Here is a 47,588-nt window from a genome sequence, read left to right as displayed (position 1 = left end):
CCAGGTGGTGTGCATTCTTATTGGTTCTTATTGAGAATAGGTTTTGATGACGTTTTTGGTGATTTACTGTTTCTCAAATGCCTTTTTTCACTTTATATGTTTGTTTTGATGCTCCCTTTAATTTTTTCTCTACGTAATTTCCCTCTGTGACAGTTTGGGGTGCGGAATGTGGGATGTAAAACTCTTACTAATGTTACTAAATCATTGTTGACAGCTATCCCAATTTGATAATTACCAACCTGAATGCTTTTATGATTTGATTGGGTATCAAACTCTCTTGCCCTTTTTGGAGCGATCGCGTCACAATAATATTAAAATACCGTAATTTATCTTAACAATGTCTATCTCACAATTAACTCCTACTTTTTCCAGTTCTCAAGTACCCAGCACAATTAACTGGGGATGTGATTATGATTTAGTCATCGTTGGTGGTGGAATAGTTGGTTTAACTCTGGCAGCAGCGTTAAAGAACTCTGGTTTAAATATTTTACTCGTTGAAGCAAAGCCTACGTCTGCGGCAGTAGCTAAAGGTCAGGCTTATGCGGTACATTTGTTATCAGCGCGAATTTTTCAAGGGATAGGAATTTGGCAAAAAATGCTCCCTAATATTGAAAAATATCATCAAGTTTGTTTGTCGGATGCTGATTATTCTAACATTGTAAAATTCCAAACTTCTGATTTAGGAAAAGATGCCAAAACGGGAGAGTTAGGTTATGTTGCGGAACATTATGCTATATTAGAGCCTTTACAAGAGTTCGTTCATGATTGTCGCAATGTCACTTATATTTGTCCTGGGGAGGTGATCAAAACAGAAAATCAACTAGATGCGGTGAATATTACCATCAAAATTAATGATCATACTCAAATAATTCGCAGTAAATTATTAGTTGCAGCCGATGGTTCTAAATCTGCAATTCGTCAAGCAGCGGGAATAAAAACTAAAGGTTGGAAATATTGGCAATCATGTATAGTGGCTTTTATTAAACCAGAAAAACCACACAATAATACAGCTTATGAAAAATTTTGGTCTAGTGGTCCATTTGCCATTTTACCATTACCAGGGAACCGTTGTCGCGTTGTGTGGACTGCACCCCATGAGGAAGCTAAGGCTTTGTGTAGTTTGAGTGATGAACAATTTTTAGCGGAATTAAGTAAAAGATATGGTCAACAAATGGGTAAATTAGAATTATTAGGCGAAAGATTTATTTTTCAAGTACAATTAATGCAGAGCGATCGCTATGTACTCCCTAGGTTAGCGTTAATTGGCGATGCTGCCCATAATTGTCATCCTGTGGGAGGACAAGGTTTAAATTTAGGTATTCGTGATGCAGCGGCATTAGCGGAAGTTATCCAAACAGCACATCAAAATTGCCAAGACATTGGTAATATTTCTATCCTCAAAAAATATGAAATTTGGCGCACAAAAGAAAACTTAGCGATATTAGGTTTTACTGATTTATTAGATCGAGTTTTTTCTAATAATTTCCTACCATTAGTAATATTAAGACGCATGGGTTTATGGATGATGCAAAAAGTCCCGATGATTAGAGTATTTGCGCTGAAATTAATGATAGGACTAAAAGGGAAAACTCCGGTTTTGGGTAAACAGTGACCAAATATAGTAATGCAGGCATCTTGCCTGCAATTATTGGATTTTTGATAATTGAATTGCATTACTTTGTTGTTTTAATTTTACCAGTTCGTTGTAAGTTGATTCAGCGGATGATAGTAAGTATTTTGAGGAAAATATATTGTTGGCCATGGGGGGTTTTTGATAGTAGTGGCGATCGCTAAACCATAACCGTCTTTTTCTCCTGTGACATTGTTCCAATATAGCCTATCTTCCGCACCCTCAACTGTCACAATTGGTTTTACCATTTTTTATGATAACATGAGGTTGTATTGTATACTAATTATCAAAAAATTAACGGAGGTAGGATGCCAGCAAGGCATAATTTATATCCAAAAATCAAGAGAAAATTAAGTGATCATACCATGTGACACCCCAGGGTGCGGAATGTGGGATTTATTATTTCTACTATTCTTACAGCACTTCCCGATATAATGAAGTACACTTTATTTTCAGGCATAAAGTAGAATTTAAAAACCAAGAATTTTAGACTGTACCTCATAACAAAGGAATCTGCTGCATATCATCCAAAACTTGATAATTAGGATTTTTTTGATGTTGGAAAAAATTCCTGATAGATTGTTTTAAATTATCTTTGATATATCTTTGATAATTTTTTTAGTAGCATCATCTATGCTTTACAATTGCTCATGATCATTAACTCTCAATTAAATTCAACCCTAAAATTATTAAGTCTCTTTCTACACCATCTAAATCAGCAACTTTAGGTAAAAGTCCCCAATGTTGAAAACCGAAAGATGAGAAAAGATTTAAACTAGGTTCATTATGGGCGAAAATGAAACTCATAAGATTTTTAATCCCTAAATTTGGACATTGAGTAATAGCTTCTTGCAAAAGTTTTTTAGCCAAACCTTGTCTTTGAAAATCAGGGGAAATATAGATACTAATTTCTGCTGTAGCATAATAAGCCGGACGATTATAAAAAGATTGAAAACTCAACCATCCACCAATCATACCATCAACTTCTACCACCCATAAAGGAAGATGAGAAGAATTTCTTGCTCTAAACCAATTTTTGCGACTTTCTATAGACACAGGTTCTAAGTCTGCTGTGGCCATGCGCGTGGGAACAGCCGCATTATAAATTTCTACAATAGCAGGTAAGTCTTTTTCTGTACCATAACGAATCATCATACAATTAGTGAGTTGAGATTTTAGATTTAGCTATTTTACATTTAGGTAATAGTAATAAGTGAAAATTTACAAGTTCAAAAACGCAAAACTTCAAAGGTTTTAACTGTTTCCTCTGACTCCTAAAAACTAAACTACGTTTTAGCCAATAAAGGTGCTGCCGCTAAAAGAGTTTGGGTATAAGGATGTTGGGGACGACTAAAAATTTCCTTAGTTGCACCCAATTCTACGATCTTACCACCATTCATCACCGCAATGCGATCGCACAAAAATCTTGCCAACCACAAATCATGAGTAATAAATAAATAGGTTAACTCAAATTCTACCTTTAACTGCAACATCAAATCTAACACCTGAGATTGTACACTAGCATCTAACATACTCACTGGTTCATCACATATTATCAACTTAGGACGAGTAATTAAAGCCCGTGCAATAGCGACTCTTTGCTGCTGTCCTCCAGATAATTCCCCAGGATAACATTGATAATACATCTGGGCAGGTGTCAAACCTACTTTCTCTAGCATCCACAAAACTTCTTCCCGTGCTTTTTTACTATCAGCTAACTTATGAATTAACAAAGGATCAGCTATACTTTCTCCCACCGTCATCACCGGATTTAAACAAGCATGAGGATCTTGAAATACCATTTGTATTTGTCTACGACAAGTGCGAACTTTTTCCCTAGTTAAACTAGTTAATTCCTGTCCTAAAAATTCCACCTTTCCCGCAGTAGGTTTAATTAGTTGTAAAATCGTTCTCGAAAGTGTACTCTTACCACATCCCGACTCCCCAACCAACCCTAAAATTTCCCCTGGATACAATTCTAAGTTAATTCCATCCACAGCTTTAATCGTCTGAATTTCAGTTTTAAATAATCTTTGCACAAAATTAGGTTCAATAGTGTAATGCTGCTGCAATTCCCTAACCTTTAAAATGGGTAATTTTTCCCGTTCCGTTTTTTCTCTTCCCTCTTCCTTAGCATCTATTCCTTTTTCTTGTTGAATATGTAAAGCTGCTTTTAATAAAGATTGAGTATATTCATGTTGTGGTTGTTGAAATACCACCTCCGTTTTTCCCATTTCCACCATTTTTCCTTGGTACATCACCCCAATGCGATCGCAATATTCTGCTACCATTGCTAAATCATGGGAAATTAACAGCAACCCCATATTCTCTTCACTACATAACCGCGTCAACTCCTGCAAAATTTGAGCAGAAACCGTTACATCCAAACTCGTCGTAGGTTCATCCGCAACAATTAACTTAGGACTTAATAACAATGCTAAGGCAATAGCTACCCTTTGACGCATCCCCCCACTAAACTCATGGGGAAACTGACTCCAACGACTTGCAGGTATTTTCACCTTCGCTAACGTTTCTAACGCCTTTTCTTTTGCTTGCTGTTTCGACAAGTCTGGAAAATGTGCTGCCAATGTCTCTAAACAATGATTACCAATAGTCATTAATGGATCAAGTCGCGTCATAGGATCTTGAAATATTAATGCAACCGCTTCCCCACGAAATTTTCGCATTTGTTCAGGAGTTAAATCTAATACAGAATCTCCCCGAAATATTACTTTACCTGTAACTTGACTATTTTCCGGTAATAAGCGCATCACAGCTTTACCAATAGTAGATTTTCCACATCCTGACTCCCCTACCAAACCCATTTTTTCTCCAGGTTGTAATGTAAAAGATACATCATTAACTGCCCAAGTTTCTGCTTCTTTTCCTCTTTGGGGATAAGCAACACGGAGATTTTCTACTGTAAATAATGATTGTTTCATTTTAATTAATATAATTATTAACTTTCAGTAATCAACTTTCAGTAATCAGCTTTCAGCTTTCAGCTTGATAAATAGAAGATTTAACCAATTGTACAACTTTAAAATCCAATCTTCCTATTTCTTGATTTGTCCATCCTCATAAATATTAATCAATCTATCAATATCTATTTAAATAATAAAATATTCTCACAGTAGCGCAAGCATCTTGCTTGCATTATCCAAATTGTAATAGATTATATAATAATTTGGTGCGTTACTTAATTAACTATCATGTAGCGCAAGCATCTTGCTTGCATTATCCAAATTGTAATAGATTATATAACAATTTGGTGCGTTACGTTATCACTAACGCACCCTACTTAATTAACTATCATGTAGCGCAAGCATCTTGCTTGCATTATCCAAATTGTAATAGATTATATAATAATTTGGTGCGTTACTTAATTACCTATCATGTAGCGCAAGCATCTTGCTTGCATTATCCAAATTGTAATAGAGTATATAATAATTTGGTGCGTTACGTTATCACTAACGCACCCTACTTAATTAACTATCATGAGTTTGCTCAGTACCACAATGATAACAATAAGGTAACTTTTTATAAGTCAACTCATGGCAATAATGACATTCTACATATTGATAATAACCGCAATGGGGACAATGAGCATCTTGAATTCTAATTGTTTTCGCGCAGTTAATACATTGTGACTTTTGTACTCGTTTTGCTGCTTGAGACTTAGTATTAAAAACAAACCTTTGCAGAAATTTGATAATAGCAAAACCCACTAAAGGAATTAACAGAATATAAACATATTGAACTAAAAAGACTAAACCTCCAAAGATAGCACTGATAATATCAAAAATGAACTTTGCAATAACACCAACTTGCAAAAATTCAAAAGTTTTGAAAATTAAAGGAATGAAGAAAATAACCAATAAATGCCAACTAATTAACGCTATTAAACCATATCCACGACTTTGAGTATAGTTATTTACTAATAACGCAATAATTATTAATGGTGCTAAAAACAAAACCTGAAAACCTAATTGAATACTAGGATACCAAAACGACGCATTTTCATAACCAGTTTCCACATCGTTAAATTTACTTCTATCTTTGACAAAATTAAGTAAATTTTGACTTGATGGTTTCTGTAACAAATTATTTTTAAATTTAACAATTTCCTCTTTAATTTGTGATATTTTCTGACTATTTTCCTCTAATTTCTGTTTTGCTTCTTCGGCTTTTACCTGGTTTATTGATTTATTTGGAGACTGTCCCGCAATTTTTTCTAGTACAGTAGAATCATATTGACTCCTAATAGTTATATTATCAGATTCTAGTCTATTAATATTATCTTGTTTGGTATTTATGCTACTTAATAAAGCTTGATTTTCTCCATTATTAAATTTATCCTTAATACTAGCATATTCTAAACAAACTCCAGAAACTTTCCCTAAATGTCCTATTTCTTGATCTTGATAACTTTGTTGATAATTACTTTTGATATTATCATTATAAGATAAAAAACTTTGCACCAATTCATAATCTTTCTCTGGACTATTATTTTTCTGATAACCTTCCCATTCTGCATAACAAGGATATACTTGTTGGGGGCTTAAATGCCATCTACTAATATCATTTAACCCTGTAAAAACATTAATTAAAATAAAAAGATCAACAATTATTATTACTAATAAACTTACTTTATTTAATGGTTCATTATTGATACTTCTTGATCTTCTGAAAAACTGATTCCACAGATTATTAAGTCTAGTAAACATAGTGTACTCCTCTAAGTAAGGAATACTATAGCAGTAAATATTAAAAGTTATTCAGTTATTAAACAATGTTCAAAAATGTTCAAAGATTTTAAAAAACTTATGAAAACTTATGAAAACTACTTATTTTATCTGATTTTATCACAACCTAACCACAAGATCCCCATCTAAGAAGTCGGGGATCGGAATCTTTTATTTACAGCACATTCCATGTACATGAGGTACACTATGAACACAGCAAGATGCCTGTGTTACAAGGGTTTTATCATTAACATCTGTACCTCATAATAACGGAAACTGCGGTATATCTAATAACTATTTAATTTCTAAATCTTGGAACAGAGGTGTACTTAAATATCTTTCACCGAAACTAGGTTGAATCATCACAATTAAACGATCCTTATTTTCAGGACGCTGCGCCACACGAATAGCCCCACACAAAGCTGCACCAGTAGAAATACCAGAAAGCAAACCTTCTTCCCGTGCTAATCTGCGACTATAAGCGATCGCCTCATCATCACTCACAGTAATAATCTCATCCAATAATTCTACCTTTAAAACCTGGGGTATAAAACCAGCCCCAATACCCTGAATTTTATGGGGACCTGGCCTACCACCTGATAAAACAGGGCTATTAGCAGGTTCAACAGCGATCGCCTGAAAACTGGCCTTTCTTTTTTTCAGCACCTCCGCCACACCAGTAATAGTACCTCCCGTACCCACACCTCCAACAACTATATCCACCTCCCCATCAGTATCACTCCAAATTTCCTCTGCCGTAGTTTCTCGGTGAATTTTCGCATTAGCGGGATTACGAAACTGTTGTAACATATAAGCATAAGGTGTTCTCTCCACAATTTCCTGTGCCCGGCGAATAGCACCACTCATTCCCTCAATACCCGGTGTTAACTCTAATTCAGCCCCATAAGCCCGCAACATAGCCCGACGTTCCGCACTCATAGTTTCTGGCATGGTTAACACTAACTTATACCCCTTTGCGGCCGCAGCCATAGCCAAAGCAATACCCGTATTACCAGAAGTAGGTTCTACTAAAATTGTCTTACCAGGACTAATTAAGCCCTCATCCTCCGCAGCAGAAATCATACTTACCCCAATTCTGTCTTTTACCGAAGCAGAAGGGTTCATACTTTCCAGCTTCACCACAATTTTAGCCACACAACCTTCAGCCTGGGGAATACGGTTTAACTTTACCAAAGGAGTACGGCCAATTAACTCTGTAATATTTTCAGCAATTCTCATTAACTTACACCCTAACAACTCTAAATGTAATACATAATATCTAATTGCCGTCGCAAATCTCGCTTTTCACAAAGATCCTGTAAAGAATAGTTTTTCAACACCAAACTAGCCGCTTGACGTGCTTCCTGCCAAATTTCGCCAATGACAGCACTATCAACGCTTTCAGACTTGTGATCCTGTTCATTACTATTCACATCTAAACCTTCCAAACACTCCAAAATGTCAAAAACACTAATTTTCCAAGGTTCACGCGCCAAAAAATAACCACCTTTAGAACCGCGTTGGCTTTTGATAATACCACCACGTCTCAAAGTCGCTAATAACTGTTCTAAATACCGATCCGGTATATTTTGTTGAGTAGCAATTTGGCGAATTTGCATTGGTTCACCACTATGATAATAAGTTGCCATTTCTAATAAGGCTAAAATAGCGTACTCTGACTTACAAGATAGTTCCACAATAAAAATCAAGGATAAAGGATCATCAAAAAATAATCAGAAAATAATCAAAAATTACCAACCTACCCAGGTAGGTTTTATCTGTTTAGATGCGTAAAGAAATATCATCTTCAGATCAATATCAGATCAACATCAGATCAATATTTTAATTTTAAACCTAATTCTCAAGGTTCTGAACTCCTAAATTATAACATACTACGGTTGTAAACTGGGGTTTATATTTTTTTATCATAAAAAACCCCCATCAACAGATGGGGGAATAATTAAAAACTCCAAGATTCAAAGACTTTAATCTTTTTAAAGCACATTTAACAGCTTTTACTACTGACAGCTAATTAAAACGTGAAAGTAGTTCTCAAAGTACCGATAAACGCATCATTAGCACCACCAACACCGGAATTTTGTCCCGGAGCAGTCGTCCAGATAATACCAGGAGTTACAGAAATATTTTCAGAAACACGATACTTATAGAAACCTTCTACTTGGTAAGGAATATCACCAGCACCAGCAGTTAGAGAATAGGGTTGTGCGCCACCAAAAACACCTAAGACGTTACCAGGCTTGCCAAAGTCAGGTAATGCTAAACCCACACCATAGCTCCACGCTTCTTTATCACTACCACCCACAGTTTCAGGAACAATATTATGATAAGAAACGAAACCACTAATAGAAAGTTTATTGCTAGGTTGGAAAGCTGCGGAAATACCGTAGGAGTTACTGGAAGTGGCACCAGTTAAGACGTTAGCTTGAGATGTACCAACTACAGCACCAATGCCAGCATCATTATCAAATAAGGTACTACCAGTACCATGATAACCATGTACATAAGTTGCAGCTAAACCAATCTTACCAACATTAAAGTTAACCTGACCTAATGCAGCATAGTTACCATTAAATAAACCATTGTTAGCACCAGGACTTTCAGCATCAGAAGCTAAGTAACCAAAGGTTAAAGAACTGCCTTTAATAGGACCGACACCTTTGCTAAAAGGTAAATTAATAGCAATACCTGAACCACCACCAATTCTATAAATAGGGCTTTCAGATGCAAAGGTTGTTAAAGCACCATTACCGCCATCAGTTTTATCAAAGAAGTAGGGGTTATTAACAGCCGCATAATTACTGTGTTGACCACCTGTAGCAGCAATGTAAACTCTAGCAGGTCCAAAGGGAGCTTGATAAGTGATTTTGTCAATATCAACCGCGTTTGCTCCTGTGCTACCTACTTCAAAAGTTTGAGTACCTACGGCTGTAGCAATAGGAGTATTAGTTTTGTCTCTGAGACTAAAACCATTAGCATTACCTGCAGCTAAACGAGTGGTTAACAAGTCTTTACCAGTAAAGCTGCTTTCTAAGGTTAAACGTACCCGATCTTGGAAAACAGTATTATTAGCGTCTCCTGTTTCATTACTAAAAGCATCAGATACAGCAAAAATAGCTTCACCTTTTAACTTGGTAGTGGTGGAAAATTGGTTAGCTTCTAATTCAGTAGTACGCGCTTCTAAAGCATCTACCCGACCCCTAAGAGTTGCTAATTCTGCACTAAATTCTTCTTGTAAACGCTGTAAAGTAGCTAAATCTTCTTTTTTCACCATATCAGCAGTTGCTGTGGCGATTAATTCATTGACACGATCTAAACAAGCATTTAAACCAGAAGCAAATTCATAACGGCTTAAAGCACGATTACCGCGAAATGTACCGTTGGGATAACCTGCAATACAACCATAACGTTCTACTAAGGATTGTAATGCTTGGAAAGCCCAATCTGTAGGCTGAACGTCAGAAAACTGAGAAACTGATGTTACTTGAGCTAAAATTTGAGATTCTTTGCTTACTGGAGCAACTTCTGTAGCTCTTGTTTCAACGGTGGTTGCCTCTTTTGTTGCGGTTGGGGCAGCCATCGCAGAGGAAGACACTAACAACGTTGCTCCCAATACTGCTGGACTAACTACTAAAGATTTCCACAATATATTAGACATATTTTTCGTTCTCCTCACACCTCATACATGAATAACTTAGTTTGTCTGTTCTAATCTATTAGTTAGACTACACTTTGTTACAATTTTGCTACATTTTGGGTTTTGCCCTTATGAGTATTTTAGTTTTTACTAGGCTAATAAATGATTAACAACTCGTTAAGATTCAATTTAATTACCTGATGCAAAAACTTTTACTGATAGCAATATATTATCATAATAGATTTCGATGTTCAAGATCCATGATCAGAAATGATCTAGTCTGTAATCAAAATCTATTCCATCACCTTAAACTACATCAGTAACTTTATTAATCCTGACTAAAATCGTCTGTGGAAGTTCCAATACCCAATAAACCTCCCCAGGAATTAGGTTTTTAGCTGGACAGGTTAAGGGTTTCAGCTTCTTTTTCACTCCTATGTGTAATAGACATAGGGGTGAAAATTATGGTAGGGACAATTTATCAATTGTCCCTACAAGGGTTTGGTGGTTATGCACATTACCACAAGATGTCTAATTAGCTGATTTGGGAAATTATCTGTGCTAGGTGAAAATCGTTCTGTGTCAGTCCACCTGAATCATGTGTAGTTAGTGTAATTTTAACTTGATTGTAAGAAATCTCTATATCTGGATGGTGTCCTGCTGACTCAGATGGTGCTACTAATTTGTTGACAAACTCAATGGCTTGGATAAAGTCTTTAAATTTACGGGTGGTTCGCAGTTTTGCTCCTTCCACTGTCCAACCTGATAATGTACTACTTTGTAATGCGATTTCCTCGCTTGTGAGCAGTTCTGCCATATTTTGAAATCTCTATGATATTTGCTGATAACTATAGCTGTTCTATTTTGCCAAAAACTATCCGCTCTGATGTATATCAGATGACATCAATCAGAGCGGTGTAGCGGGTCTTCAGATTGCAACCAGACTGCCGGAAGGAACTCCGATGTTCAGCCTAGCTAGTTGAGCTAACTTAGTTCCAGATATTAGTTCGAGATAACTAAGGCTAACTTTTAGAGAACAGCCCCGGCACACAGCCGGCTAACTGCAACCTGATGACCCATGCTTTTACTACTTTCTATCATGGGCATCACCTCCTTGTCGCCTAAACGGTTCTAATTTCAAAGTTGGTTTTATTTTGATTCGGCGAAAGACACAGTTAATATTTTGTGTATTCCACTCCACTTGAATCTAACTCTATCACAATAATTCAAAGTTGACAATGTGGAAAATATTAAGAAAATTTTAAGAAAATATTCAAAAGTGAATTTAACGTACAGATGGCTTATTTGTTTGGCTGACACGCCCACCCACAAATGAATTTCACAGGCTAAAATTACTGTAGTGCAAGCATCTTGCTTGCATCTATATATCCAAATTAAAAGCAGAACAGCTTGATTAGCAACTTGGGTTACTATAATTGCTAATTTTTGTAGAGAACATTGCCCGATCGCTCCTACTTAAATCATGGCTACTTTAATTACTTTACGTGCTTGCATATCCTGAAAGACTTGTTGTAAATCTTGCAAGGGTCGCTGTTCACTAATCAGTAAATGAAAGGGAATTTTACCACTAGCTAGGAGTAATAAAGCCTGTTTCACATATTCTGGTGTGTTGTGAAATACGCCTTTGAGGGTAAGTTCACTATAATGTAACTCTTCGGTATTTACAGTAATTGTAGTGTTTTTAGGACAACCACCAAATAAGTTAATAGTTGCACCAGGACGGCCACAGGCGATCGCTTGTTCCCATACTGTATTTACTCCTGTAGCTTCTATAACTATATCTGCACCCCAACCATCACTTAATTCTTTAACTAGGGCAGGAATATCATCAACTTGTTTATAATTAAATGTTTTTGTTGATCCTAACTTCTTGGCAACTTCTAACCTTTGATTATTACCACCGAATATAATTACTTCCGTATTTGCCGCTAAAACTGCTACAAACATTAATCCAATTGCCCCATCCCCTAAAATGACTACTCGATCCTGGGGTTTGACTTGAGAACGTGCTACACCATGTAATACACAAGCTAGGGGTTCAGTGAGAGAGGCTAAGGCAAAAGGTAGATGATCGGGAAGTTTTAAGAGATTATGCTCAACTATAGGAGGGGGTATTTTCAGATATTGGGCAAAAGTGCCATTATTCCAAGTGATATGAGGACATAAAGAATATTCTCGACGTTGACAAAAGAAACATTTCATGCAAGGGGCAGAATTATTAGCTACTACGCGATCGCCTACTTGCCAATTTGTCACACCAGCACCTACAGCTACAATTGTTCCAGATCCTTCATGACCGAACAAAGTTGGTAGAGTCAACATCTTAGCGTGGCCACCTCGTCGCCACACCTTTAAATCTGTACCGCAAGTGGTAGCTGCTTGTACCTGAATCACTACTTCCCCCTGGTTTGGAGTAGGATCAGGTACTTGTTCTAGACGTAAATCTTCTTGACCATACAGTAAAGTTGCTAACATCGTTGCTAATATTTTCGTGAGATAAGCTGGGATAAACCGAACTTAGCACAGGTTGGGGTAAAATATTTGTGGTTTGCGTCGGTAAATCAGATAAAATACTGTTGTTTAATAATGGAACTTCTTGTCTACAAGATGTACAAAACCAATAAATTTGATTATGACGGATATGACGTAAGACAGATCCACCACAGCAAAGGCAACTATTAACTTTAATACTCATGCCAATGTCCTCCTAAAAATTGGTATTTTATGTATGTTACGGAAAGCAATATGGTGACAAATTACATTTAATTTTCCGTTAAATCACCGTTAAAAAAGTAGTTTTTCCTGATAAGAGAGTTACAAGAATCTGTGATGCCAATGTACATTATTAAACTATAGATAAGGATTGAGAATCTTCATCTATCTTGGGGATCATTAATAAGTTAGAAATCAATTACAATATGAAAATTGCTACTTGGAATGTTAATTCAATTCGGACTCGCTTATCACAAGTTATTAATTGGTTAGGTGAAAATACCATTGATGTTCTGTGTCTACAAGAAACTAAGGTTATAGATAAGGATTTTCCCATTATTGATTTTGAAAAATTGGGTTATTCTGTTTATATTTATGGGCAAAAATCCTATAATGGTGTGGCGTTAATTAGTCGTCAGCCTTTAACAGATGTCAGTAAAGGTTTTACTAGTATTCTTCCTGATATAAATCCTATTTGGGATGAACAAAAAAGGGTAATTACGGGAGTATTTGGTGATATGAGAATTGTGAATGTTTATGTACCGAATGGTTCATCTATAAGTAGTGAAAAATATGAATATAAATTAGGTTGGTTAAAAATTCTCAAGGAATATTTGCAAAAGTTATTGTTAGTAAACCCGGCAACTTCTCTGTGTGGTGATTTTAATATTGCCTTGGAAGATAGGGATATTAATGATAAAGTCAAAATAGAAAATCACATTATGGCTTCAGAATTAGAAAGGGAGGCTTTACGAGATATATTAAGTTTAGGTTTTAGTGATGCTTTCCGTAAATTTAACAGTGAACCAGGACATTATAGCTGGTGGGATTATCGCACAGCAGCTTTTAAGAGAAATTTAGGATGGAGAATAGATCATCATTATTTAACGCCTGTTTTGAGCGATATCGTCCAAAGTTGTATAATTGATATTGATCCGAGAAAGTTAGAACAGCCTAGCGATCATACACCAGTGATAGTGGAATATGTTAAGTGAGAAAATATTTTCATCAATAAAAGTTTAGAATGCCCAAGGTAGGGTCTAATTCTCAGTTACTAACCTTTTAACATAATATAAACGCCCCATACTAAGGAAGCAACGGCAATGATCATTGACAAGACGGGATGGAGACTATTGATTTTTTTGCCCCCTGGGGTTTCTAAAGTTTGAATGTCTATCCAAGCTGTTGCACCACGTCTTAACCAACCTGTGACTGTTACTTGTTTACCAATTATTTCTTCAATTGAACATGATTCTCCTAGCCAAGATATATGATGTAATTTGAGTAAAATGTGGTTTGTTTGTAAGATGAGGTCTTGGGCTAGGCTATTATTAATGCCATGACGGCCTAATAGTTTACCAGTAACACTGATACCTATGCTATCTATGGGTAAATGTGAGGGATCTGCTAAAAGCTGCGGAAGTTGAGGATCTTGATGAATTTTACTCGGTTCAATATCGGGAAATAGGTGATTAATTCTGATGAATGTACCTATACTAAAGCCAATGAGGATACAACCTAGAATAAAGGATGGATTATCATAAATCCATTTCAGGTTAATAATATGTAATATGTATCCTATTTGCCATATTGACCAGATTACTCCTGCTAATACAATACCTAATGGTAGTCCTATCCAGGGAGCAATTTGTAACAAGAATGTTTGTGGTTCACTACTAATAAGTCCTGGGTTATGGAAATGTATTTCTGTGTTGAGATGCCAATTTTCTGCTATTTGATTAAGTCTGTGCAGGCGATCGCCTAATAATGGATGAGTCTGATTAATTGTAAACCATTGGCGATGGGGTTGAAATTTTTCCCATTGCAAATAGTTTTCAAAGGCAAGATGATGAGGGATGCTGCCCAATGTCATACTTTGTTGATAAGATACAGGGGCTAAAATATTGAAGGTTTCTAATTGCCAACAACTATGTTGTTGTTTATGAATGTCATGGGCAATTCCTAATGATATTTTTAGTAAAGCACGAGTTAAGCCATTAGGATTACCTGTGATTTCTGCTGCTTGGCGATCGCTATAATAAATTCTTTCACGGGAGTTGAATAAAGCTGTACCTGTAAGGATACACCATAAGCTATAACTCACACGAGAAATAAATGTGGCTATCCATTTCCCAATGTTTTGTTTTTGTTTATTGCCCCAATTTGATACTTTTTGATATATGGCGTAAAATGGCCAGGTAATTAATAGTAATAATGACATTAACATAAAATCCCAACGTCCTATTTGTCCTAAACAAAAAGCGTACAGGGTAGCTATTTCATCATCTGCTAGTGCTTCTAACAAACCTTGACTAATGGTAATTCTGGCTGTACCTGGTAAATTACCATAACTAAGCAACATGGGGGTGGAAATTGGTAATATCTTTAATTTTGGTGTCTTCCAGCGTTTTTGTTGACAAATACGTTGCATAACTCGCATTGTCTCTCGACTATAGCAGCTTAATTTTTCTTTTGTTAGTTCTTCTTGGTCTAAATATTTTTCTAATAACCAGTCTAATAGCCAAGGTGATATTATTATTAAAATTGCTAATATTGCCAAGATCAAAAAACTGGGATCTTGATCAAAAATTTGCATGGCTTTTACAAAAGGCATTTGATATATTATCATGTTTATTAAACGTAAACAGGACGTGAAAATAATACGTACTGTCCAGAATAAAGCTATAAAAGTAATTATAGATAATAACCGAGATAAGATTAAATTAGATTTGCGAAGTGGTTGCCACACTTTAGCCCGTCTGGCTTTTATCCAATGGATTTTAATTGTCTTGGTATTATCCTTATCATCACTATTAATATTTTCATGGTCTTTATTATGCTTAATATATTTATCAGGATTTGTTTGTATACCTTCTGGGGCTTTTTGTGGACGCTTATTACGTTCCTTTAGATGTTTTAATGCGTTTTTTGCCCATTCTTGGACATCTGGTTTACTGCTGACAATAAGAGCTTCACAGAGAGATATTGCTTTAGCGATTTCTCCTGTGCGAGCATAGGCCATAACTAAACCTACTTTAGCCTGTAAACAAGCCTTACTTTGATGATGGTTGTTAGCAATGGGTTCAAGGTTAGCGATCGCCGTTTGATAATTTCCTTGTTTAAGTGCAGCTAAACCTGCTTCTAAACATGATTCGGAGTGTGAAGCCATATAAATTTAACCATAGTCCCATTTATACAATTAAGATATTTTTATGGAGTCCAGGGAGCGGCGTGCTGGGAGAAAATTCTTGACTCTGACCCTTGTGGGGGTTTAGCACTGCTAAACCCCCACTGAGTTAGTGACTCCTAACCCTGCTGTGAATGAGAAAAAACAGGAGCGATCGCGCTTAATTGCAACTCTGGATGATCACCTTGTAATTGTTGACAATTCCATTCATTGCGAAATAATAATACAGGTCTATCCATACCATCTTTCACAGTAGTTGTATTAAATAACCGTCCTACTTTTGCTAGTTCATCCCAACCTCCTACTACCCAACGAGCCACACTATAAGGCAACAAGTCTAAAATCGTTTCTACTCCATATTCATTCTGTAAGCGGAATTGCACTACTTCAAATTGCAGTTGTCCAACTGCGGCTAATATAGGATCGCGTTTAGATTCATCCATAGCATACATAATTTGTACAGCCCCCTCTTCTTTTAATTCAGATACGCCTTTCTGGAATTGTTTGAATTTAGAAGGATTAGGATTTCTTAAAGTAGCAAATAGTTCCGGTGAAAAATAGGGTATACCTTCATATTCTAACTTTTGCCCTGTATAAATTGTATCACCAATTGCAAATACCCCAGGATTATTTAAACCGATAACATCACCAGGATAAGCTACGTCTATTGATTCTCTCTCCTGTGCAAACAATTTTTGCGGACGAGATAGACGAACTACCTTTCCTGTGCGAGCATGATTTACTGTCATATCCTTTTCAAACTTTCCTGTGCAAACCCGGACAAAAGCTATTCTATCTCTATGTTTAGGGTCCATGTTTGCTTGCAGTTTGAAAACAAAACCAGAAAATTCGGGATAGGTAGGCTCAACTTCTCCCACGCTACTATTATGTATTCCAGGTTTAAGAGCATAATGGAGAAAATACTTGAGAAATAACTCAACACCGAAATTTGTCATCGCGCTACCAAAAAACACTGGTGTCATTTTACCTTGATGCACTAAGTCTAAATCTAGTTCTGGTCCTACTCCTTCTAATAATTCTATGTCATTTTGTAGTTGATGGTAAAGGTCTTGCTCTAATACTGATTCCAGTTGAATATTATCTATGATAGTTTCCTTTGCTTCTTTGCTACCATGAGAACTACGTTCAAATAAATGAACTTGTTGTTGTTGTCTGTCCCATACTCCTTTAAAGCGATCGCCTGTTCCTATAGGCCAATTAACGGCATAGGTTTGTAAACCTAATTCCTGTTCAATCTCATCTAATAATTCTAAGGGTTCACGTCCTGGACGATCTAATTTATTAACAAAGGTAAAAATGGGAATACCTCGCATTTTACACACTTCAAATAATTTCCGCGTTTGTGGTTCTAAGCCTTTAGCTGCATCAATTAACATTACCGCATTATCAGCAGCAGCTAAAGTCCTGTAAGTATCTTCACTGAAATCTTGGTGTCCAGGAGTATCCAGTAAATTAATTTGACAACTATTATAGGTAAATTGTAATACTGTTGAGGTTATAGAAATACCCCTCTGTTGTTCCATAGCCATCCAGTCTGAAGTGACTTTACGCTGGTCTCTACGAGCTTTTACCGCTCCTGCTTCATGAATAGCACCTCCGTATAATAATAACTTTTCAGTTAAAGTAGTTTTACCAGCATCAGGGTGAGAAATAATGGCAAAATTGCGACGCAGTTCCACTGCTTGGCCTAACTCTTCTACTAGTTCTGTGGTCATAGTTTGTAATTCGTTGATTATTTAACTTAATTAAATGTAATCTTTTTTGGGTACTAGAAAATTAAGTAAAATTAAATGTTCATTATATTAAATGTTGGGTATGGTCATGAAAATTGGTATTTTAGGATTGGGGTTAATTGGTGGTTGTTTAGGTTTTGATTTGCGTTCACAGGGGTATAATGTTGTGGGAGTAAGTCGTCAGGAGTCAACTTGTCAAAAGGCCATCTCGGCTGGTATTGTCAATCAAGCTGGTCAGGATTTGAGTTTGTTAGCATCTACAGAAGTAGTATTTGTTTGTACTCCCATAGGACTTATTGTGCCTCAAGTCAAGGAGTTAACCTCTCATTTATCTAAATCCACTATTATAACCGATGTAGGCTCAGTAAAAACACCAATAGTAAGTGCCATCACTCCAATATGGGAAAATTTTCTTGGTGGTCATCCTATGGCTGGTAAAACGGAGGTAGGAATAGATGCAGCCGAACCTCATTTATTTGTTAATCGTCCCTACGTATTAACACCGACAGATACAACACCTAATCACTTAGTAACAATTGTAGAGGAAATAGTGCGATCGCTGGGTGCAAATATATATTATTGTCAACCAGAGCAGCATGATCGCGCAGTTAGTTGGATATCTCACTTACCAGTAATAGTTAGTGCGTCCTTAATAGCAGCTTGCTTAAGTGAAACTGATCCAGAAATTGCCCAACTAGCAGAAAATTTTGCCAGTTCAGGGTTTCGGGATACCAGCAGAGTGGGGGGAGGAAACCCAGAATTAGGAGTAATGATGGCAGAATATAATCGTCAAGCACTATTATATTCATTACATCAGTATAGGGAAAAACTAGATGAATTTATAAAGATGATTGACGAAGAAAAATGGCACAATTTACAGCATAAATTAGAGTGTAATAAGCAAGCACGACCTCGTTATTTAGAGTAGAAGGTATTAGAAGTCAGATATCAGCTATCAGCAGTAAAACCCCTAGTCCGACTGGAAATAAATTCCTGTATCTCACAGCAAAAGTCATCTTTAGATGACTAAAGTAACTGGAAAATTTTTGATATTTTGATATTATTTAGTTTACTTTAGTAAACTTTGGTTATTAGCTGTGGAAATTCATTTCCAGGCGTATCTATCAGCTAAACAAAAAAAGCTCAATTTTTGTAGCTATTGTTTGTTATAGTCCTACAAACTGAAAGCTGATAACTATTTAAACATTAAAACGGAATAACATTACATCCCCTTCTTGCACAATATACTCCTTACCTTCACTCCTAACTAAACCTTTTTCCTTAGCAGCATTCATGGAACCATGAGTAATTAAATCATGATACGCCACCGTTTCTGCACGAATAAAACCCCGTTCAAAATCTGAATGAATGACTCCCGCAGCTTGGGGAGCAGACATACCTGCATTAATAGTCCAAGCGCGAGTTTCTTTCGGTCCACAGGTGAAATAAGTCCGCAAACCTAACAGGGTATAAGTGGCACGAATTAAGGATTTTAAACCACCTTCCTTTACACCTAAAGACTCTAAAAAGTCAAGTTTATCTTCTTCAGATAAATCCAATAATTCCGCTTCCACTTGTGCTGAAACTATGACAACTTGGGCATTTTCTCCAGAGGCAATTTCTCGCACTTTCTCTACAAAATCATTACCAGTGGCTAAATCATCTTCAGAAACATTTGCCGCGTAAATAATAGGTTTATTAGTCAGCAATTCTAAACCTTTAATAATAACACTTTCTTCTTCATTTAAACTGACTTGACGTACAGATTTTCCTTCATTTAAAGCCGCAGAAAGTTTTTCTAAAACAGCAATTTCTAACTGTGCGTCTTTACTAGTGCGTGCTAATTTTCGAGTCCTTTCTATTCGTCTTTCAATTTGTGCTAAGTCAGATAAACCTAATTCTAAATTGATGATTTCAATATCTCGCACTGGATCCACAGAACCAGCGACATGGATAATATCATCATTTTCAAAACAACGCACTACATGAACAATGGCATCAACTTGACGAATATGTGATAAAAATTGATTACCTAAACCTTCTCCTTGACTTGCTCCTTTTACTAACCCAGCAATATCCACAAATTCTACCCGTGCTGGTACAATTTGTTCTGAAGGATAAATTTTGGCCAGAATATTTAACCGCTCGTCCGGTACTGCGACAATACCAACATTTGGTTCAATGGTACAAAAGGGGAAGTTAGCCGCTTCAGCTTTAGCATTAGCGACTACAGCATTAAATAATGTAGATTTTCCTACGTTGGGAAGTCCGACAATTCCGGCTCTTAGCATTTTTGATGTTTTTTGATGTTAGTGACAATTATTAGGATAGTTCAATTTGGTGATTTGTAAACCATGATATCTTAAAGATCCCGGACTTCTTAAAGAAGTCCGGGATCTAAATATCACTAAATATCACTATCTAAACATCATTTTCCCACAGTTCTAATAGTCCAACTGTACCTACTAAAAATGTATAAATGCCATATTTAATGGCTGGTTTATTTTTGGTTGGTGCGTAAATACTAGCTATAATTCCTTCGATAAAATGGGCAAATAAAGCCACATGAGTAAATATTAAGATTGGGTTTAATATATCAGGAATTGGTAGTTCTTGATGATTAATTATAAGTTGAATATTCCATATTTCTAAACCTATCGCGCTAGGAATAAGAATACTAGCAATGATTTTAATGATGGTGAATAATTGCTTTTTGGTGTTTTTCATGTTCGTTTTATGGTCATTTGGTTTGTAAAAATGAATCTAAGGTCATCAGTTTCATTAAATCCTGAGTAAGCATCTGTGACGATAATATTAACATCTGGAGGATAATGTTCGGTTATATGATCAATGGCTATCCCAGGAATATTTACTAAATTATGTTGTTTAAGATATTGTAGCACTTATTGATGGCGAATCAACAGATAATCATCAATTATATGACTATCTGAAAAAGGAGAAAAGCAACTATCAATGATACCTTATTGTATCAAATTAAATTATTTATTAATTCATCAATTCTTAAAAGTTCCTGAGTAATTTGCTGTATTGTATTTAATTCAGTTGCAGGATCTGGGGGTTGTACAGTTATGTATGATGTAGCTGAAGAATGTGCAACAACACCTCTTTGTTTTCCAAATGTATTCATGGTAGCAGTTTAATCAGAATTCAATATAGTTGATTAGTTAATTATATGCGATAATTTATCAATTTTTACATCAAACTCTAAACCCTTGGTTTTAACCAAAATGCTCAATCAAAACCAAACTCCCCTTATAGATGCCTTAAAAGCCTGTAAAACCCGCCCTCATACACCATTTTACACCCCAGGACATAAACGCGGTGCAGGAATATCACCAATTTTAACAGATTTATTAGGTGAAAATTTATTTCGTGCTGATTTAACAGAATTGGCAGAATTAGATAATTTATTTACTCCTGAAAATGCGATTTTACAGGCACAGGAATTAGCTGCTGCTGCTTTTGGTGCTGACAAAACTTGGTTTTTGGTTAATGGTTCTACCTGTGGTATTCAAGCGGCAATTATCGCTACTTGTAATGCAGGTGATCAGATTATTTTACCACGAAATGTCCATAGTTCGGTAATTTCTGGTTTAATTCTTTCCGGTGCAGTTCCTATTTTTATCAATCCTGAATATGATGGTAATTTGGATGTTGCTTATTCTATTACTCCACAATCATTAGAAGATACTTTATTAAAACATCCTGATGCTAAGGCTGTTTTGATGGTTTATCCTAGTTATTATGGTGTTTGTGGAAATTTGCGATCGCTTGCAGAAATTGCCCATAAATATCATCTGCCTTTATTAGTAGATGAAGCCCATGGTTCTCATTTTCATTTTCATCCACATTTACCTAACTCCGCTTTATCTTTAGGTGCTGATTTAACTGTACAATCTATTCATAAAACATTAGGATCAATGACTCAATCTTCTATGTTACATATTCAAGGAAATAGAATTAACATAGATCGTCTGAATAAGTCCTTGCAATTAGTTCAATCTACTAGTCCTAGTTTCATTCTTTTAGCATCTTTGGACGCTGCACGTCAACAAATGGCTATACATGGTGAAAAACTCCTTTCTCAAACCTTGGAATTAGCAAATATAGCGAGAAATGAAATTAATCAAATTGACGGTTTATCAATTTTACAACTTTGTCAAAATCACAACTCTGGTTTCTTTGCATTAGATAAAACTCGGTTAACCGTCAATGTTTCTCAATTAGGAATTACAGGTTTTACCGCCGAAGATATAATTAATGAAATGGGGGTAACTCCTGAATTTTCATCTTTACAAAATCTGATATTTATTATTAGCATTGGTAACACGGAAAACGATATTTACCAATTAATTCAAACGCTGTTTAATCTCGCCGAAAATTACCCCTTGACAAAGAAAACCAACCTGTGTAAAAATAGACACGATGATATAATAGCCCATATTATGTCTATTTCTCCCCGCGAGGCTTTTTTTGCTAATAGTGAAACATTGTCTTTAGAGAGAACAGAAAACCGAATTTGTGCCGAAGTAATTTGTCCCTATCCTCCAGGAATACCCCTATTAATACCTGGGGAAATTATTACGAAAGAGGCTTTAAATTATCTGCAAAATATTCATAAAATGGGGGGTTTTATTAGTGGTTGTGCAGATAGTAGTTTACAAACATTAAAAGTAGTCAGATGATAACTTATCAAGAGTCAGTTTTTTATGATTAGCTGATAGCTAATAGCTGATTGTTTCCTCTATTTCTATTTCATAACCATTAGCTATTCTTTCAATAGCAGCATCAATTAAATCTAAACCTTGTTGGACAGTTTCCACTAAACTTAATTTACCACGTAAGTCAGCCGCACCAACGAAACCTTTAGCATACCATGTTAAATGTTTTCTGGCTTGACGAATACCCCTATCTCCCTTATATTCCCATAAAGCAAAGAAATGTTCTCGCGCACATTGTAAACGTTGAATTGCGGTAGGAGGAGATAACAATTCTCCCGTTTTTAAGAAGTGATCAACTTCTCCAACTAAGAAAGGATAACCTAAAGTTCCACGAGAACACATTACCCCATCAGCACCAGTTTCTTCCAGACATTTTACCGCAGCTTCCACTGTGAAAATATCTCCATTTCCAATGACGGGAATTGTTAAAATTTCCTTGACTTTTGCGATCCATTCCCATTTTGCATTACCATTATAACCTTGTGCGCGAGTGCGTCCATGAACTGTAATCATTTTTGCACCAGCATCTTCCATTCTTTTGGCAAATTCTAGTATTGTAATCTCTTTTTCACTCCAACCAATGCGAGTTTTTACTGTTACTGGAACATCCACAGCTTTGACAACTTCTCTGACAATTTGTTCTGCAATTTCTGGTTGACGTAATAATGAAGAACCTCCACCATTTTTAGTGATTTTATTCACAGGACATCCCATATTAATATCCACAGTATCCGCACCTTCTGACACCGCTTTTATCGCTGCTTCTGCTAAAAAATCGGGACGACAATCAAATAATTGGATACTAATTGGACGTTCTTGAGGATCTACCTCCATAATTTTTGGTAACTCTTTGACATAATGTAAACCAGTCGCATTGACCATTTCTGTATACATCATTGATTCTGGTGCATAACGCCGCACTAAACGCCGAAATACCAAATCAGTTACACCGGATAAAGGAGACTGGAAAACGCGGCTTTTCACCTCAAATGAGCCAATTTTTAAAGGTGTGGAAATTCTACTTTTAAGTTCTGGAGAAAGGGTAATCATGGTAATATTTAGGAGTCAGGAGTTTAAGGAGTTAGAATAAAGAAAGAATAAAGTTGTATTTTGTATTTTGGTTATGCCTTATGAATTTTTACATTTATTATTCCTAAATTTATACTAATTAATAATAAATAAAATCCCCAATTTGTAAAATAAATTGAGGATATTAAGTTATCAAAATCAGATATTAGCTAATTACTGATAGCTGAATGCTGATTACTAATTACTTAGCACTAGGAACTAAACTCAAGAATTTGTCAACATCTGCAAATGCTTCTTTATAGTTTGCTAATGCTTGACTACTATTACCAGCAGTAGCAGCTTGATCAACTTTTACTAAATGTCCTAATAAATCTTTAGTAATTTGTCTAGCTTTACTTTGATCCTGAACAGCAAGATTAGGAATAATATAGGTCATATTTAACCTAACTTCTGCCATTGGTCCATGAATAAAATTGCCAACTTTGATCCATTCGCTGCTTTGAATTAGTTTTTCTAACTCAGATGCGCGATCGCGTACTACTGTAATTTCAGGAACATATACCTGGATTTTAGCAATTTCCGCAGGTGTATAAGACGGTGCTACGGTTGCTACAGTAGGACTGCTACAGCTAATCAAAAAGGTTGCTAATAAACCAAAAAGCATTGATAAAATAGAACGTTGACGCACCATAAACAGAATAAATTTTCTAATTTTTTCAGGATTAACAGTGTTATTTTAGAGCGCTTGTGTAATTTCTTCACATCTATCTTCAGAAGTCAGATCCCGGACTTCTTCAAGAAGTCCGGGATCTATCATTCTACCTATTATAACTGGCAAGACGATTAGAGATAGCAAAATTATAGCGATCGCTCATTTCCTTAATACTAACCTTAATCAACAAATGATGATCATTGGTAGCAACTTGTAAACCCTTTTCTTCCTGACTAACCACACCTAATTTTTGCCAGTTTTCTCCTAAATGTTCTTGCAAGTAAGATTCCCAAACTTGTTGTTTTTCTGCACTTACAGAAACTAAAATTCTTGCACCACCTTCGGCAAATAATACCTCATCAAATCTACCATCATAATTGGCCCCAATGGCTAAATCAATCTCTGCACCTAATTTAGCAGCGAGACAAGATTCCGCTAAAGCTACTGCTAATCCTCCTTCAGCCGTATCATGGGCTGATAATACCCAACCAGCGCGGATACCTTCACGACAAACTTTTTGTACAGCACGTTCTAAATCAAAATCAATACGTCCAGGTTGTCCAGCAATAGTATTATGAATTGTCGCTAAATATTCAGATGCACCTAATTCAATCCTAGCTTCATTCTTTTCTCTATTAGATTGCACAGTTACGCCCAACAGGTAAATTACATCACCTGCATTTTGCCAACCTTGACCACAGATTTTACTTAAATCCTCAATTAAACCCACCATACCCACCACAGGAGTAGGATAAATAGGCTGAGGATTTCCCATAGAATCAAGAGTTTCATTATACAAGGAAACATTCCCACCAGTGACAGGTGTAGAAAACTCTTGACAAGCTATACTTAAACCCCGACAAGCAGAGGCTAATTGCCAATAACCGATAGGTTTTTCAGGACTGCCAAAATTCAAATTATCAGTTACAGCTAGAGGTTCAGCCCCCACACAGCTAAGATTACGCGCAGCTTCCGCCACCACAGCCTTAGCACCCTCAAAAGGATCGAGATAGACATAACGAGAATTACAATCTACTGTAGCAGCCACACCAGAATTAAGATTTTCAATGCTAGTGGTTAAATTGGGGGTATCTTCCAAAGGACGTAAACGCACCACAGCCGCATCCGCACCACCAGGTAATAAAACCGTATTGTTTTGCACTTGATGATCATATTGACGATAAACCCAGCTTTTAGAAGCAATTGTGGGAGTATTCAACAAAATCAATAAAATATCATTCCAACTCTTCCAAATTCGCCCAGTTTCAATCCCTGTCACATCGCAAGCTGGTAAATTTTCCACCGTCCAAGCCCTAGCTTCTCTCACATATTCTGGTAAATCTGTCAAGAGTTCTCTTTCATATAAAGGCGTATTTTCGGCTAAAGCATCGGCGGGAATTTCGGCCGCTACCTGACCTTTAAACAGTATTCTGACGATAGGATCAGCTATTACCGTACCTGCAACTACCGCTTGTAATCCCCAACGGTGGAAAATATCAATTAATTCCTGTTCTCTTCCTTTATGTGCCACAAATAACATTCTTTCCTGAGATTCAGAAAGCAAGTATTCATAAGGTATCATTCCTGACTCCCGCGCTGGAATTTGATCTAGGTCAAATTCAATACCTACTCCACCTTTAGCGGCCATTTCCGAGGTAGAACAAGTGATACCAGCAGCACCCATATCTTGAGCAGCAACTACAGCCCCGGTTTTGAATGCTTCTAAACAGGCTTCAATTAGAGATTTTTCCATAAAAGGGTCGCCTACTTGCACTGCTGGGCGATCGTCCATTGAAGCATCAGAAAGTTCCGCACTAGCAAAACTCGCTCCTCCCATACCATCCCGGCCTGTGGTAGAACCAACATATAATACAGGATTACCAAAACCGGAAGCGCCGGATTTTACGATGTCTGGTGTTTCCATTAATCCCAGTGCCATGACATTTACTAAGGGATTTCCACTATAGGCTGCGTCAAAGTAAACCTCACCTCCCACCGTGGGTACTCCCACACAATTGCCATAATGGCTTATACCCGCTACAACTCCTGTAAATATTCTTTGAGTTTTCGGATCTTCTAAATCACCAAATCGGAGAGAATTTAATAACGCAATAGGACGCGCCCCCATTGTAAAAATATCTCTTAATATACCTCCCACTCCTGTAGCTGCACCTTGGAAGGGTTCAACGGCAGATGGATGGTTATGAGATTCTATTTTAAACGCTAATTTTAGTCCATTACCAATATCTACAACTCCGGCATTTTCTCCGGGTCCAACTAATATACGTTTACCTGTGGTGGGGAACTGTTTTAATAAAGGACGAGAATTTTTATAACAACAATGTTCTGACCACATTACGCCAAACATCCCTAATTCCGCTTTATTGGGGTGTCTTCCTAAGCGGCGGACGATTTCGGTATATTCTTCGGGTTTGATGCCTTCATCGGCGATTTCTGCGGGGGAAAATGGGCTTTCTGAGATGGTTGTCATGGGTTTTATCAGGGGAATAATTAATAAATAATTGATTAATTGATAATCTATAATCTGTAATCTATTACCTATAACCTATTCGGTGTTTTCTGTAAATAGCATGGATGGGAGTTATTATAAAGCTGATAGTTTAGTCGCTAAAGCTCTTGAGGACTACATTTTTACACGCAAATTCCGTGCATTGCGTTCTTATTTGATGCAAAAGAATCAAACAGTTTACACTGATAAGGGAATTTTTGAGATAATTTCATGAAGCTAGTTATAGATACTGATGTTTTATGGGATTGAAAGAGATTTTAGATATAATTATTGATGTTAAATTAATTGTTTGCTTATGCCGTCTAAAGATATATTTCATGAATCTGTACGTAATGCTTTAGAAAAAGATGGTTGGATCATTACTCATGATCCACTGTATATTAAAATTGATGATATCGAATTTTTTATAGATTTAGGAGCAGAAAGACTATTAGCAGCGCAAAAACAAGGTCAACAAATAGCAGTAGAAGTGAAATCTTTTGTAGGTGCATCTGAAGTAACTGAATTTCATCTTGCTTTAGGTCAAACTCTCAATTATCGGTTAGCATTAAAAAAAAAGAACAACCTGAAAGGGTTTTGTATTCAGCTATTAGTGAAGACACATATCGAGATTTTTTCTCTCGTCAATTTATCCAAGAATCTTTAAAAGAATATCAAATTAAGGTTTTAATTTTTGATTCTTTCAAGCAGGAGATAGTTTTATGGAAAGAATAAATTACTCACAAATTATTCAAGATATTTTAAGTAATCATTCTCGTAATGATATAGCTAATGGTACAGAAATTCAATTGCTATTTGATACGCAACGTCATCATTATCAAGTTTTAGATATTGGTTGGAAACAACAAATTAGAACTTATGGGGTGATTATTCATGTTGATATTAAAGATGATAAAATCTGGATACAAAGAGATGGTACGGAAATTGGTATTGCTAATGAATTAATGGCTGCTGGTGTGCCTAAAGAAGATATTGTCTTAGGATTTCATGCTCCTTATAAACGGCACTTTACAGGTTTTGCGGTGGGATAATAATTTATTTCCATTTTTTAGCATTTCATAACAAGTTTATTCTTTATTAATAATCAGACTAACACCACAGCGAATGTATATCAACAAGAAAAGTATCGTTTAGGAGATACTATATTCTCTCCTTTATTTCCAGATTTAAAACTTGATTATGCCATAAAATTAGGCCATAAAATTGTAGGCTGAATAGAACAAAGCTAATTAACTGGAATTAACTCAGATCCCCGACTTCTTAAAGAAGTCGGGGATCTTTGTGGATGAACCAGTATGAATTTAGCTACATTTTCTTTACTAAGTTCTAAAACGATTATGCAAAATTATGAAAGTACCCTATAGACTTTAACTCACATTAACCCAAAACTTCGACCTTGTTGTGCTAGATTAGGGTGATTACCGTGATTCATTTACAAGGAATTGCAACCCTATAATTCATGCCTTTATCTCGGATAGTAACACTGATTATTGGTTTGATTGTCATTTTGGCGCTAACCTTATGGCTGATAGATTCACTCTCTCGGCTATACTGGCAATTATCCTATTCTCCATTGTTAGGTAATTTACTATTATTATTGCTAATTATACTGATTGGTTGTTTAATTGCTGCCTTTGTTTATTATGTCCTAGTTTTAAAAAATGGCGAAGAAAAAACTCGCCGTAAACGCCCTAGAGTTAAACCTTCACAAATTCCTGCGGCTAAGTCAGATGCAGCATCTTCTACCCTGGAAGCTGTACGTCAACAAGTATCGCAAATTCAAGACGAGGTAACACGCCAAGCGTTACTTAGTCGTACTAGAGAAATAGAGGCAAATTTAGCCAGAGGTGAAATTCAGGTTGTAGTATTTGGTACTGGTAGCGCAGGTAAAACTTCTCTCGTTAATGCAATTATGGGACGCATAGTAGGAGAAGTAAATGCACCAATGGGGACAACTCAAGTAGGTGAAACTTATTGTTTACGTTTAAAAGGTTTAGAACGGAAAATTTTAATTACTGATACTCCTGGAATTTTAGAACCAGGGGTAGCAGGTACGGAAAGGGAAGAATTAGCTAGGGTTTTAGCAACCCAAGCAGATTTGTTATTATTTGTGGTAGATAATGATTTACGTAAATCTGAGTATCAACCTTTACGGGGTTTGGCAGAAATTGGTAAGCGATCGCTCTTAATTCTTAACAAGACAGATTTATACACGGATAACGATAAAGAAGTAATTTTAGCCAGATTACGGGAGAGAGTACGGGGATTTATTGCTACAAATGATGTAGTAGCGATCGCTGCCAACCCACAAATAGCACAATTAGAAACTGGTGAACCTTTTCAGCCTGAACCAGATATTATGCCATTGTTACGGAGAATGGCGGTAATATTACGGGCTGAAGGAGAAGATTTAGTAGCAGATAATATATTATTACAATCGTTGCGATTAGGAGAAGAAGCGCGTAAACTGATAGATTCTCAACGCCGTCGTCAAGCTGACAAAATTGTAGAAAGGTATCAATGGATAGGTGCGGGAGTAGTTTCAGTAACGCCATTACCAATGGTAGATTTATTAGCTACTGCGGCTATAAACGCGCAGATGGTAGTAGAAATTGGTAGAGTCTATGGTTGTGATTTGAATGTAGAAAGAGGAAAAGAATTAGCATTATCATTAGGAAAAACCATCGCAGGTTTAGGAATTGTCAAAGGAGCAATTCAATTATTATCTACAGCATTACAATTGAATGTAGCCACTTATATTGTAGGGAAAGCAATACAAGGAGTAACAGCAGCATATTTAACAAGAATAGCCGGAAAAAGTTTTATAGAATATTTTCGTCATGATCAAGACTGGGGAGATGGAGGAATGACAGAAGTGGTACAAGAACAGTTTAAAATTAATCAGAAAGATGAGTTTATTAAAGTTTTTATTCAAGAAGCGATCGCCAAAGTTGTTAAACCTTTAAGTGATACTTTTGCAGAAAAAGAATAATTTGTAATCAGCATATAATTCAAAATAATTCAAAATGTAATTTTAATAAAATAAGAATTAAATATGGCTACCTACAAACAACTTCAGGAATACATTAAAAATAAACATCAAAGAATAGTTAAAAGCTGTTGGATAGCTGATGCTAAAGAAAAGTTAGGACTACCAGTAAAACCATCTTATCATCGTTCTCAAGGTCAACAGAGAAAATATCCTTGTCCTGATGATATATTACCAATAATTCGAGAAGCCTTAGAACATTTTGATGATTTATAGAAACTAAATTTTCTGCATAAATAAATAATTGCATGAATAGCGATCGCTATTTAAAAATTATCAAAAATCCTAAAAAAATCCTAAAAAAATATAAAACTTGAAATTAATACATCAGTATCATTTAAAATAAAAATCAATCATCATTAAAAAACCCTGAAGTAAAAATGACAGAAATAACCGCCAACTATGACGAAACATGGAAAGCAGCCATAGGAGAATATTTTGAAGCATTTATTAAATTCTTCTATCCAGGACTTTATCAAAAAATAGACTGGAGTAAAACCCCAATATCCCTAGATAAAGAACTAGAACAAATTACCGCTAACTCTCACACAGAAAAACGCTATGCAGATAAACTATTTCAAGTGTGGTTATTAGATAAAATAGAAATTTGGATATTAATTCACATAGAAATACAAAGTCAATATGACAAAGAATTTCCCCAAAGAATGTTTATCTATAATTACCGAGCATTTGACTTATACCATAAACCAGTGATCAGTTTAGCCATCTTAGGAGATGAAAACCAAAAATGGCGACCATATACCTATCAATACGGTTTAGGAAACAGTGAAGTTTCTTGTAAGTTTGATATAGTCAAATTAATAGATTATCAGTGGTCAGAACTAGAGCAAAGTAACAATATATTTGCTATAGTAGTAATGGCACATTTAAAAACTAAAGCTACGACTAGCAACTTATCACTGAGGGAGCAGTGGAAATGGAACTTAATTAGAAGTTTATATGACAGAGGTTTAAATAAAGTTGACATAGTAAACCTCTTCAAATTCATTGACAAAATGATGTCATTAACCAAGGAATTACAACAGAAACTAATTAGCAAAATAGATGAGTATGAAAAGGAGACAAAAATGCCTTTTTTAAGCCCTACTGAAGAATTGGCCATGGAAAAAGCCACCAGAACAACTCAGAGAAATAATATTATCAAACTATTACAAGTAAAGTTTGGTAATATTCCAGAAAGTCTCATCAATAATATTAATCAAATTGATGATATACCTTTTTTAGAGCAAGTAATATCAACGATGACAATTACTTCCTTGGAAGAATTTACCAATTTAGTTATCTCTAAATTACCCAAGTCAGAGTAGATGTAGAAAACAGAGGTATGGAGATACAGCACATTCCATCTACATGAGGTATACTATGAACACAGCAAGATGCCTGTGTTACAAGGGTTTTATCATTAATATCTGTACCTCATAATAACGGAAACTGCTGTATTTTGTATTTTTTTCATTACCTCTGTTAATCCATAGAAATTGATTAGCCAAATCAAAATAGATGAGCATGGAAAGGAGACAAAATCCCTTTTTTAGCCACTACGGAAGAATTGACCATGGAAAAAGCTACCAGAAAAACTTACCAGCAAGATATTATCAGCCTACTATTACAAGTCAAGTTTTGATGATTTCCATAACACAGATTGTCTATTTTGTCAACCTAACCTCAAGTTCACTTTACAAAACTACATCAGTTTTTTGTTAATTTTTGCTAAATTTCTCCGAAAAATTCTCTATCACTCCCTAATATTTTCATCTTCTTCACTTTCTTTATTTCTCAAATACTTATAAATAAAGGGTTTCAACATTTTGCTCTGGCATTGTTATAAAGTTGACATACTACGCCTAGATTATGAAATTTTACCAAATCGCTGAAACTATTGCAAGATCGTTGATAAATAGGAATAATTCTCAATTAATTATTAAGAAAATATAAATATTAAGTTATATTAATTTTTGAATGATATAAATATCTCAACAATTATTAAAAATAATATAATTTATAGTTATAATTTAGTGCAAAAACAGGGTTAAAAGCAGAGTTTTTGTTGTAGTTTATTGCATAGAATTTATATTTAATTAAGTATTAATGATGCTTAATGAAGTAAATTAAATTATATACAAATACAACTATTTTGCCAAATTAGTGAAAATTAGTGATAATAAATATGACTATTGGAGTATAATAAATTGGATAATATGTAATAAGTAATAACCAGAAATATGAATGCTAAAAAAATTATTGTGCCTTTAGATGTATCAGATTTACAAAGCGCGATCGCTCTAATTAATAAACTTCCTCAAGTCACTTTTTGGAAAGTAGGTTTAGAATTATTTACTAGCACTGGTCCAAAAATTATCGAAGTTCTCAAATCTCAAGAAAAGCGCGTTTTCCTAGATTTGAAATTCCATGATATTCCTAATACTGTGGCAGGCGCTTGTCGTGCAGCAGCTAGTTATGGAGTTGACTTATTAACAGTTCATGCTACTAATGGTAAAGATTGCCTCCAATCTGCGCGGGATGCTGTACAAATTGGAGCAGAAAAAGCTGGAACAAAACCACCAAAATTAATCGCTATTACCTTATTAACTAGCATTTCTAGCAGAGATTTAGCGTTTGATTTGAAAATTCCCCTGGAATTGCCAGAATTTACTTTACAAATGGCTCTTTTAGCGCGAGAATCAGGTTTAGATGGAGCAGTATGCTCTCCTCAAGAAGCAGCACAATTACGGAATAGTTGTGGTAATGATTTTACCTTAGTTTGTCCAGGAGTTCGTCCCACTTGGGCAGAAAAAAGTGATCAAAAGCGATCGCTCACACCATCACAAGCTATAATGGCAGGAGCAAATTATCTAGTTATTGGTCGTCCTATTACTGCTGCGGTTGATCCTGAATTAGCATGGCAGAAGATTATTGCAGAAATTGATAATTGATAATTTAATGAATATAATATGAACATCAAGATTTTATGTGGTGCATTATTAATATGGTTAATGTTGTCTATTTTTAATCAACCTGTATTATCCCAAAAAGTGGTTTTTAAAAACAAAAGTACCGTTAAAAATACATCTAAAAATATAGTTAAAAGTAAATATTGTTCTCCAGAAAATGTAGACAACTTACCAAAATTAATAGATGAATTAATGATAGCTTTACCTGACTATGTGAACCGTGTAACGCAACGTTCTCGACGTTTAAAAAGAGAGGTTGATATTTTTTCCTATGTTTTGGTAGCGGGTAAACCTGATTTATCACCTTTACCATTAAATCCAGGAATTAGCAATACTCCAGAATATGACTCCACAGAAGTAAAACAAGTTTTTTTTACAACTTTAGAAAGGAAATATATTAATCAAACATCTATAGAATTACAACAATTTCATCGTCTATTTTTAACCAAAACTGATACTGGTTGGGAATTAGTGATGATGTTTTCACAAACTGGGGCTTATCCAAAAACAGAACCATTAGCACCTTTAAGAGATAGTAGTCATAGTGCGATCGCTCAAGGTGTTAAACTATGGTTGAGAGATTGTCATAGTAAGAGTAATTAGTAAATTTTTCGTGAGCGGGTTAAAAAGTTCCAATTAAATTTTCTGCCAGTTTTATAAACTTTTCTCCATTGATAATTTGTTCAACTCCGCTATATATTTGCAGGGAAAAAACAGATGTTTACTTAACCCTGCATAGCCCAACTTACCCGTTTACACTTGTTGAACTTCTTTAACTTCAGCTATTAACTTTTCCTTATTACGTCGGCGAATTTTAGCATACATTTGAATACTCACAGCCATAAAAATCACCAAACCAAAAATTAACCAAGCTGTTAAATCTGTAGGTAGGTTATTTTGGAAAATAGCCAACATCACAATAACAACTAATAACAAAGTTGGTGCTTCATTTAAAGCTCGTAATTGTTGGCCACTCCAACGACATTCATCTGCTGCTAATTGTTTTAACAGTCTTCCACAATAATGATGATATATTAACAAAATACCCACAAAACCTAATTTAAAATGTAACCAGGTTTGTTTTAAAAAATCTGGATTAGTTGATAAAATTCCTATAGCCATTGCTACTGTCACTATCATTCCTGGGATAGTAATAATATGATAGAGACGTTTTTCCATGATTTGATATTGATTTTTCAGGATGGTTTTTGCTGGTTCAGGTTCTTGGTTAGCTTCAACGTGGTAGATAAACAAACGCACTAGGTAAAATAAACCCGCAAACCAAACTACAAAACCAATGATGTGAAATGCTTTAAACCACGAATAAGCCATGAATTTTAACCTTCCTTAATTTCTCATTGCTGCTTATTATTAGAATACAACAATTTGGAATTATAAATTAGTAAGTTTAATTAGTTCTTCTAACCATGATGGTTTTGTCCGACATTCTGCATCAGTAAAGACGATAATTTGATGATCTGAAGTAATGTTTCTAATTGCTTGGTTTCTCCCTATGTAGCAACTTTGAATATTATTTTCGCTGAAAATGCGAATGTTCATAGGCGAATTTTCGGCGATGTTTTGTAATGTTGATAATATGCGATCGCTGCTATTATTATCTATTAGTAAATACTCTACTTTTTCTTGACGACAACTTTGATTTAATAAGCAGTTTATCAAATCTGGTACATCTTTTTCACCATTATAAACTCCTGACTACTTGCGAAATTTCCAAGGATCAATAAACTCAGGATCATCCCAAATACCTCGTTTTTGCTGTTGCGCTTGTGCTTGTGCTGCTAAAATGACATCTTTACTAGGACATTTGTTTAAATAGGGAGGATATACTTTTGTTAGTCCTTCTTTCAACAACACTTCTTGGATTAATGTACCATTTTGTAATCGCACTTCGGCAACTTTTCGATGATAGCGATCGCTATCTGTTATATTGAGAATCACATGATTTTTAGATTCTTTGACTAATTTTTCTACCCTGACTTGCGCTCTTAAGCCCCAACTAAACTGGTTAACATCTTTTAGACGTTTACTAGTCTTCTCTTTTTGAGAATGAGGTATTTCTGGAGCATCAACACAAGCAAACCTGACTGTAATTTTCTGACCTTGAGAATCTGTCACAACAATGGTATCACCATCGCTTACTTTTTCTACCATATCTCCACTATTACTCAGAACTTGATTACAAGCCATTAACCCAAATATCATTAATCCTACACCTAAATAAATCAGGGTTTTCCTAACTAATTTATTCATCATCATCACTCAGAAATTTAATACATACTTTATAGGTAACAAAAATCACTAAGTTATCTGCGTTTAATTATTAATGTTTGTACCTCACTTGAATGGAAATTGCTAGAGATGTAATAAAGATGTAACAATTCTAATAATATTTAATACCTATAACACTTACAATCTAGTATAATCTATTCTCAGGATCTCAGAGAGTTAATTAACAGAAAGAAGAAAAAGAGTCATAAACTTCAGAAAACGACGATTCTAACTAGAGGTTTTCTGTCTTTTTGCTTCATACAACATTAAAGATGCAGCGATCGCCACATTTAAAGATTCTACATCATTACTCAGGGGAATTTTCACTTTTATATCAGCCATCGCTGCTAAATCTGTAGATAAACCTGCTCCTTCATTCCCCAAAAGTATTAAACTGGGTTTACACCAATCTACTTGCCAATAAGTTAAATTGGCTGTGGGTAAAGTAGCGACTATTTGCATTCCTGCTTGTTTACATTTTGACACTGTGTTTTGTAAATCTTCACTTACAGCCTTATTTAAACGAAACCATTGCCCAGCAGAAGCTCGTAAAACTTTAGGATGATCAAAATCTACACTATCATGACTTAACCATAAGCCTTCAGCACCCGCAGCCGCAGCACTACGTATAATAGTACCCAGATTACCAGGATCTTGAATAGTTTCCAAGGCTAAAATTATGCCATAATCAGGAAGTTCACTATTTTCTGGTAGTTTTTTAGCTGTAGCTATTACTCCATCAGGGTTAACAGTAGTGGCCATAGAAGCTAAAACTTCATCACTAACAATTTCTGAGCGATCGCACACACCACATACTAAATTCCATAACTCTAAATGTGCTAACTGCCACTTCTGAGTACAACAAACCGTTTCTAAAGGATAATGTACAGCACAAGCCTCTTCTAATAAATGTGTACCTTCTAATAAAAACAACATTTGGTTATGGCGTTCTTTAGGAGAATGTAACTTACGAATTTGTTTAACTAAAGAATTTTGTAAACTTGTTAACACAATTTTGATAATTAAAATAAAATAATGCGGAACCCGGGACTTGAACCCGGAAGCCTTGCGGCACTAGAACCTGAATCTAGCGCGTCTGCCAATTCCGCCAGTTCCGCTTCTTGACATTAAGTCACAATTAATTATTATTACTTAACTATGGTAATTTGTCAATAGACATCTTGCGAAAATCATCCTAGGGCAAATTCATGGCGTTGATGAATTGGGGTATGACATTTATTTTATTTATTTATTTCGCTCATCAGCGAAGGGAAGCACTTGCGTTAGACGCAAAGTTTCAAATTTTGAATTTCTCAATTTCATACCTGAGTTCAGCAACGCTAAATTCATCAATTGTCCCTACAAGGGTTTGGTGGTTATCCACATTTAATTATCGCAGGATGTCTAAATAATCACTAAGTAAAAAATCTTGAAGTTGATCATGGCTGAGGGAGTGACTCCTAAAGTCCTTAATCATGTAAAATCAGAACCAACTTCAAATCCTGATAATAACTATTTTTTTGGGAGGTAGGCTTATTAATTCTTCTACCAGCTTACCAGATGCTAAATCTTCACTAGTAGCAGACTCCTCAGTTTTGCAAATATGTGGAGGGCATTCTTTGGCAGGTCATGTACACATTAGTGGAGCAAAAAATTCTGCTTTAGTAATTATGGCAGGAACTTTGCTCTGTTCTGGAGATTGCCGTATTCGCAATGTTCCCTTCTTAGCAGATGTGGAACGCATGGCAGAGGTTTTATCAGCATTAGGATTACGTTTACATAGAGAAGGCGATATTTTAGACGTTAATGCTAGGGAAATTACTACATCAAAAGCACCTTATGAATTAGTTACCCAACTACGGGCTAGTTTTTTTGCTATTGGTCCAATTTTAGCCAGATTAGGAGTTGCCCAAATGCCTTTACCTGGGGGTTGTGCCATTGGTGCTAGACCAGTAGATTTGCACGTGCGTGGGTTACAATCTATGGGTGCTGAAGTGCAAATTGAGCATGGTATTTGTCATGCTTCTCTGCCTGGAGGTAATGGTAAATTAAAAGGAGCTAAAATATATTTAGATACTCCTAGTGTGGGAGCAACGGAAACACTGATGATGGCTGCTACCCTAGCTGAAGGTGAAACTATCATTGAAAATGCAGCTAAAGAACCAGAGGTAGTTGATTTAGCTAACTTCTGTAATTCAATGGGAGCAAAAATCCAAGGAGCAGGAACTAGTAAAATTACTATAGTTGGTGTATCACAATTACATTCTACAGATTACACTATCATTCCAGATCGGATTGAAGCAGGTACATTTTTACTTGCAGCCGCTATTACTCGCTCAGAATTGACTTTATCACCTGTAGCTCCGGATCATTTATTTCCTGTGATTGCGAAGTTGCAAGAAATTGGTGTGGAAATAATTGAAGAAGCACCAGATAGGTTACGCATCTTACCTGCAAAGACCTTAAAAGCTATCAATATTGATACTTTACCCCATCCCGGCTTTCCTACAGATATGCAAGCACCTTTTATGGCTTTGCTAACCTTAGCAGAGGGAGATAGTATCATTAATGAATCTGTGTTTGAAAACCGTTTGCGTCATGCTTCTGAATTAAACCGTTTAGGTGCAGATATTCGAGTTAAGGGAAATACTGCTTTTGTGAAGGGAGTACCCATGTTATCAGGTGCGCCAGTCATAGGTACGGATTTAAGAGCTTCCGCAGCTTTAGTCATAGCAGGTTTAGCAGCACAAGGTACAACCACAATTCAAGGTTTGCACCATTTGGATCGAGGTTATGATCGTCTTGACTATAAACTACAGGAGTTAGGAGCAAAAATTACTCGTTTAAAAGATACATCTGCAAATGTAGATGTTACTGATCATGGTAATTCTACACCAATTTCTGCTATAGTCCCTTGATTTAATGGTATTTAATGGCGATCGCTCTTATTGATATCATATCAAGTTCGTAACGTTCGCCATTAATTTACTTTTACTCTCAAAATGAGGAGGTGAAAAGAACGCATAAAATAACCTCAAATCTATAAAAGGTGTTTTAATAACAAGGATAAAAAAATGATCAAATTTATAGATTTATTTTGTGGTACAGGGGGATTTAGAATAGCCATTGAAATGATTTGTCACCAATATAATATTCTCTCTCAATGTGTTTTTTCTAGTGATATTGATATAGATTGCCAAAAAATATATACAGCAAATTTTGGAGAAACTCCAGCAGGAGATATTACTAAAATTAATGAAAATGATATTCCCGAACATGATATATTATTAGCTGGTTTTCCCTGTCAACCTTTTAGTATTTGTGGAGAACTTAAAGGTTTTGCAGATACCAGAGGTACATTATTTTTCGATATTGCTAGAATTATTAAAGCTAAACAACCCACAGCTTTTATATTAGAAAATGTAAAACAGTTACAAGGACATCAACAAGGAAAAACGTTAAAAACTATTATTAATAATTTACAAGATTTAGGATATTATACAGATTATAAAATTGTTAATGCTCTAAATTATGGATTACCACAAAAACGAGAAAGAATTTTAATCATAGGTTTTAAAAATCAATATCACTATCAGAATTTTCAGTGGCCATTGGTAAAAATTCCTATGCAACCATTATCAACAATATTAGAAAATTCTGTTTCTGACTTTTATTATGCTTCGGAACAAATTAGACAAAATCGTTTACAGAAAGTTAAACCTAATCAACAATACGATCAACCAACAATATGGCATGAAAACAAATCTGGTAATATTAGTGTATATCCTTATTCTTGTGCATTAAGAGCAGGTGCATCTTATAATTATTTATTAGTTAATGGAGAAAGAAGATTAACTGAAAGAGAAATGTTAAGATTACAGGGTTTTCCCGAATCTTATCAAATAATAGGAAGTTATCAAACTATCAGGAAGTTAACTGGTAATGCTATTGCTATTCCTTGTGTAGCTAGTATTATTGATGTTATGATTAATTTGCTGGTTACAGGAAATAGTAAATTGACTGTATCTAAACATTCACTCTTTCATCAATTAAATCTTTTTGAAAATCATTTATCTACCTCCAAAAATTATGTACACAATTCAAGAAGTTAAAAAACAACTTGATATGCTTATCAAAAAAGCTAGAGTTGATATGTATAAACTTTGTCAGTCTAAGCTAATACATTGGTATGATCTTTGTTTAAGAGGTCAATATTCTCAAATATTATCTCGGCCATTAGTTAATTGTTTATCTGATAGTTTTAGAAAAGAATTTCCTCACTCTATTGCTTTAACTGAATTTTTAGCAGAAAGAAATTATCCACCTTTAGATAAATTAAGTGACAATTGGCAAATTTTAGGATAAGTAATCTCTCTGAAAGTTATAACTTCTTTTGGTCTCTTTTTTATCTAAGTCTTGCTATCGTAACAAGCTGGTTATATTCTTAAATAAATTGCTATACTTGTACAATAAATGCTATTTCCAAAAGCCTGAAACCCTATTGATATCATAACGATTTTATTGGGTTTTAGCCCTATATTTGGAAAATTGACAAAATTGTTGTAAAAACTACATTTTTTATGGATTGTCATAACTTATGTCTTTAGTAAAAACTCCCTTAATTGGTTTAAAAGCAGATGCTTTCCGTCATCCTTTAGATTTGGAAGCAACAAATACTCTCAAACAAATTCCTGGTATAGATATGATGGTTAGGAATTGGCTCGGACCTGTAGCAGAACAAGTATTTTATGTAGAAAATATTGCCTCTAGTATTTTAGTCAGTGAAAGACAACTACCGGATTTACACAAACTATTATTAGATGCTTGTAAAATTTTAGATATTGAAACACCTCAATTATATGTACGTCAACATCCCGCGCCTAACGCTTATACCTTTGCCATGCGTGGTAAACAACCTTTTGTAGTAATTCACACATCATTAATAGAAATTCTCACATCAGAAGAAATACAAGCAGTAATTGCCCATGAATTAGGTCATTTAAAATGTGATCATAGTGTCTATCTCACTCCTGTAAATTTACTGATATTAGCAGCCGCCATAGTTCCTAATGTGGGGACAATAGTAGCCCAAGCAATTCAAAACCAGTTGTTAGAATGGGTACGTTGTGCCGAGTTTACCTGCGATCGCGCAGCGTTATTAGTCACGCAAAATCCTAAAGTAGTGATGTCAGTGTTAATGAAACTTGCTGGTGGTTCACCTAAATTAGCACCTCATTTAAACTTAGATGCTTTTATTGATCAAGCCCGTGCCTATGATGATATTAGTAAAAATGAACTTGGGGAAATGGTTAAAGAAGCACGCACAGCACAATTAAGCCATCCAGTACCAGTATTACGAGCGCGGGAAATTGATAGATGGGCTAGTAGTCAAGAATATCACCAATTACTGCATGGAGGTTCATTATTAGGCAAATGGCGTAATTGGTAATCATCATAATCTGGTATTTTGTTGATGGCATTTTCAACTTGGGCAAAAAAGTTTTTCTAGGTATTGACAAATTGGAAAAAGTAAGTTACCATAATAAAATGCCATTCAAGGGCGGGTGGCGAAACTGGTAGACGCACCGCACTCAAAATGCGGCGACCTTGCGGTCATAGGAGTTCGATTCTCCTCCTGCCCATAAACTAGTAGATATCTGGTAACAATGAATGTTGTACAGTGACTAATTATCTGTCATCAGTGACAATCTGCTGTCGTTGGTGACAAATTGCTGTCACTAGAGAAAAAGAATGTATTTAGAAAGCCAGTGACAAATTGTTGTCATCGTATTTACTCACTTCTTGACTATTATTATAGTCTTACATCTAGCTTGCCTAATGTTAATTTTTTCATAACATTTATAGATGTTATGAGAATCGAACTCCTATCTTTCAACCCTCGCACAAGTCTTACCGTCAATTAGACTTTTATTGTGTCTACCATACGTGATTTTTCAACCCACCCGGTACTAGGAGGGTTGTTGTTACTCCTTTTGAGCGATCGCTGATCAGACAGAAAGATTCCTTTCCTTTCCTTTCAACCCACCCGGTACTAGGAGGGTTGTTGTTACCTTTAAAGAACTGATTCCAAGGCTTTAAAAAACTAACTTTCAACCCACCCGGTACTAGGAGGGTTGTTTGTTACCCACCCAGTTTCAAAGTATTGTGGGGCAACGTTTCCAGATGTCGTTAGCGCGGATGTCTTCAAATTTCCTATTTGAGCCTCAGTCACAAAAATCATATCTGATTTAAAACCGATGAAATTTAGACAGGTCAAGAGTTTCGACACTTGCGCGGATCTCTGAGAAATTTTGCCTTGATTTTAGTTCTTCAAATGAAGAATTGAGGAGGGTTCCTCCTTGGTCGGAGGTGATTCGGTAGCCACTACAGCAGTACATCCGCGCCCTTATTGCTGGGAGCGCACCTATCCTGTCCGAAGACAGCAGCATCAGGGTGAGCAGCTACCAGGGTCAGAAAGCAAGACTATATTGCTACAGTCAAACTAACCCATATTTTTCACAATTCAGAGACTCAAAGGAGTATGAATTGCGGCGCTATTATATTTATTATTCTATTTTCAAGGTTCGGTATATATTTGTCAACTATGTTTGGCTAGGCGGAGATGATAAGCACAGAAAGCTAATTCTTTGGCTTGATCTTGAGGACTAGCACGAGTAGGCTGTTTCCCTTCTTCTATGGTAATTCCTACCTGAGCAGCTTTACTTTGAATACTCTGAATCAGTCTGCCATAACTCCATTGATGGACGTTTGTTCGATATTGTTTAGCATATTTTCTCTGGATTTCCACTGAGCCTGGACATTTTGCTTCTGCTAGGGCTTGAATCTCACTCTGGATTATCTCCCGTATATCCCCTAGCTTGGGTAAGACAATGCTGCCAGCTTTGTAGGTTTGGGCGATCGCTACAATTTCTTTTGCTAATAATCTGTCTATATACTGTCCTAACTCAGATGTACCAAACTGATTGGGCGAAAAACTTTTCTGTGCTTTGTGGCGTTCATGGGATAGTGATTGCTGTTGTTGCCTTTGGCGATTCAGGAGTTCATAATTTTCACCAAGTAGCTGTTTAATACTGCGATAAGCTAAGACTTTGTTGGCGATCGCATCCACTACGGCTACTGTGGCAGGTTTTTCCAACCCTAAACTTACTCCTACTAAAATGTGTGATTGACCTTGGTACAGGGGTTGACTAGGACGATCATAGGAATTGTTCAAGCGAGTTAGTGTTGTTTGTTTACGCTGAATAAATGCTTGCTGGTTATCGGTTAAATCACTCTTCTTCTTCATGTTGGTGAGCAATTTGGTAATCTCCTCTGCTTTCTCTTGGCGAACTTGTTCTGTGCCTTCAGCAGTCCACAGGCGATTATCAACACAGCAAGAAAGGGTCAATCGGTTAATTTGCCAAGGTTCACCTTTACCCTCTCCTTCTTGCCAACCTATACGACCATTTCTGAGAGTGAACAAGGCACTGGAATACTGATTTTCGCTTTTGAGTTTTTTGCTTTTGCGTTTAGTTTGTTGATCTTCTAGGAAGCGTTTAAACCAATGCAGTTGACGACTATCGCAGTACACTTCAAAAGTTAAATCGGTTAAGCCATTGAAGTGAACGCACAGCCTACCTTTTTCGTTTGTTGACCAAACTAGGTCTTCGTTCGTTTCATAAACCAGGGGAAAAGGAAGAGAACTTGATCGGTTTAACAGAATATCCTGCCAGCGTTTGGCTTCAAAGTTGTCTTCTGGAACATTGGTTATAGCGGTGAAAAGTGTTTCCAGCCATTTAGCATTGGTTAAATCTCGACCTTTGGGAATTCGACTGGTTAACTTGTCTGTTAGCCTTTGAATCTGTATTTCTAGCTTACGGCGACGTTGAGCAAATTTTTCTGGGTCTTCTTCTTTGTCATTCAATTTACAGCCGTTTTTTAGCAGATAGCTGATGGCACTACGGCTGAGTATATCGTCGGTTTCTTGGTAAGTGTCAAATAATTTATGAGATACACTCTTCTCAGGATTGGAAGGGGATAGTTTTTTGGATTTCTTGGTCTTTCTGCTTTTATTTGAAGGGCATCAGGGTCAGATGTTGGTGTTGCTGTTGCCAAAATCTCGGCAGCTTTGGCGCGAATAGTCTCCAAGCTATAACCACTGGTTTCAACCAATTCAGCATCACTGTTGAGCATTTCTAGCCAGCGTATTTTACCATCTAGCTGCTGCTGTAGACGTTTCTGGATTTTCAACCACGACTGGTAGATGTAGTCCACTACATGAATCGCGGATACATAACAACGGTTTGGTTGTCCGGCAAAACGAGGATCAGTTTCTAGTGGTTTGCAAAGTTTACTAACAACGCTTGACGGCAGTTTGCCATTTTTGCGCCATTTCTCGAAGTCTGGGTGTTTACTAAGCTGTTGTAGTAGTTCGTTGATTAACGGCGTGTTTAATTCTGCCATCAATTTCCAGAGTTGATGGCGGGTAGATTCACTAGCAATTAGGCGACATTGAACAGTAATTTCACTCATGAAAATATAATATCACAAAAACACATAATGTTATTCAAAAATAATATGTGATTTACAAAAAACTTCTATAGGATGATTCTTATGGAGGAAAAATTCTACACAAGCACAGAAGCGGCTGAAATTACTAATTGTTCTCGCCGACAGCTACAGTATTGGCGGGAGAAGGGGGTTATAGTACCTACGGTTAATGCCAGTGGTAAGGGGAGAAATGTTTATTATTCTAAGGCTGATTTGTTGGCACTGTCAGTAATGGAGCATTTGCTGTCAATTGGTTTAAATTTTGAAATGTGTCATGCAGCTTTGGAAACTTTGCGTAAAAGAGAGCCTTGGCTATTTGAGGAGTCTGTTACTGAAGATAAGATGAAGCGGTTGATGTTTTTACCTGCAAAATCGCCTGAACAACCTTTGCAACTGGCGGAGTTTGACCAGCAAGCGGCTTTAGAGGCACTTTGTCAGGGACAAACTGTGATTCCTTTTTGGGGCGATCGCTTGCATCAACAATTGGGGGATAATTTGAAAAACTTTAGTAGCTAGTTATCTTTTTATTTGTATAGTGATTCAGTAATGTGCCTAGATGGGTAAAATATTGCCTACCATATTTCTCTATCTTATCAAAAATTACATCTTTACCTCTAACCAACTAGCTGCTCTAATGGTTAGAAACTAAAATCCTTTATTAATTTCTTTAGTGGTGCAATTGTGAACTTTCAAGAAACATCTAACTTTATTTGGCAAATTGCTGATGAAATACTTAGAGATGACTTTAAACGGGGTAAATATCCTGATGTGATTTTACCCTTTACAGTCTTGCGTCGTTTAGATTGCATTTTAGCACCTACTAAAGATGAGGTGTTAAAAAGATATGAATTTCTTCAAGAAAAAGGACTACAAAAACCAGATGGGCAATTACGCAAAGCAGCAGGAGGTAAATCTTTTTATAACGTTTCTGGATATGATTTTAAAAAATTACTAGAAGATAAAAAGAATTTAGCTAAAAATCTCATTGCTTACCTCAACGGGTTTTCAGAAAATATGCGTGAGGTAATTGATAAATTTAGTCTACGCACTACTATTAATACTTTAGATTCTAAAAATTTATTAGTACCTCTGATTAACAAATTTTCCGAAGTTGATTTGAGTCCAGATAAGATTGATAACCATACAATGGGGACAATCTTTGAAGAACTAATTCGCCGTTTTAATGAACAAATGAACGAAAATCCGGGGGAACACTTTACACCCCGTGAAGTAATTAAATTAATGGTGCGTTTAGTATTAAGAGGAGATGAAACAGCACTCAAACAACCAGGAGTGATACGCACTATTTATGATTGTGCTTGTGGTTCTGGTGGAATGTTATCTATTGCTAAAGATTATATTCGAGAAAAGATTAACTCTAGTGCAGATATTCGCCTATATGGACAAGAGGTTAACGACGAAACCTTTGCTGTGTGCAAGTCCGATATGTTGATTAAAGGCGATGATAAAGATGCAGATAATATTAAATCTGGTAGTTGTTTTGCAAATGATGGTCATGCTGATCAGAAGTTTGATTATATGTTAGTTAATCCTCCCTATGGGAAAGATTGGAAAAAGGAAAAAGAATTTATTGATGCAGAAGTAGCAAGGGGTAAATTAGGCAGATTTGAAGCAGGAACACCACGCATTAATGATGGTCAATTACTTTTTCTGCAACATTTGATCTCAAAAATGAAACCTGTGGAAGAAGGAGGAAGCAGAATAGCCATTGTTTTAAATGGTTCACCTTTATTTACAGGTGATGCAGGAAGTGGAGAAAGTGAAATTCGGCGCTGGATTTTAGAAAATGATTGGTTAGAAACTATTGTAGCTTTACCAGGACAATTATTTTATAACACAGGTATTACTACTTATATTTGGGTACTCAGTAACCGCAAGCCAGAATATCGTAAAGGTAAAGTTTTATTGGTGAATGGTGCTGCAACTTATAAAGTCAAAGAACGACGTAAGGAAAAAGAAATAGAATTTTTTGCCCAAAAAATGCGGAAAAGTTTAGGAGATAAGCGGAATGAATTAGGAGAGGAACATATTGATAAATTAGATGATTTAGCTTTTGATTTTAACGCGGGTGAATTTGCGAAAATTTTTGATCATACAGATTTTGGTTATCGTAAAATTACCATTGAACGTCCTTTGAGGTTGAATTTTAAAACTTCACCGGAACGGATAGCAAATTTAAAAGCATCCTCCGCGTTTATAAATTTGGCTAGTAGTAAGAAAAAAGGTGCAGCAGGAGAAGAGGAAATAAAAGCAGGTCAGGAATTACAGGCTTTAATTTTAGACGCTTTAGATTTAATAGATTCTGATAAAGTTTATAAAAATCGTCAAAAATTTAAAGAAGTGATTGATGCAGCTTTAACAAAAACCAAGCAAAGTAAAAGTCAGGTAAATCAGCTTTCATTGTTGGAGTCAGGAACAGCAAAGGTAAAATTAACAGCTAAGGTAAAAAATTTGATTTTAGCGGGTTTGTCGGAAAAAGATGAAACTGCTGATATTTGCTTTGATGATGAGGGAAACCCAGAACCAGATCCCGATTTAAGGGATTATGAAAATGTTAAATTAAAGGAAGATATCTATACTTATTTTGAGCGAGAAGTTAAACCCCATGTTCCCGATGCTTGGATTAATGAAACGGTAAAAGATGAAAAAGATGGTCAAGTAGGTAAGGTAGGATATGAAATTAATTTTAATCGCCATTTTTATCAATATCAAGCTTTAAGACCAAGGGTAGAAATAGCAGCAGAGATTGAGGTGTTAAAATCTCGTTTATTTGCTATATTTAATGAAAAGGCAGGTAATTAGATTATGTCTCAAATTATTCTCGAAGATTTAGAACCATTAATTATTGAGCGTTTGCACAGTCGCGCTCAAAAAAATGGACGTTCTCTACAAGCGGAAGTCAAAGCTATTTTAAAGCAAGTGGCAGAATTAGAAATAAGTTCCCACCTTTCAGAAGCAGAAATCATTGAGCGTAAATCAGCTTTAATGTTACAACAAATGGAACGGCATGGTCAAAAAATGGGTAAATCTATTCAGCCTGAGATTAATATATCATCAGAGCAAAAACAGAATTTATTAAGAAATAAAGCTCGATTAAATCAACTAAAACAAAAAATTTCTTTAGGTGGTTTGTCAATTAGGGAAGCGATAGAAGAAGGACGTAGATATTAATGATTTTTATTTTAGATTGTTCTGTAGCAATTAGCTGGTGTTTAGCAGATGAAAATAATGATTATGCTAACGCTATTTATACTATCTTTTCAGGAGGACATCAGGCATTAGTACCTACTTTCTTTTGGTTAGAAATCAGTAATGTTTTGTGGGTAGCAGAACGCAGAAACCGCAATACTAGAGAGGAAACAGAGACAGCTATAAAATTATTACAACAATTACCGATTATTGTTGATATTAAACCTGTAAGCGAGACTATTACCGCTACTTTAAATTTAGCACGTCAGTATAATATTGCTACTTATGATGCGGCTTATTTAGAATTAGCTATTAGAGAAGGATTTTTATTAGCTACTGTTGACGATAAACTTGCTAAAGCAGCACAAAATCAAGATATTTTTTTAGAAAATCCAAATATTGAGAGTTTATTATGATTGAAAAATATTTTCCCCCTTATTCTGAGTATAAGGATTCTGGTGTTGAGTGGTTGGGTAACATTCCTCAACATTGGGACGCTTACCAACTAAAGAGAATTTCTGATATTAATTATGGATTAGCTATTGAGTTAGATAGAACTGAAATAGAAGGAACTTTTATAATATCATTGCCAAATGTTACTAAAGAAGGTCAGTTACTTCTATAGGACTTACGCAACTGGCACAAGCGATGGTGCGGCGTAGCCGCACCGAGCACCTAAAGACTAAACCATTGACATAGCAATATCTGGACGTTTTAGTTGTCCTATTAAATAATTAGAAAGCAAATTATGCTTAATTTGATAAATAGTTTGACCTGTGTTGTAAGCTAAGTTTTTTAGTC

Annotated in this window: 40 protein-coding genes, 2 tRNA genes and 3 pseudogenes; 21 read left to right on the top strand and 24 right to left on the bottom strand. The window is 35.7% G+C overall.

Annotated elements, in window-relative coordinates; genetic code table 11:
* The first annotated feature begins 337 nt into the window (after window positions 1–337).
* Window positions 338–1,612, top strand: coding sequence for an FAD-dependent hydroxylase (locus tag H6F32_RS14690; protein WP_190370060.1), 1,275 nt, complete (start codon window positions 338–340; stop codon window positions 1,610–1,612).
* Between the two features lie 80 nt (window positions 1,613–1,692).
* On the opposite strand, the gene H6F32_RS14685 is transcribed toward H6F32_RS14690, so the two are convergent.
* The 10 genes from H6F32_RS14685 to H6F32_RS14640 form a co-directional block, all read right to left on the bottom strand.
* A complete protein-coding gene (locus H6F32_RS14685; protein ID WP_190370059.1) occupies window positions 1,693–1,878 on the bottom strand; it encodes a hypothetical protein in 186 nt (61 codons plus the stop codon).
* Window positions 1,879–2,287: 409 nt separating this feature from the next.
* Window positions 2,288–2,785 (bottom strand): GNAT family N-acetyltransferase, encoded by a 498-nt coding sequence (locus tag H6F32_RS14680; RefSeq protein ID WP_190370058.1) that lies wholly within the window; start codon window positions 2,783–2,785, stop codon window positions 2,288–2,290.
* 131 nt (window positions 2,786–2,916) lie between these two features.
* Window positions 2,917–4,572: an ABC transporter ATP-binding protein gene (locus H6F32_RS14675; RefSeq protein ID WP_190370057.1), complete on the bottom strand. Its 1,656-nt coding sequence runs from the start codon at window positions 4,570–4,572 to the stop codon at window positions 2,917–2,919.
* A 546-nt stretch (window positions 4,573–5,118) separates the two neighbouring features.
* Complete coding sequence (locus H6F32_RS14670; protein ID WP_190370056.1) at window positions 5,119–6,357, bottom strand: hypothetical protein; 1,239 nt, start codon at window positions 6,355–6,357, stop codon at window positions 5,119–5,121.
* A 312-nt stretch (window positions 6,358–6,669) separates the two neighbouring features.
* Window positions 6,670–7,614 (bottom strand): cysteine synthase A, encoded by a 945-nt coding sequence (cysK, locus tag H6F32_RS14665; RefSeq protein ID WP_190370055.1) that lies wholly within the window; start codon window positions 7,612–7,614, stop codon window positions 6,670–6,672.
* A gap of 20 nt (window positions 7,615–7,634) precedes the next feature.
* Window positions 7,635–8,072 (bottom strand): Rrf2 family transcriptional regulator, encoded by a 438-nt coding sequence (locus H6F32_RS14660; RefSeq protein WP_190370054.1) that lies wholly within the window; start codon window positions 8,070–8,072, stop codon window positions 7,635–7,637.
* A gap of 335 nt (window positions 8,073–8,407) precedes the next feature.
* Window positions 8,408–10,051 (bottom strand): iron uptake porin, encoded by a 1,644-nt coding sequence (locus tag H6F32_RS14655; protein WP_190370053.1) that lies wholly within the window; start codon window positions 10,049–10,051, stop codon window positions 8,408–8,410.
* A gap of 514 nt (window positions 10,052–10,565) precedes the next feature.
* Window positions 10,566–10,847 carry a 4a-hydroxytetrahydrobiopterin dehydratase gene (locus tag H6F32_RS14650; protein WP_190370052.1) on the bottom strand — a complete coding sequence of 94 codons (282 nt, stop codon included), beginning with the start codon at window positions 10,845–10,847 and terminating at the stop codon, window positions 10,566–10,568.
* Window positions 10,848–11,506: 659 nt separating this feature from the next.
* Window positions 11,507–12,526 (bottom strand): zinc-binding dehydrogenase, encoded by a 1,020-nt coding sequence (locus H6F32_RS14645; RefSeq protein WP_190370051.1) that lies wholly within the window; start codon window positions 12,524–12,526, stop codon window positions 11,507–11,509.
* Window positions 12,471–12,746, bottom strand: coding sequence for a hypothetical protein (locus tag H6F32_RS14640; protein WP_313926647.1), 276 nt, complete (start codon window positions 12,744–12,746; stop codon window positions 12,471–12,473). Before H6F32_RS14640 ends, H6F32_RS14645 begins: the two co-directional genes overlap by 56 nt.
* Window positions 12,747–12,969: 223 nt before the next feature.
* On the opposite strand from H6F32_RS14640, the gene xth reads away from it, so the two are divergent.
* Entirely contained in the window at window positions 12,970–13,758 is a 789-nt protein-coding gene (gene xth, locus H6F32_RS14635; protein ID WP_190370050.1) for an exodeoxyribonuclease III, read from the top strand.
* 59 nt (window positions 13,759–13,817) lie between these two features.
* Here xth and H6F32_RS14630 read toward each other — a convergent pair whose 3' ends face one another.
* Entirely contained in the window at window positions 13,818–15,932 is a 2,115-nt protein-coding gene (locus H6F32_RS14630) for a zinc metalloprotease HtpX (RefSeq protein WP_190370049.1), read from the bottom strand.
* A 137-nt stretch (window positions 15,933–16,069) separates the two neighbouring features.
* The gene (prfC, locus tag H6F32_RS14625) at window positions 16,070–17,686 is read right to left on the bottom strand and encodes a peptide chain release factor 3 (protein ID WP_190370048.1); all 1,617 of its coding nucleotides are present in this window, start codon (window positions 17,684–17,686) and stop codon (window positions 16,070–16,072) included.
* A 106-nt stretch (window positions 17,687–17,792) separates the two neighbouring features.
* On the opposite strand from prfC, the gene H6F32_RS14620 reads away from it, so the two are divergent.
* A complete protein-coding gene (locus tag H6F32_RS14620) occupies window positions 17,793–18,632 on the top strand; it encodes a prephenate/arogenate dehydrogenase (RefSeq protein WP_190370047.1) in 840 nt (279 codons plus the stop codon).
* A 271-nt stretch (window positions 18,633–18,903) separates the two neighbouring features.
* Here the strand turns inward: H6F32_RS14620 and ychF are convergent, their stop codons facing one another.
* The 3 genes from ychF to H6F32_RS14605 form a co-directional block, all read right to left on the bottom strand.
* Entirely contained in the window at window positions 18,904–19,995 is a 1,092-nt protein-coding gene (ychF, locus tag H6F32_RS14615; RefSeq protein WP_190370046.1) for a redox-regulated ATPase YchF, read from the bottom strand.
* Between the two features lie 130 nt (window positions 19,996–20,125).
* Entirely contained in the window at window positions 20,126–20,431 is a 306-nt protein-coding gene (locus H6F32_RS14610; RefSeq protein ID WP_190370045.1) for a hypothetical protein, read from the bottom strand.
* A gap of 262 nt (window positions 20,432–20,693) precedes the next feature.
* Entirely contained in the window at window positions 20,694–20,852 is a 159-nt protein-coding gene (locus H6F32_RS14605) for a hypothetical protein (RefSeq protein ID WP_190370044.1), read from the bottom strand.
* Between the two features lie 100 nt (window positions 20,853–20,952).
* Here H6F32_RS14605 and H6F32_RS14600 point away from each other — a divergent pair, with 100 nt between their 5' ends.
* Window positions 20,953–22,410 (top strand): aminotransferase class I/II-fold pyridoxal phosphate-dependent enzyme, encoded by a 1,458-nt coding sequence (locus H6F32_RS14600; protein ID WP_190370043.1) that lies wholly within the window; start codon window positions 20,953–20,955, stop codon window positions 22,408–22,410.
* Between the two features lie 39 nt (window positions 22,411–22,449).
* Here H6F32_RS14600 and dusB read toward each other — a convergent pair whose 3' ends face one another.
* From dusB to purL, 3 genes are all read right to left on the bottom strand, one after another.
* Window positions 22,450–23,496, bottom strand: coding sequence for a tRNA dihydrouridine synthase DusB (gene dusB, locus H6F32_RS14595; protein ID WP_190370042.1), 1,047 nt, complete (start codon window positions 23,494–23,496; stop codon window positions 22,450–22,452).
* Between the two features lie 220 nt (window positions 23,497–23,716).
* The gene (gene psbQ, locus H6F32_RS14590) at window positions 23,717–24,166 is read right to left on the bottom strand and encodes a photosystem II protein PsbQ (protein WP_190370041.1); all 450 of its coding nucleotides are present in this window, start codon (window positions 24,164–24,166) and stop codon (window positions 23,717–23,719) included.
* A gap of 127 nt (window positions 24,167–24,293) precedes the next feature.
* Window positions 24,294–26,678 carry a phosphoribosylformylglycinamidine synthase subunit PurL gene (gene purL, locus H6F32_RS14585; RefSeq protein WP_190370040.1) on the bottom strand — a complete coding sequence of 795 codons (2,385 nt, stop codon included), beginning with the start codon at window positions 26,676–26,678 and terminating at the stop codon, window positions 24,294–24,296.
* Window positions 26,679–27,012: 334 nt separating this feature from the next.
* Between purL and H6F32_RS14580 the strand changes: the two are divergent.
* The 7 genes and pseudogenes from H6F32_RS14580 to H6F32_RS14550 all read left to right on the top strand — a co-directional run bounded on the left by H6F32_RS14580 (window position 27,013) and on the right by H6F32_RS14550 (window position 33,341).
* Window positions 27,013–27,431 (top strand): annotated as a pseudogene (locus H6F32_RS14580) (XisH family protein).
* Window positions 27,419–27,748 (top strand): XisI protein, encoded by a 330-nt coding sequence (locus H6F32_RS14575; protein WP_190370039.1) that lies wholly within the window; start codon window positions 27,419–27,421, stop codon window positions 27,746–27,748. Before H6F32_RS14580 ends, H6F32_RS14575 begins: the two are co-directional and overlap by 13 nt.
* A 428-nt stretch (window positions 27,749–28,176) precedes the next feature.
* Window positions 28,177–29,709, top strand: coding sequence for a YcjF family protein (locus H6F32_RS14570; protein WP_190370038.1), 1,533 nt, complete (start codon window positions 28,177–28,179; stop codon window positions 29,707–29,709).
* A gap of 63 nt (window positions 29,710–29,772) precedes the next feature.
* Window positions 29,773–29,982, top strand: a complete 210-nt coding sequence (locus H6F32_RS14565; RefSeq protein ID WP_190370037.1) for a hypothetical protein — start codon at window positions 29,773–29,775, stop codon at window positions 29,980–29,982.
* A gap of 164 nt (window positions 29,983–30,146) precedes the next feature.
* Complete coding sequence (locus H6F32_RS14560) at window positions 30,147–31,094, top strand: hypothetical protein (RefSeq protein ID WP_190370036.1); 948 nt, start codon at window positions 30,147–30,149, stop codon at window positions 31,092–31,094.
* A gap of 915 nt (window positions 31,095–32,009) precedes the next feature.
* Window positions 32,010–32,720, top strand: a complete 711-nt coding sequence (pyrF, locus tag H6F32_RS14555) for an orotidine-5'-phosphate decarboxylase (protein WP_190370035.1) — start codon at window positions 32,010–32,012, stop codon at window positions 32,718–32,720.
* A gap of 18 nt (window positions 32,721–32,738) precedes the next feature.
* Window positions 32,739–33,341 (top strand): hypothetical protein, encoded by a 603-nt coding sequence (locus tag H6F32_RS14550; RefSeq protein ID WP_190370034.1) that lies wholly within the window; start codon window positions 32,739–32,741, stop codon window positions 33,339–33,341.
* A 150-nt stretch (window positions 33,342–33,491) separates the two neighbouring features.
* Here H6F32_RS14550 and hemJ read toward each other — a convergent pair whose 3' ends face one another.
* From hemJ to H6F32_RS14525, 5 genes and pseudogenes are all read right to left on the bottom strand, one after another.
* On the bottom strand, window positions 33,492–34,070 hold the full coding sequence (gene hemJ / locus H6F32_RS14545; RefSeq protein WP_190370033.1) for a protoporphyrinogen oxidase HemJ: 579 nt from the start codon (window positions 34,068–34,070) through the stop codon (window positions 33,492–33,494).
* 60 nt (window positions 34,071–34,130) lie between these two features.
* Window positions 34,131–34,436, bottom strand: a pseudogene (locus tag H6F32_RS14540) (glycosyltransferase); the annotation flags it as partial.
* An 18-nt stretch (window positions 34,437–34,454) separates the two neighbouring features.
* Window positions 34,455–35,009, bottom strand: a complete 555-nt coding sequence (locus H6F32_RS14535) for a thermonuclease family protein (RefSeq protein ID WP_190370063.1) — start codon at window positions 35,007–35,009, stop codon at window positions 34,455–34,457.
* 246 nt (window positions 35,010–35,255) lie between these two features.
* Window positions 35,256–36,038, bottom strand: coding sequence for an RNA methyltransferase (locus tag H6F32_RS14530; RefSeq protein WP_190370031.1), 783 nt, complete (start codon window positions 36,036–36,038; stop codon window positions 35,256–35,258).
* A gap of 25 nt (window positions 36,039–36,063) precedes the next feature.
* Window positions 36,064–36,145 (bottom strand) — tRNA-Leu (locus H6F32_RS14525).
* A 402-nt stretch (window positions 36,146–36,547) separates the two neighbouring features.
* Here H6F32_RS14525 and murA point away from each other — a divergent pair.
* The 5 genes from murA (at window position 36,548) to H6F32_RS14500 (ending at window position 40,669) form a co-directional block, all read left to right on the top strand.
* Window positions 36,548–37,945 (top strand): UDP-N-acetylglucosamine 1-carboxyvinyltransferase, encoded by a 1,398-nt coding sequence (gene murA / locus H6F32_RS14520; RefSeq protein ID WP_190370030.1) that lies wholly within the window; start codon window positions 36,548–36,550, stop codon window positions 37,943–37,945.
* Window positions 37,946–38,101: 156 nt separating this feature from the next.
* Window positions 38,102–39,139 (top strand): DNA (cytosine-5-)-methyltransferase, encoded by a 1,038-nt coding sequence (gene dcm / locus H6F32_RS14515; RefSeq protein WP_190370029.1) that lies wholly within the window; start codon window positions 38,102–38,104, stop codon window positions 39,137–39,139.
* A complete protein-coding gene (locus tag H6F32_RS14510) occupies window positions 39,117–39,392 on the top strand; it encodes a HaeII family restriction endonuclease (RefSeq protein WP_190370028.1) in 276 nt (91 codons plus the stop codon). The genes dcm and H6F32_RS14510 overlap by 23 nt, the downstream gene beginning before the upstream one ends.
* A 232-nt stretch (window positions 39,393–39,624) precedes the next feature.
* Entirely contained in the window at window positions 39,625–40,476 is an 852-nt protein-coding gene (locus tag H6F32_RS14505; protein WP_190370027.1) for a M48 family metallopeptidase, read from the top strand.
* Window positions 40,477–40,585: 109 nt separating this feature from the next.
* Window positions 40,586–40,669, top strand: a tRNA-Leu gene (locus H6F32_RS14500).
* Window positions 40,670–41,625: 956 nt separating this feature from the next.
* Here H6F32_RS14500 and cas12k read toward each other — a convergent pair.
* A pseudogene (gene cas12k, locus H6F32_RS14495) lies at window positions 41,626–43,490 on the bottom strand (type V CRISPR-associated protein Cas12k).
* Window positions 43,491–43,640: 150 nt separating this feature from the next.
* On the opposite strand from cas12k, the gene H6F32_RS14490 reads away from it, so the two are divergent.
* The 5 genes from H6F32_RS14490 (at window position 43,641) to H6F32_RS14470 (ending at window position 47,412) form a co-directional block, all read left to right on the top strand.
* On the top strand, window positions 43,641–44,093 hold the full coding sequence (locus tag H6F32_RS14490) for a MerR family transcriptional regulator (RefSeq protein ID WP_190370026.1): 453 nt from the start codon (window positions 43,641–43,643) through the stop codon (window positions 44,091–44,093).
* Window positions 44,094–44,258: 165 nt separating this feature from the next.
* Window positions 44,259–46,400 carry a class I SAM-dependent DNA methyltransferase gene (locus tag H6F32_RS14485; protein WP_313926646.1) on the top strand — a complete coding sequence of 714 codons (2,142 nt, stop codon included), beginning with the start codon at window positions 44,259–44,261 and terminating at the stop codon, window positions 46,398–46,400.
* Window positions 46,401–46,403: 3 nt separating this feature from the next.
* Window positions 46,404–46,769, top strand: coding sequence for a FitA-like ribbon-helix-helix domain-containing protein (locus H6F32_RS20630; protein WP_242031143.1), 366 nt, complete (start codon window positions 46,404–46,406; stop codon window positions 46,767–46,769).
* Complete coding sequence (locus H6F32_RS14475) at window positions 46,769–47,203, top strand: type II toxin-antitoxin system VapC family toxin (RefSeq protein WP_190370025.1); 435 nt, start codon at window positions 46,769–46,771, stop codon at window positions 47,201–47,203. Before H6F32_RS20630 ends, H6F32_RS14475 begins: the two co-directional genes overlap by 1 nt.
* Entirely contained in the window at window positions 47,200–47,412 is a 213-nt protein-coding gene (locus H6F32_RS14470) for a hypothetical protein (protein ID WP_190370064.1), read from the top strand. The genes H6F32_RS14475 and H6F32_RS14470 overlap by 4 nt, the downstream gene beginning before the upstream one ends.
* Window positions 47,413–47,588: the final 176 nt, after the last annotated feature.

This window comes from Anabaena sp. FACHB-1237 (genome assembly GCF_014696225.1).
Lineage (GTDB): Bacteria > Cyanobacteriota > Cyanobacteriia > Cyanobacteriales > Nostocaceae > FACHB-1237.
This window is presented reverse-complemented; position numbering and strand designations above follow the sequence as displayed.

Coding starts and splice junctions, on each gene's coding strand:
- H6F32_RS14690 (WP_190370060.1), top strand. CDS start 338: ATGTCTATCTCACAATTAACTCCTACTTTTTCCAGTTCTCAAGTACCC.
- H6F32_RS14685 (WP_190370059.1), bottom strand. CDS start 1,878: ATGGTAAAACCAATTGTGACAGTTGAGGGTGCGGAAGATAGGCTATAT.
- H6F32_RS14680 (WP_190370058.1), bottom strand. CDS start 2,785: ATGATGATTCGTTATGGTACAGAAAAAGACTTACCTGCTATTGTAGAA.
- H6F32_RS14675 (WP_190370057.1), bottom strand. CDS start 4,572: ATGAAACAATCATTATTTACAGTAGAAAATCTCCGTGTTGCTTATCCC.
- H6F32_RS14670 (WP_190370056.1), bottom strand. CDS start 6,357: ATGTTTACTAGACTTAATAATCTGTGGAATCAGTTTTTCAGAAGATCA.
- cysK (WP_190370055.1), bottom strand. CDS start 7,614: ATGAGAATTGCTGAAAATATTACAGAGTTAATTGGCCGTACTCCTTTG.
- H6F32_RS14655 (WP_190370053.1), bottom strand. CDS start 10,051: ATGTCTAATATATTGTGGAAATCTTTAGTAGTTAGTCCAGCAGTATTG.
- H6F32_RS14650 (WP_190370052.1), bottom strand. CDS start 10,847: ATGGCAGAACTGCTCACAAGCGAGGAAATCGCATTACAAAGTAGTACA.
- H6F32_RS14645 (WP_190370051.1), bottom strand. CDS start 12,526: ATGTTAGCAACTTTACTGTATGGTCAAGAAGATTTACGTCTAGAACAA.
- H6F32_RS14640 (WP_313926647.1), bottom strand. CDS start 12,746: ATGAGTATTAAAGTTAATAGTTGCCTTTGCTGTGGTGGATCTGTCTTA.
- xth (WP_190370050.1), top strand. CDS start 12,970: ATGAAAATTGCTACTTGGAATGTTAATTCAATTCGGACTCGCTTATCA.
- H6F32_RS14630 (WP_190370049.1), bottom strand. CDS start 15,932: ATGGCTTCACACTCCGAATCATGTTTAGAAGCAGGTTTAGCTGCACTT.
- prfC (WP_190370048.1), bottom strand. CDS start 17,686: ATGACCACAGAACTAGTAGAAGAGTTAGGCCAAGCAGTGGAACTGCGT.
- H6F32_RS14620 (WP_190370047.1), top strand. CDS start 17,793: ATGAAAATTGGTATTTTAGGATTGGGGTTAATTGGTGGTTGTTTAGGT.
- ychF (WP_190370046.1), bottom strand. CDS start 19,995: ATGCTAAGAGCCGGAATTGTCGGACTTCCCAACGTAGGAAAATCTACA.
- H6F32_RS14610 (WP_190370045.1), bottom strand. CDS start 20,431: ATGAAAAACACCAAAAAGCAATTATTCACCATCATTAAAATCATTGCT.
- H6F32_RS14605 (WP_190370044.1), bottom strand. CDS start 20,852: ATGAATACATTTGGAAAACAAAGAGGTGTTGTTGCACATTCTTCAGCT.
- H6F32_RS14600 (WP_190370043.1), top strand. CDS start 20,953: ATGCTCAATCAAAACCAAACTCCCCTTATAGATGCCTTAAAAGCCTGT.
- dusB (WP_190370042.1), bottom strand. CDS start 23,496: ATGATTACCCTTTCTCCAGAACTTAAAAGTAGAATTTCCACACCTTTA.
- psbQ (WP_190370041.1), bottom strand. CDS start 24,166: ATGGTGCGTCAACGTTCTATTTTATCAATGCTTTTTGGTTTATTAGCA.
- purL (WP_190370040.1), bottom strand. CDS start 26,678: ATGACAACCATCTCAGAAAGCCCATTTTCCCCCGCAGAAATCGCCGAT.
- H6F32_RS14575 (WP_190370039.1), top strand. CDS start 27,419: ATGGAAAGAATAAATTACTCACAAATTATTCAAGATATTTTAAGTAAT.
- H6F32_RS14570 (WP_190370038.1), top strand. CDS start 28,177: ATGCCTTTATCTCGGATAGTAACACTGATTATTGGTTTGATTGTCATT.
- H6F32_RS14565 (WP_190370037.1), top strand. CDS start 29,773: ATGGCTACCTACAAACAACTTCAGGAATACATTAAAAATAAACATCAA.
- H6F32_RS14560 (WP_190370036.1), top strand. CDS start 30,147: ATGACAGAAATAACCGCCAACTATGACGAAACATGGAAAGCAGCCATA.
- pyrF (WP_190370035.1), top strand. CDS start 32,010: ATGAATGCTAAAAAAATTATTGTGCCTTTAGATGTATCAGATTTACAA.
- H6F32_RS14550 (WP_190370034.1), top strand. CDS start 32,739: ATGAACATCAAGATTTTATGTGGTGCATTATTAATATGGTTAATGTTG.
- hemJ (WP_190370033.1), bottom strand. CDS start 34,070: ATGGCTTATTCGTGGTTTAAAGCATTTCACATCATTGGTTTTGTAGTT.
- H6F32_RS14535 (WP_190370063.1), bottom strand. CDS start 35,009: ATGAATAAATTAGTTAGGAAAACCCTGATTTATTTAGGTGTAGGATTA.
- dcm (WP_190370029.1), top strand. CDS start 38,102: ATGATCAAATTTATAGATTTATTTTGTGGTACAGGGGGATTTAGAATA.
- H6F32_RS14510 (WP_190370028.1), top strand. CDS start 39,117: ATGTACACAATTCAAGAAGTTAAAAAACAACTTGATATGCTTATCAAA.
- H6F32_RS14505 (WP_190370027.1), top strand. CDS start 39,625: ATGTCTTTAGTAAAAACTCCCTTAATTGGTTTAAAAGCAGATGCTTTC.
- H6F32_RS14490 (WP_190370026.1), top strand. CDS start 43,641: ATGGAGGAAAAATTCTACACAAGCACAGAAGCGGCTGAAATTACTAAT.
- H6F32_RS20630 (WP_242031143.1), top strand. CDS start 46,404: ATGTCTCAAATTATTCTCGAAGATTTAGAACCATTAATTATTGAGCGT.
- H6F32_RS14475 (WP_190370025.1), top strand. CDS start 46,769: ATGATTTTTATTTTAGATTGTTCTGTAGCAATTAGCTGGTGTTTAGCA.
- H6F32_RS14470 (WP_190370064.1), top strand. CDS start 47,200: ATGATTGAAAAATATTTTCCCCCTTATTCTGAGTATAAGGATTCTGGT.